The sequence below is a fragment of the Paenibacillus sp. 11B genome (assembly GCF_030487755.1).
GTDB lineage: Bacteria > Bacillota > Bacilli > Paenibacillales > Paenibacillaceae > Paenibacillus > Paenibacillus vandeheii.
Window position 1 is genome coordinate 57,672 of the sequence record NZ_JAUKNS010000011.1, and the last position, 57,671, is coordinate 115,342.

Sequence of the window (57,671 nt, forward strand, 5' to 3'; positions counted from 1 at the left end):
CTCCGACAATAGGTCTCCTTTGAAAAATATCCCTACCAAAAAACGGCTCGTCTCCAAAAAGAGACAAACCGTTCATATGTCAGCTGCATCCGCATCTATGATTACGTTGGATGTTGCGCTTTAGCTTTTACTTATACTTTTACTTACGTTTATGCTTTTCCCGCCAGTTGAGCGATCAGCTCATACGAATGCAGGCGTGCCTGATGATCATAGATCATCGACGTAATAATCAGCTCATCCGCTTGGGTCTGAGCGATAAATGATTCCAGTTGACCCCGCACGGTTTCCGGAGAACCGTTCACAGCTGCTTTCAGCGTCTGCTCTACACCGGTTTTCTCACGATCTGTCCATTTGCCTTCCATATCGGCTGGTGGCTGCACCAATCCTGTTGTGCCGCGAATAATGTTCAGGAACTGCTGCTGCATCGTTGTACCGAGCCATGCTGCTTCTTCGTCGGTATCCGCAACGACAGCATTTACACCCACAATAACATGGGGTTCCTTCAAGTGATCGGATGGCTGGAAACTGCTCCGATACGTTTCAAGTGCAATCCGGGTGTAATCCGGTGAGAAGTGGCTGGCAAAAGCAAACGGCAATCCCAGCTGTCCGGCCAGACGAGCACTGAAATCACTGGAGCCGAGCAGGTAAATTGGGATATTCAATCCTTCACCGGGAACAGCACGAACGGGCGCATGATACGATGTAGCAGAAGCATCGAAGAAGGCTCTAAGCTCAGCCAGCAATTCAGGGAAATCTTCACCACTGTTGAGGTCTTTACGCAGGGCTAATGATGTGCGACGGTCACTTCCCGGTGCACGGCCCAGTCCAAGATCAATACGGCCTGGATACAGGGACTCCAGTGTACCAAATTGCTCGGCAATCACAAGCGGCGCATGGTTAGGCAGCATGATTCCACCTGAACCGAGACGAATGGTTTTCGTTCCTCCCGCGAGGTAACCAATCACAACCGAAGTGGCTGAAGAAGCGATGCCTGGCATGTTGTGATGCTCCGCTACCCAGTAACGGTGATATCCCCAACGCTCCGCGTGCTGAGCGAGATCCAGACTGTTGCGAAGCGCATCCGCAGGTGTGGCCCCTACAACGACAGGTGCCAGATCCAGAATGGACAATTTAACGTCGTTAATATGTTTTTTATGGGATGCAGCTGTGTTTTCGGTAGACATGATATATAGTTCTCCTCTGTAGTTATATTTATTTTTGTATATCCAGATATATAGATGTAAAAGCGTAAAAAAATGATGTGCAGAGCTACTCCTCAAGCCGTTTACATCCGGACGGAATACCCGCTTGCACCTGCATTCTTGCTTCCGTCTCGGCGTCCGGCTTATAGCTCGTGCTGTACGTACTCGGCAAATTGACGAATAGTTTCTTCGTTGCGGCGATAATACGTCCACTGTCCCCTGCGCTCGGAGATCAGTAACCCGGCTTTGAGCATGGTCAGCAGATAGCTGGATATGACGGATTGAGCCAGTCCGGCCTTCACCTGAATCGTACCAACACATATGCCGCTCTTTCCTGCATCCGGATGCTGGGATAGCTCCAGCGGTGGAAAGTGCTGCTCTGGGTTCTTGAGCCACAACAGAATCTGTCGACGTGTCTCGTTGGATAATGCTTTGAATATGAGTATAGTTTCCATGGGTACGATTATACCGCCTTTCTTTCATTTTGCAAACTAGACAGACCGATTCGACGAACGAACCGGCCTGCCAATAAATTCATGGGTATGCGTTTAGACTAGATTGGTAAGCCGCTGCCTCCAAATAACGGATACCGCTGAAGAACAAGTGATCTACCGCTCCAATGCCTACAAAATCAAAGATACCCACACTCGGAAGTCATTTTTATGCTGGTAGTCATGCCGATTTGTTCGTAAATTCAATCAATCCACTGAGTGATTTTTTCCAAAGGCTGACGGGATTTCTCGCGTGGCGGATCTTCCGCACGATAACCAAAGGCTGCCATAACGGAAACATCCCATAGTCCATCCTCCAGCAGACCTTCTTCTTCCAGAATCGAATGTACGCCCTCATAGTTAAACCCTTCAATTGGGCAAGAATCGATACCAATCAGCGCTGCCGCAGTCATCATATTGCCGAGAGCAATGTAAGTCTGTTTGGACGCCCAGTCCAATAAAGTACGGGGATTCTCCAGCATTCGTTGGTTCTTTTGAAATTTGCCATAAGCTTCACGGGTCAACTCGAATACGTCATTCGGCATGCCCTTAATTTCCTTCAGCATATATTCCGCGTAAGGTGAGTCATAACTTGCATCGGATCGCGCCAAAATAACAATAAAATGGCTGGCCGCTGCCAATTGTTTCTGAGCCCCGGAAGAAACTTCGGACAGACGCTTGCGCAAGTCCGGGTTTTGCACAATCAGAAATTTCCATGGCTCCAATCCGATCGAGCTTGGCGACAATCGTCCCGTTTCCAGAATATACTCAAAATCTTCAGCCGAAATGAGACGTGAAGCATCAAACTGTTTGGTTGCATGCCGAAAATGGTAAGCGTTCAAGACGTTTTCTTTTGTAATGGCGTTTGCCGAAGATTCCATATGATCTGCACATCCTTTTCTTGTTTATGTTCATGGTTTAAAACTGAATGCCTGAGTGTTATTTTAGATTCTATACTCATAAAATAAAAGTACGCACAATGTTGTTTCTTAGTTCATAAAAGTAACTATTGTTATCTAACAAGGTTTTTCTATGGTTAAGTGCATGCCCTGTTGTAACCAAAAACAAGTCGCCATGGATCTCCTGCTCCCCAAGGCGACTTATCTGTGATTCATGTCAGCGATGATGATGATTACAGCTGCTGCATAAACTCATTTTCCGAGATGACCGTAAACCCCTCTTGCCGCAGCAAAGCAGAAGTAACCCCTTCGCCCACAACCTTGTGGTTGGCAAAGTTGCCATCGTAGATCATCTGTGTACCGCAGGAAGGACTGAATTCTTTGAGCACCACACAGGTGACATCCAGTTTCTGCGCCCATTCAAGTGTCTGATAGGCTCCTTTAATGTATAGATCTGTTACGTCGTTGCCACTCTTCTCAATGACCTTGGCTGTACCTGCCAGCACATCCTTGCCCGTACCGCCGATAATTTCAGCTGGCTCCCGCGGGGTGGAAAATCCTCCAAGCAGCTCCGGGCAGACCATCTTCGCCTGTTCCTGCTCCACAAGCTCCTGAATCTTTGCATCCAGACTCGCTGTTCCGTTGTAACGGCAGGCTACGCCAGCAAGACATGAACTCACCAAATATTTCATCGTTATGCTCCTTATGATCCAATCATCTATTAAATTGATTGTACCATATGGGTCAGGCCTAGAGGTCAATTCTTGTAATCATTGTAATCCGTGCATCGTCTTCATATCGAACCTGAAAAGTATTGTAGATCTTTGTCTCTGCTGAACGAAATGTGACCATTCCAGGCGTGTTTGGATCTCTTTCAAGTTTATATTTATCAAGATCGATATTGAACATTTGTTTGATTACTGGTGCTGCGTTCTGCCTGATTACACTTTCCTTCATGTTACGTAACTTCTCAAAGTAAAGCTTATACTCTTCCCCAGTTTCAAGGTCTGGAATACCCCACTGGAAATCCATTACAGTATAGCCGTTGCTAAATCTCCCACCAATTCTACTTACTAAATACCGATCTCCAAAATACAGGTCCGTTGTATCTTCAAGCTTCTTGCCATTTTGTTTAAAAATTATATCTTTCAAATCCGGTGCGGGCTCACCAGACAAGGCTTCAATCGACATTCTGGCTTCTGTTATTAAATCTTGTGATACAGTATCTGAACTCACACTACCAGAAACGGATACTGCTTCATCCCTCGTCCATTCGATACTGCCCCTGCCCCTACTATTCTCCAAAAACACTGTTGTGAACCATACCGGTTTTTCCTGACCCTGCTTCATTTTTACATAACGTCTGGCTGAGATCGGTTTTAGCGTAGGGTCACTTTTTATTCCTTCAAGCAGTGACGGAATTTGACGCAAATAACGGTGCTCCAGCTCATTAGCCGACATCTCCCGTCTCATCTGTACCTCACGTAGATTGCCTGTTGCCGCATCAAGCCAGATCAACGCATATTCTGCATCGCCCTCTTTTCCAGCCTCGACAGACACTCTTCCAGAGACAGGCAGGTCCTTCACTTTGGTTATAAGTAATTGTTTGCCAAGATAGTCTCGCATCGTGACGGCTACATTTTTTTTCATCTTGTCTGTGAGCAGGCTCATGCCGGCGTCATCCGTAAATTGCAGCGCTGCTGTGGGATATACCGTTTCAATCACAGGGTCCACAATCTGTCCGTTCCAGAGAATGACAACCGCTGCCACGGCTGCTATCGTCGTGTACGCCATAACGGCTCTTCGGGAGCGAAAACGACGTCTGTGTTGATTGGGCAGTTTTTTTTGCTCGTTAGACTTATCCCCAGCATCACTCATTTTCTGTGCAGATCCCGATTTGAGCCAGGCTACCTGACGAAGTACGTTCTGCTTATGCTCTTCGGTAAAAGGAGACGCCGCAAACGGCTCCTGCCGAACTACTTTTTCCCATTCATCATCGATATGTTTCATTCGCTTCGCTCCTCCCACTGTTTCCGTACTTTGGCCTTCGCCCTCGATAGTCGCGATTTGACCGTTCCCGCGCTGATGCCCAGCATTTCCGCAATTTCCCCCGTCGTAAGCTCATACTTCAGATGCAGCAAAAGCAATTCCCGGAATTTGTCCGGCAGAGCCATGACGATGTCCCAGATTTCATGAACGTGCTCCCTGCTGATCGCCTCGGCTTCGGCAGAAGGGTGAACAAATTTTTCGGGCTTCATCTCGCCTTGGCTCGCATTAACCTGTTCCGTGTGGATTGGCAGGGTTTCTCCCCATAAACTGCTGCGAAAAAATCTGGATTTCCGGTATGTAAATGTCGTGTTCCTAGTAATGGTCAGCAGCCATGTCTTCAATGAGCATTCTCCTCGAAAATGGGCGATCCCGGAATATGCCCGGATAAACACTTCCTGTGACAATTCATCCGCCTGCTCGGTACTTTTGGTCAGAAAGTACGCGTAATTCCATACGTCGTTCCCGTAGTCATCCATCATGCTGCTAAGTGTGTAATTGTCGATGGTCTGAGCATGTGCCAGATATTGATAGTCCAACTGATGTTCACCTCACTTAATAAGACTGCGTCCAATCCGGTTTGGTTCCCCAACGCCTTATTTCTTTCCCCCTCTCCTGCAAAATAAAATAAACCAGCAAGGTCCACATGTGCTGAACGCGCTGGTCTATCTATGAGAAAGCCAAATAAAATTCAATCTGATGCGCAAGCTGCTCACACCTTAACCGCAGCAATCATGAGAAACATCGGTCGACGACTCTCGTCTCGCATACCGGGAACCTGCTCCATCATCTCCGGGGATGGCTTGGACTCGGCTACCTGTTGAATGACAAACCCCGCCTGAATCAATTCATTCAGATGCGTCGCCAGCGTCCGGTGGTATTTCACCACGTCCTGATTCAGAAAGTTCGCTACCCGCTGCCCTTCCTCATGATAATGATCCACAGGCCAGTACAGTATCTCACCCTCAGGTCCATAATGCCAATCCTGCTCCGCCCGCGCAGTGAAGATGGGATGTTCCGCAGACAAGACAAACGTGCCTCCGTGAACGAGACATGCATTAATTTTGGCATAGACCTGATCCAGACGCTCGATATAATGCAAAGCCAGTGAACTGATCACCACATCAAATTGTCCGGGTGCAAAATCAATATCCTCAATCGCCATGCGTTGGTACTCGATATGAGGGTCATCCGTCATCTCCCGTGCACGCTGCAACATATTTTCAGACAAATCCACGCCAACCACCGAACGTGCCTGCTGCTCACGTGCATATCGACAGTGCCAGCCAAAGCCGCATCCCAGATCCAATATGTTCTTGCCCTTTAATTCAGGCAGCATCGTTTGCAGCTCATGCCACTCACCAGCTGCCTCCAGTCCTTGGGTGGATCTAGCCATCTGACTATAATTGCCGAAAAATTCGGCTTCATCATATTTGTTTTGCTTCATAAAGTGATCCCTCCCGTGTCATAAAAGATGCCCCATTAACTCTACCATATAAACGATAATCTTTTGGAAAAGTTGCCAACCAAAATCATGGCATGTTATTATACAGAACGAACGTTCAGTATAATATAATACAGAATGAACATTCAGTATATTAACGGAGGTCACCATGAACACAAATTGGACGCATCCATTAGAAAGGCAATCTGTAGGTAAGGCATTTGTAAGCTACCTCGTGCCTTCCATATTAGGGATGCTGGTTATCGCTTTCAACTTTATTATCGACGGCATTATGGTTGGACACAAACTTGGATCTACAGCGCTGGCCGGAATCGGGATTGCTTCTCCTGTCTATACGCTTTTTGTAGCTATGTCGCTATGGATTGGAATGGGCGGAGCTACCTTGTATTCAACTTACATGGGGAAGAAAGACCCTGCGACAGCGAAGCAAATCTTCACCAAATCCATAACGATCATTTTGCTGATTACGATGGTCATCGGATATACGGCCTATACATTCAAAGATAAGCTGGTCTTCGCCCTCGGTGCCAATACCGAAACATTCCCGTTTGCTGCGGACTATATGAATATCATTTTGTTGTTCGGTTTCGTTTTCACCATTGAGAATGCACTCACTATTTTTGTTCGGAACGACGGAAATCCCAATACATCCATGTATGCTCAGATTACGTTTGCGGTAGCCAATATTGTACTCAATTATGTAACGTTATACGTACTGGAATGGGGTGTCCGTGGCGTGGCGATTGGCACAATCGTATCGGCATCTCTGGCGCTTCTCGTCCTGCTGACTCATTTTTTCAAAAAAACAAATAATCTTAAATTGACCCGCTTCAGATGGAATACCAAACTGCTGGGTTCCATTGTGCTCATTGGTTTCCCCAGCTTCCTGGCTGAACTGGGCATGTCCGTCTTCTCCATCGCTCACAACATTTCACTGGATCGGATTGCGGGCACGGATGGCGTGGCATCCTTTACAGTCCTGAACTATATTCATGGCGTTGTACTACTGGCATTTCTCGGCCTGGCGTCCGCTGCCCAACCTTTGGTCAGTTATTATCATGGAGCCAAACAGATGGATCGGGAAAAACAGACCATTCGCTTAGCCTCCAGAACGGCTCTGGCATGTGGGGTTCTGCTGTTGCTTGTTGTACAACTGGGCGCACCTTATTTTGTGCAAATCTTCGGGAACTTCAGTGACAGCGTGACGGATAACGCCGTGTACGGTTTGCGCATATTTACTTTTGCATACTTGTTTATGGGTATTAACTTTGTCATGAGCACGTACTTCCAATCTGTCGGGAATGCCAAAATGGCTATCTGGATTACGGCTGCACGCGAGATGATTATTATGGTTGCCTTGATTGTTATCCTCCCTTCATTCTTGGGTGTCACTGGTGTATGGCTTGCCGTTCCGCTATCTGAAATGATGGTTCTGGTGACTATTGGGATGTACTATAAAAAACGATCCATCTCTGAACGGATAAACAGTTTAACGATTGAATAAAGCATGTACATGTGAACAACCAAAAGACCTGCTTGATCTACAGAGATCAGGCAGGTCTTTTGGTTAAGGCAATCAACTCTATTTTTATCGATTGGCTCGTTTAATATGTTTACCTAAGGTTTTTAGATTGATACTATATTACTTTATACCCGAATATCGAATCGGCCATTGCTGTCCGTCGTGGCATTTGCAATTTCTTGCGGGGATGCGGCTTGCATGCCATTGTTCGCAGGTTTGGCTGGCGGCGCTTCTTTGGTTCCGGTTGTACCGCTGCTCTGGGCGCTTTGCTGCGAGATTTGAGCTTCGATTTGCTTGATTTGCTGCTGCAGCTGCTTCGTTTTGGTCTCCTTGGTTTTCTCATCGTCCTTGCTGGATTGTACCTTCTCCAATTCGGCCTCAAGCTTCGTCTTTTGTTTTTCCAACTCGCTTGTGCTGTTCGAACTGGATGAAGATGTGGATATGTAGGATGTCGTGGAACTTGCTGCTGAAGAAATATTCATCGTTGATCTCCTCCTCTTTCTTGGTTCCACTATATCCCATCCAGACAAAAGGAACGTTAAATTCAACTGAAAGGTTGCTGAATGATTAGCTTTCAAGTCGTCCTAAGGGGGACTTTTGAATAGCGCATTTATTTGCGCACAACGTTATACCCTTTATCCTTCAACAGCTGGATAACCCCATCCTTACCCAGGAAGTGGCCTGCGCCAACTACGATGAAATATTCCTCTTTCTTGTCGGATTTCAGGTAGCCATCGATTTTGTCAGCCATCCCGATATTCCGGTCAATAAGCATCGCTTTGTTATACTCTGGATCTACAGCCATGCTATTGGTGAATTCTAGCAATCCCTGGTCATCCCCGGTTTTCCACATTTCAGCCATCTGGTCGACAGAATCATCAAGGACACCAAAATTATCGATCACAGCGTTCAGATTCTTCTCTTGCAGTTCATTGGAGAAATGATCGAACATGCCTAACTGGGATTCATAGGATTCCAGTTCCAGCACGGGCAATTTTCGTTCAACGGCTTTCTGTATGAAATACAGATCGATACCCGCAGATGCTTCGTATCCGGCCTTCACTGATTTCAGACTGCTGAGAGTCGATTCCGCCACCCATGGTTTAAATGCATCAAGAGCATTGACTTGCAAGCCACTTTGCTTCAAAATGGCACCGAGTTTAGCATACGTTTCCTTGGACACATGATCCTTCAGCGTTGTCCCGTCCTGATACATCCCCATATCCATAATCAGCTTCTGCTGCGCTTCATCGGCAGCTTTGCTGATATCAATCTCCACACCGAGATAGTCGGCTTCGGCAAAAGCTTCTTCAAATTCTTTACGTAACGGGTAGAAGCTATCATCTGCAATATGCATGGAACCTACCAGATACACCGTATTTCCATTATGTTCGACTTCCCACATAAAACCGCGGGCGCCGGTTTGGACAGCTTCCGTCGCTCCACCTTTGGAGACCAACAGAACGGTGCGCGTTGTCCCATCCCAGCGAACTTCATAACCAGCTGCATCCCCGACGATACGGATCGGAGCATACGTTACGCCATTGATTCGTGTAAGTTTACTTTTAAGCGTGATTGTTTTGCCATCCACTACGGCAGTGATCTTGTCATCCGTTGCAGTTGTCAGCTTTACCTTCATCGCGTCAAGCGTGGTACGCAGCGGAACCAATGTGGTTCCCTTATCCATAATCGGCACTTCTGTCGCATATTCTACTGCCTGATCATTGACCTTGACGGAAGTCTTCTGTGGAGCCGCCATAACTGGTACTGCAGATGCGAGCAAACCTACCGAGACTGTAAGGGATAAGAGCATTCGTTTCCAATTTTTCATATTATGTATTCTCCTTCATTCACAATATATTTCTTTTTTGGCATCATTATCTTTATTATAACACAGCAAAAAGTCCGCTCTCTAAAAGTCGGCAGAGTGGGCTATGTGAGTACTTCAGAAGCGTCAACAAAGGTAGCGCTTTCAACTAACCAAAAAAAGGGTTGATTATTGAGAAATCATCCACTATGATAATGTCATCAGTCCGGCTACAAAAGTTAAAGCACTTTAACTTTCAATTACATAACATCATATGAAACCTTTCATTTAAGGAAACTATCTCCCTAAAGTTAAAGCGTTATAATTTTATGTCCAATAGAAAGGTTGGTGTTTATGTGACCCATCGCGAAAGCCGACGGCAGACATTTTACATGTACCTCTTCATCTCTCCATGGCTTATCGGTTTCATGGTGTTTGCCTTGTATCCGATTCTGTCATCCCTTTATTACAGCTTCACGGACTATGATATTATCCACCCGCCGAAATATGTCGGACTCGCGAATTACAACGAAATGTTTCACAATGACCTGTTTTGGAAATCTGTTGTCGTAACGGTGCGCTATACATTTATCAGTGTACCGATCCAGCTGCTGCTGGCACTCGGCTTTGCTCTCCTGCTCAATACGAAAATACCGTTCCGCGGATTTTTCAGAACCGCCATGTATTTTCCGAGCATGGTATCCGGCGTCGCGATGTCTCTGCTGTGGTACTGGATTTTCAACCCATCGATCGGTCTGTTCAATTACGTGCTGTCCTGGTTCGGCATTAGTGGCCCATCCTGGCTCATGAGCCCCGATTATGCGCTTTATGCACTGATGATTATGTCCTTCTGGACAGTGGGCTCAGGCATGATTCTGTTCCTTGCGGGACTTCAGGGCGTTCCTGCCAGTCTCGTGGAAGCCGCCAAGCTGGACGGTGCGGGACGCTTCCGGATATTCCTGAACGTGACGCTGCCCATGATTTCACCGGTACTTTTGTTCCAGCTGATTATGGGCGTCATCGATTCCTTCCAGGTGTTCACGCAGGCATATGTAATGACCCAAGGGGGTCCAAACTACTCGACCTGGTTCTACGTTTACAACCTGTACACCAGTGCCTTCAAGGAATACAGGGCAGGATACTCCTCGGCACTCGCGTGGGTGCTGCTGATCGTTGTCATGGCGTTTACGGCGCTCATTATTAAACTCTCGAATCGTTATGTTCACTACGAAGGAGGCGGACGCAAATGAGCACAATTCCGACTGCCGGCCCAGGGGCTACACCTTCTGTGAGTAAACGCCGTCGCAAAATCGACGCGGTTAGCATTGCCAGCTTCATTGCCCTGGTGGTCACTACTTTTCTCATGCTCCTCCCTTTGTTTTTCATGGTCTCGACCTCGCTGAAATCGAAGAAGGAACTGCTGAAGTTTCCTCCAACCTTTCTGCCGGAGTCCTGGCAGTGGAGTAACTACAGAGAGATTTTCGACACGCTGAATTTCGGTCAAATGTATATGAACAGTCTCATTATTGGCATTTTGACCGTTGTTGGCACCCTGTTTTCGTCGGCGCTTGCAGGCTATGGTTTCGCCAGATATCGGGGCAAGGGCAGCAACTTGTGGTTCATGCTCATGCTCAGCACCATGATGCTTCCCTATCCGGCGATTATGATCCCGCAGTTCATTCTCTTTTCCAAGCTGAACTGGATCGATACCTTCCTGCCGCTGATTGTCCCTGCATTTTTTGGTTCGGCATACAACATCTTTTTGCTGCGACAGTTCTTCTCCACGCTGCCGGATGAGCTGTTTGACGCCGGACGCATTGATGGCTGCAGCGAGTTTCGGATGTGGAGACAAATTGCTTTGCCTCTGTCCGGTCCGGCGCTTGCAACTGTTGCGATCTTTGCATTCATTTACAGCTGGAACGATCTTTTGACACCTGTGCTCTACTTAAGCTCATCGGATAAGTTTACGCTTCCGGTCGGTATGTCTTCCTTTACCTCTTCCCGTTTCCGGATTCCGCCGTGGCACCTGCTCATGGTTGCCTCCGTGCTCGCCATGCTGCCAATCGTGGCCCTGTTTGCGATAGCCCAGAAGCGGTTTGTGGAAGGAATTGTACTTACAGGCATCAAGTAAGGCTCCGCCGCAGGGGCGGCAAAAACTTGAATATATGGGGGACTGTCATTCATGAAAAAGATAAGGATCAAAAAGACTTTTGCACTTTTGCTTGCGACCAGCATGCTCGTCGTATTGGCACTGTCCGGCTGCAGCGGCGGTAAATCAGCGGGAGATGTAGTACCTGGTAACGATGATGATAGCGCTAAATCCGGCTCCTCCGGCGAGCAAGTAACCATAACGCACTACACTATCGATTCCGAGGATCGCACCTTTATTGAGAAGCTGATTCCCGATTTTGAAGCCAAACATCCGAACATTAAGGTCAAAGTCGAAAAAGCTCCTTACGAGCAGTTCGACAGTAAGCTCCAAACGCTGATTGCCGGCGGCAAATCGCCTGACGTCACAAGCCACTATGGTTACGGTGGTTTTGCGGAGTATTACAACAAAGACATGCTGCTCGACATGAACGACATGATTAAGGAAGACGGATTTAAGGCGTCCGACTACAGCATCCCGGATGACCTTATGAAAATCTATACTGTTAAAGACCATGTCTACGGTATTCCGGTCAACATGTACGTCACTCTGATGCTCTATAACAAAGACATGTTCGACGCTGCCAACGTTCCTTATCCTCCAAGCGATTATGAGGACAAGAGCTGGACGTTTGACAAAATGGTCGAAGACGCGAAGCAAATGACACATGTGTCCAACGATATTGCCAACACTCAATATGGCGTTGACTTCACATGGTCCGAGCGCGATATGCGTCCGCTCTATTTTGGAGCCGAACCTTACTCCCAGGATACCTGGACCAACGGCGGCGTACCATCCGAAACTTATTTCAATTCGCCGGAAGTCATCGCAGCCTATAACAAGCTGTTCAACCTGATTTTAAAAGATAAAGTGTCTCCGACAACGGAATGGAGCAAAAGTGTGGCGGGGCAAAACGGCGATGCATTCGTAACCGGTAAGGTGGGTATGACCGTTAGCGGCTCCTGGAGCCTTGCCGGCTCGAATGACTTTCCGTTCAAGGTTGGCGTGGCAGCAGTGCCTGCCGGCGGCAATGACAAGGTCCGCAGCGTGCTGTTTGTCGATCCGCTCTTGATTCTGAAAGGCTCCAAACATCCGAAGGAAGCTTTTGAATGGATCAAGTACCTGGTCAGCGACGAGGTTCAGGAAAAATCCATTGACCTGAGCGGCGGCAATCCTCCTGTAAATACGAAGGCAGCCGAGACCTATTACAAGCATTTTGAAGGCATCGATCCAGCAGATGTGAAGAAGGTTTACGAAGGCGCAGTGAAATACGGATTTGAATCCTACAACCACCTGATCACCCACTATTCTCAGATCAACGACATGTTCATCAACGAGATGCAGCCGATCGATACAGGACACAACACCGTTGAAGAAGTGATGCCGACGATTCAGAAAAAGGTTATGGAAATTATCAACCGTTAACGCCAGACATTGTGCCGTCCCGCAAGGGGCGGTGCATCTACTAAATTAGCTTCGCGGCTAAGCCTCCGTACATGTATACTAGTGTTAAATCAATATAAAGTACGGAAAATCTGCCGCAAGGAGAATAAACAATGAAGGTTAGTATATTTGATGTAGCAAAAAAATCAGGATTATCCGTTGTGACGGTTTCCCGGGTACTCAATGGTGCCGAATCCGTTCGTGAGAAAAATAGACAAAAGGTCCTTGACGCCATTAAGGAGCTTGATTACCATCCCAACGCTGCTGCGCGGAGTTTAGCCCGCGGCAAAACAGGAATCGTCGGTTTGATCATGACCACTCTTCAGGATTCCTTCTTTGACGCCGTCGTTAAGGAGCTGAACGAAGTGCTTTCGCTTCACGGCTATTTTCTTGCCGTTTCGGTCTCTACCGGCATTGGCTCGGATGAAACTCATTACCTGATCCAAGAGGACCGGGTGGACGGTCTTATTCTGCTCTCACCGATAGAAGAAGATAACTACATTGTAGAATTGAAACGGCGCAATATCCCTTATGTCCTAATCGACAATCAGAAGCCGGAGAATGATGCTTTTTCCGTAACGATCGACAACTACAAAGGCGGCTATGCCGCTACAAAGCATCTGCTTGATCTGGGCCATACCTCCATCGCACACATAAGCGGAGATGACATGTTCCGCAGTACGAAAGAGCGCCGCAGCGGTTTCCTGCAGGCACTTAAGGAACAAGACCTGGCTCCGTTTGACATGATCACAGGCGATTTCGAAATCGATTTTGGTTATGACATCTGCCGCAAATGGCTGCGTGAGGGGCGCCTTCCTTCCGCGGTGTTCGCGGGCGATGACCATATCGCGCTCGGGGTTGTGAATGCCCTAATGGAAGAAGGCATCAAGGTGCCTGAACAGGTAGCAATTGTCGGCTATGACGATCAGTATATTTCATCCAAGCTGCACCCCCATCTGACAACGGTCCGGCAGCCTGCCGACCGCATTGGGATTGCTGCTGCGGATATGCTGCTGAAACGTATGGACGGTACGATGAAGCGCGGGGCTAATGTGCGAATCGACCCTGAACTCATCGTGAGAGAATCTACTGGATCGCCAACAGAAGATACGACCGGATAAAAAATATAACCTTATATATAGGAGTGACGACCATTGACTTACTACTTGGGAATCGATGGGGGAGGAACAAAAACATACGCCCTGCTGACTGATGATTGCGGCAATGTGCTTGGCAAAGGCGTTGGCGGCAACGGCAATCACCAGATTGACCACGCCTTGGCCTCGCAAAGCATACGGGAAGCTGCAGAAGGAGCCCTGAACGAGGCAGGGTTGCAGATTCATGAAATCTCGCACACCTTTTTCGGGCTTGCAGGCGCAGATCGGGAGATAGATTACCGAATTCTGCACCCTCTGGTTCAGGGAATCGGATTCACCCGGAATTACTCGATTGACTGTGACACGATGATCGGCCTGCGCGCAGGCACGAACCGCCCTTACGGGGTAGCACTGATTTGCGGTACAGGCACCAACTCCGCAGGCCGCAATCCGGCAGGAGAACATGTACAGATCGGCGGTTTTGATTATATGTACGGCGATTTCGGCGGCGGGGGTTCCCTCAATATTGAGGTGTTCCGCTCTGTCATCCGTTCTTGGGACGGCCGTGAACAGACAACACTCCTGACTCCCCTCCTGCTGAACTTCCTTGGACATGATAGTGTCAGCGATATGTTCAATGATTTCCAGGATCACGGCAAGCATGTGCCTGTCCATGCTGCGAAGCTGCTGTTTGAAGCTGCCGCACAGAACGATGCTGTAGCTCTGGAAATTCTGAACCGTCAGGGCGCCGAGCTTGGTAAATCAGCGACTGCTGTCATCCACAAGCTCGGAATGGAAAAGGACACCTTTGACGTGGTACTGGCAGGGAGTCTGCTAACAAGGGGAGATCGCGGGTGGATTCGCAGCAAGGTTGAACAGGCTGTCGCAAACGTTGCTCCAAATGCGACCATCGTAACCTTGGCCACAGAACCTGTCGTCGGTGCTTTATGGTCTGCTATGGATGCGGACGGACATACGGTAAGCCATGATGTATATGACACAATGCGGACCTTCCGCGAATTCAAACATATTAAGCAAACAACAAGATAAACGTCCATAGGGACTGTCATCATAAAAAATTCTAAAAAGACTGGAGTGTGCAAAATGTCAAACGAACAAGGACTAAAAATAGCGGTAATCGGCGGTGGATCTTCCTATACTCCGGAGCTCGTTGAGGGGTTCATCCTTCACCATGCCGAGCTTCCGGTACGCGAGCTGTGGCTGGTGGATATTGAGCCGGGACAGCACAAATTGAACATTGTCGGCAACTTAGCCAAACGCATGGTGGAGAAATCCGGTCTGCCGATTGAAGTTCATTTGACGCTCGACCGCCGTGAAGCCATCCAGGGCGCGGACTTCGTCAGCACGCAAATGCGTGTCGGCATGCTTGATGCCCGTGGCCGCGATGAATCCATCCCCCTGAAATACGGCGTGATTGGCCAGGAAACCACTGGTCCCGGAGGCATGATGAAGGCGCTACGGACGATTCCGGTCCTGCTTGATATCTGCCGTGATATTGAAGAACTCGCTCCTAATGCCTGGCTGCTGAACTTTACGAATCCGGCGGGTATGGTCACGGAAGCGATTCTGAAGTATTCCAACGTTAAAAGCATCGGTCTCTGTAATGCGCCGATCGGCCTGATCAAGCAGACATCGGCCAAATACGGCGTAGAAGCGGACCGCATCTATGCCGAGTTTGTCGGCCTGAACCATCTGCACTGGATTACGCGTATCGATGTGAACGGAGAAGACAAACTGGATGAGATGCTGGCCGATACGGCCAGTTACAGCGCGAAGAACGTACCTGCACGGGAATGGAATCCGGAATTTCTGCAATCCCTGCATGCCCTGCCTTCCTACTATCTGAAATATTTCTATATGACCGATGCCATGCTCGAAGAGCAGCTGGAATCCTTACAAACAGGCGGCAACCGTGCGGAAGTAGTTAAACGCGTCGAAGAAGAACTGTTCGAGCTATATAATGATCCGGAGCTGAAGGATAAACCAAAGCAGCTGGAGCAGCGCGGCGGCGCCTTTTATTCCGAAGCAGCCGTGAACCTGATGCGCTCGCTCTATAACGGAACGAATGACATTCAGACGCTGAACGTTGCCAATCAAGGCATCATCGACTTCCTGCCAGACGATGCCAGCATTGAAGTCAACTGTGTGGTTACCAAAACCGGCCCGCTGCCTCTGCAGCTGACCAAGGTTCCTCCAATGGCCGTCGGACTGATCCATGCGGTTAAAACCTATGAGCGCCTCGCCATTGATGCTGCCGTGACCGGTGATCGCGGATTGGCCATCCAGGCATTAGCCCATCATCCTTTGGTTCCTTCGGTCGAAGTGGCGATTCAGATGCTGGATGAAATGCTCGAAGCCAACAAGGAATATTTACCGCAGTTCTTTACTGAATCTACAGCTAATGCATAATAATTCGGCTATGATCCACTCTTCGTGATGACATAATAAAAACGCCTAACGATGTATATTTACAGAAGACAGACCATATTTAAATATTATTTTTTTAGCGATTATAGGATGGTTATAAAATGGTTCAGCTTCGCTGATATTGATAGATTCTATAACCTTATACGAAACCGCCATATCCCATGATTTTCTGAGATATGGCGGTTTTACGTTTTATAGACACTTGCCCATCTATATCGCTTTGCTCAAATCATTCATCAAATGCATTCTCCTAGCTCATCCATAAAAAAGCAGGCAGGGAGCTAATCTCCCTGCCTGCTGGCATTCGAGCAATCACCCAACTTCAAGTTGCTTAGTATGTCCACCAGTTGCCGGACATCACGATCATGGAGAAGAGCTTGATGCTGTCTTCATAGTAGCCCTCATTGGAGCTGCCGGCCGTTTTGGTCCAGACGGAATTCAGCCAGCTTTGGTTCGTGGACGAGGTCATAGCGCTGACACCAAACGGTGCATAGAACGCGCCGCTACCGCCGGAACCTGTGACCGTGCCGTTAAGTTTATAACCATCTTTCACACTGCTAGGGTTGCCGCTTACTTTGGTCGAGATCCAGCTATTCATTTGGTTGAGCTGATTGAGCGCCCGACTGTCACCAGTCATCAGGTAATCCGTTGCGATCCGCCAAGGTGTACGACATGAATTGTAATCGTAGTTGCCGTCGTTCGCCCCTTCCAGAAAATCGGCTGAAGCCGGCTTGTACGTCGAGCCCGACAGAACGACGAAGTCTGGAAGCAATCCGGTTGATGAGCTGTACCCGTTGTATAAGGAGTTGATGATGGTATAGGTTTTGTTGATCACGTTTGTCCATTTGGCATCACCTGTTGCTGCCTGGAACGCCTTCAAGTGATTCAGCATAAAGTCCGATGGACGGGTAGCATTTTTGAACGTGTTATCCGTTGCCCAGTCGCCAAGACGCAGCGTCCATTGCGACTGATTCACGTCACTTTGCATAATAGCATTGATGATGTCCTTGCCCGCCTGAAGGTAGTTGATACTTCCGCTGCTACCCCACTGCTTGTCCGCAAGCAAGAGCGAATAAGCAATGTCCATGTCTCCATCCGTGGCCGAATCGGCACCTTCAATGTTCTGGAAGCTGCTGTTTTGTTTCCAAGCCATCAGTTTCGAATTGTTGGCGCTTGGATGAGCCTTATAATATTGATATAGTCCGTCAAAATAGGTCTGCGCATTGCTGTCATAACCCGCCAATAGAACCGTTGCCAGCATTCCGTACCCATGTGCCTCAGATACGGTATCCCCGTTGGACTGATACTTCACATAATACTTTCCTGTGCCCGCCGTCTTCAGATACGCTGATTTCCAGCTGTCCCATTTCGCTTTCACGGCGCTGTCCATTGCACTTTGCGTAACATGGTTCGGCTTGATCGAACCGCTGGTATATGTCGTGTGCTGCGGGAACGGCTTGTTTGGAGCAGCGAAAGCAAAACTCGCCGGAATTAGAAGAAAAGCGAGACAACACATCATAACAGCCTTGCTGCTAAACGAAAATCCCCTATTTTTTCTCATAAACTTACACTCCTTTTAGGTTTATATGGGTCTTGATCCATGACATAACCTTTAAGCCAAAAATTCAGTGCAGCATCTGGATGGTTTAAACAATGATTTGATACTCGCTAAACCATAATCACCTCCGTCTTAAAGTTTAAGCGCTTTAACTTTTAAAACGCTTACATTTATTTTAAATGTTCTTCTAATATTTGTAAACAGATATTTCCGCGATTGAATCTAAAGTCCTGAATTGACATTATACAGTAAAAACCCCGGGAACGAATGTCCCGGGGTTTGCTTGCCTTTATACTTACTGTCTTACGTCCATTACTGATCATTGACGTTACTGTCTGTCGTTCTACCACTGTTACTGCATTGTCTTGTCTGCTGTTGTGCTCAGCAAAAAAGCTTATGTATTGACACACATTTTCATAATTAATGAGAAAAAAATTTATTATAACATTTAATCTTCTCAGTGATTTTCACAATTAGTGAGAAAAAACGAAAAACTCACTTTGTATCTTTATGCATGATAATGGATGCGGATTTTAGCGAGATATTCTTCTTAATTTTACACAGCAAAAAGACCACTATCTAATATTAGATTACAGTCTCGGTTATAATACTATATTCAGTTAAATTAAATCGCTATTCGTTTTGCCTTCTATATTAGAGTCTTCTACTGAAACATAATCCTTGATCCAACATGTATGGTATTAGAACTACTCCAACAATCTGGCTGTTAATACTAACTTATATCACTTATTTAATGTAACTTTTTCTAGCAATATGTGATGGAAACTCTGGATTTCATCACATGCATAAATAAATTTCACTCCCACTCTTTTATTTAATTCTTTTAAATATTCAAATACTGCTAAATTTAACTTAGTAGATTCAATCTTCTGCGAACCATCAATTATCAGGAGTTTAATATTCATATTATGAAGTATTTCCTCTAAACGGTAACCTAATCCCATCTGAGTTGTTCCGAAGAACACAGGAACATTAAATTCCTGAAGCATATTTCGTAGCATATCGCTAGGAAATTTTAAATCTATCATAGATGGTTTCATATAATATGTACTAGTATTATCTTGACAATACTTCTTCATAAATTTGTTCTTTCTGAACCAGATAAAGCTGAAGTAAAGAAAAAGGCTTTATTATCATCTTGAACAAAATCTAAAATAGGCGACTTGTTTTTTTTATATTTTTCGTTATTCTTATTCACGCCTCCTAATATTAAAATATGAGAAGTATGAACTTAAAAATTAATCTTTATACATATATCTCAGGAACTGCTCAAACGACTTTTCATGTTACCTTAATCTCCTCAACTCTGGAGGAGGACAAGAACTTATACCGATAAAACACAAATAAAGCTGTTAAAATAGCAAGCTTCCCTAAAACAGTTTTTTGCTCCTCGGCACTGGTGTATCGATGAGATTGTAAAGTTTCCGGCATGTGGTCGAATGCGGACGCTGACAAAACTTGAATGAAAAAAGCCCCAACAATATCCTATTCAGATAATGTTGGGGTATATATAACTATCTGTTGAAAACAGACAAGTTTTTAATATTCTTCCGAGCCTTTCTATTGCATCAACCACATTTCAGAGTGAAGCTATAGTTTCTCCTCGGCCACCTGTTGTCAAACCGCAATCCGGATTGAGTCAAAAAAGCTTTGGATCAAGAACGCGTAAGCAACATCACAATATTAATTACTAACGATACTTCTAACTGTAAAAGTAATTTCGCCATTTCCAGCGTATTTAATATTAATCTTCGTACTTATATCATAATATCGACCTGAACATGTGCCCCATCCACCAGGACAGGTTCCAGCAAAGTTATACTCTCCAAGCGATTCAACAATTCTTGCGTTATTTGTTACTATAGAACTACTACCACTAACAGCTGCAGGAAAAATCGCTTTAGTACCTGTAATAGTTGTGCTGCTTATTTTAGCAGAGCCACTATTAATTGAATAGTTTGTTACCAGGTGCAACTCCCCAATTTTATATGGGCCCCACAGATCATGTCTAGCATCATTTTTGAAGGTTTGTCCAATTGAACCAGTATAGGTTTGTTCTCCAGTATCTTGGACTACACCTCGAGCTGACATTGTTGGTGTAGCTTCTATTACTCTCCCGTCTTCAGAAGTAAGGTTATTTTCAAGTACAGAAAAACTTCCATCTTCAAAAAGAGTTACCATTTTTGAGCCATCAACATTAAACTTATCTACAATTTTAGAAGTATCCCATTTTTTCACGTCAAGATTATTAATATATTCCTTCTCTACATCAGGATTACTATTGAATATGTCCTGATATTTTTGATAAAGTGGCAAATCATTAACTGCCTCTTCATTTTCATTGACAATGAGATCCAAAATCTGACTTTGTAATTCTCGAATTTCATTTGGATCTAAGATTTCTTTAGTGTTAGCTGAACTAACTACTGGCATCGAAAGCGTAAGAATTATTACCATTGAGATGATAAATTTAATTTTTTTCATTTTTACCTCCTGAATTATGTAAGATTAATATTTAGTATTTCATATTAATTTTAATATGTAAATAATGTTAAAAGATACATATTAGAATATTAACATATACAATATAGGTTTAATTTATATACTAAGGTATAAATGATGCTAATTTGTTTAATATCAAAAAGAAAGCATTTATATATGACCTTGACAGAATATCTGGAATTAAATATTATAAACAGAAATTCGGGAGGTGTATGAATGAGTTTTTTATGGTCCGCAACAATAATTCAATTAATTTTTGTGTTGGGTGTTGTTTTTATAGTCTACTTTTTTATTAATATGAACAATAAAATAAAGAAAATTAATAGTAAATTGGATAGCATTGAACGCAAATTAGATAACAATTAGAGAGTTGTATGAATATTCGAGGTATTATATTAATCGCATAACAATGCATAAACATACATTTCCCACTAATTATGACAACGCACAGAGGGAAATTGCAACCATTTGCCTCCCACCACTATCCGGCACTAACTACTGTACCAACCGAGTAATATGCACCGTTGTCTGGTCCCTTCGCTGATTCCCATGTCACTACAACAAAAAAAATAAGCGAAGGGACTACTTTTAGCAGTCCCTTCGCTTATTTATATCATTTTCACCTGTTCGATAAGAAGATTGCCACTTATAGAATAATAACAGCTCAGCCCCTGTATAAAACAGCATAAATATACATTCTCACTAATTATGGCAACGCCGCACAGCTGTTGTCTGTGTGTGCTGTCATAATTAGTGAGACAGTTTTAGAGAAAAGGCCTATTGTAAGGCCTTTTCTTTCTGTGTATTTTCATAATCAATGAGACACATTTTAGAATACGTATCTAACCTGTGCTGTATTTTCACAATTAGTGAGACTATCTGCTAATCCACTTTTGTATATTTATGCATCAGTGCTAGTACTGTTTTATTTAACATATCACCACAAAAGCTGTACATAGCAAGTCCTCTCTCTTTGGAACATGACAACGAGCTCTAAAGTCGTCATTGCATATATTATGGTTTCACGATCGGAATGAAGGAAATAAACTTATAAATCACCAGAAAGACTAATCCGAACTTCAATAATGTTATTCCATGGTTATACACTCTAAATTTCGTAGTGGTAATAAAGGAGTTTACATAAATTTGTGTGTTCATATCATTCCTTAGCTGTTCCACCTTCACTTCATTTAAATCATCCACATATTCTTTGTATTTTCTATCCGCAATCCCTCCCCAAAACAGCAGAGATTTTTTTTCCAGGCCCCGTTGTCTAATCTTCTTTTGATCCACCTTTCCTCGAAGTGTGTTGAGGAAAGCCCAGAGCGCCAAGGTAATACATACAATAGCAAGAAAAAAAATTAAAATGTGGACAAGTCCTATTAAAGATTGAGTCTCCTTGTAATCGAAGTGATAGTACAGGTAGTCTACTGTTTTCTCTATAGATTCATTGGATAGAACAAAACCTAGAATAACTCCTGTAATACTTAACAGAAAGGATGCCTTGGCGTCCACGTTCCCAATCCAAAAAGAAGTACGCTCTAAGATCCCACCAATTAGTGCTTTTTTTTCATGCTCATCTTCCATATATAGATCTCCAGTCTCCCACTTAACAATATATAGTATTATTTTCATTTAAGTATGTTAGAATTAATTATACAATAACTTATCATTCAAGGAGTGACTTTATGGAATCTAATTATAAAGCATTTAACTTTGAAAAAAGCCGTGAACGTCTTGATGACATTCTAAATTCTACAAGTTCCTTTGAGGAGAAAGATACGATTCCCTCGCGTGATGAACTTACTTACACTAATGGATACTACGTTAATTGTAGTTCTTTGTTTATCGATCTAAGAGATTCTTCCAAGTTACCTGAGAGACATCAATCTAAGGTGTTAGCAAAAATATATAGAAGCTACATAAGTGAAGCTGTTGCAATTATAAATGGGGAAATTAACTGTAAAGAAATTAATATTGTTGGAGATTGTGTATCTGCCATTTTTGAATCTCAGTATAAGCACCAAATAGATGGGGTATTTTCAACTATTGCCAGACTAAAAAGTCTTATTGATGTTTTAAATTACAAATTAGAAAAAAAGGGGTATTCCACGATAAAAGCAGGGATCGGTGCTTCCTATGGAAGGGTCCTTATGGTTAAAGCTGGATATAGTGGATCAACAATAAATGATGTTGTTTATATGGGTGAAGCGGTAAATAAAGCTTCTAAAATGTGTTCTAAAGCTAGTAAAGAAATATCATCACCCATTGTAGTGACATCTGTTTTTTATAGTAATCTTAATGAGCACAACCAAAGCTTACTCACTCACAATTATTATGATGATGTTTATCATGGCGATGTCTTTAATGTCGAGATGAACGATTGGCTAAAGGAGCAACGTAAAAAGGATGAGGAACGAAAGAAAAAGGATTCTTGGAATTCTTGGTTGTAGCCCTCCTCTTTCAAATAATACAGACGTAGGTAACCATACATTCTCGCTGGTTACCTACTTTTTTCGTTTTTTGGCCGACTAATAGTTAGATAAGCACTTTAATCCAATCATGTTATTCCATCTCATTCAGCCTGAAACTCTGGAGGAAGTAATCTAACTCTGCAGTTCTCCGGAGAACATACAACTCATCACTATGTTTGTTCTCGTTAACTGGCACAATCCCTATAGATTTTAATGTTCTTAGTAATTTTTCACTTGTTTTAAACGGATTATCAGGAGCTCGCACAATGTGAATCGCTAGGATATATTCTTCCTTAAACTTGTTATACTTTTGAATAGCAATAAGTTTTACTTTGGATTCTTCAAGCTCACTTTCACCGAGTAATCCCCGGTAAATCCAATGATACACACCTTGTTTCTTAATCTGTAGATCCAATGCAATGTCTTCTATGCGTATATATGCCCCATTTAATTGTTTCTGTACATTCTCATAGTCAAAAAATAGAATATCCAGACCTTTTAATGTAGAAGAGTCACGTCTTTCATAGGGTTGTATTTTATCCTGCAGGATCAAAAGTAGGAAGCTAGGTAGATCACACTTAAACTGATAGGCTTTATAGAGTGCTTCTCTAAAGGTTAACAAACCTGTTCGTTCAGAAACAATACTTTTACTTCGTAGATTGTTGAGCAACTTATAAGCCTCATGTTTCTCAAATATATACTTGCAACTATCGGATTTTCTCACTAAAGCTTGGGTATCATTTTGGAGAATACCTTTAGCTACCATCACTGGGATCTGATTCGGATAGACATTTAATATCTCAGCCACCTCTATCCGATTCGCCTCCCCTATATCGACGTGCTTTCGAACAACTCGTTTACGAGCTGTAAATCGAGCTGAGAATCCAACTTTTAAATAACGTTCAGTATAATAGTGAATAGCTTGCTCAAAAACTTCATATCCATGTATATCTGTTATAGGATCAATGAACTTCTCTTTAATAGAATTTTTAGCGTAATTCTTTTGTTTTCGCATCCGAACTTCATCAATAAGGGAATAAAAGTTATTTGGCCAGTTTTGGAAAGACTCAAAAGCTTTTTCACCGTTCTCATACTGATTACCAGCATAAATACGTTGAGAAGTATCACTATGCATCTTCCCTTCTGACTTCACCCACCTCACACTAAAAAGCAATAAGTAGTACATCTGTTCAAAAGACAATTTATCCAAGAAAAAGTTAGATTGCGGGTTATTTTCAATCGGATTTAACAACCGCCGTACTAAGTAAGAGGACAGGGCTCCATCTTTACAGAGTAGTTTGGATTTTTCGTATTGAAAGCCACATTGACACGTATATAAATCTATTTTCAAAACATTTAATGCTTTACCACAAGCCTGGCACTCATCAATTAAGAGGCATCCATGCTTAGGGCAAGATACCACTAAAGACATTTCCCACTCTATGCGATGATAGGGTTCTTCACTTATACATATTGGGCAAATTTTAGGCCGATGCGCGCTTGAACCAAACTGCTTTAATTGTACCTTAACCTTATCTTCTAGGCGTGCGTAGTTAGGGGACATCCGATATCCTAAGATCATGTTACGCAGGACACGCTCCTCTTGTCCTAACATTTGACCTGGCAAATTCCAATCAACTGTTTCTGTTGGGAAATGAAGATTAATGGTCTTGTTATGTATCATCCAATACATCGATTTGTATAGCCACACCGTTTCCATGTAGCCATTGAGCTGCGCACATCGATGAATATACCCACGTAAACTTTCATCCCCATATGGATTGGGTTGTATTAGTAACATGACAACGGACTCCCTTACACTTAGAGTGGATAACTTTGATTGATCAATGTTAAAGACGAATAAAGCCTTACGTTAATTTCTCCGTTTGCGTTTACCCTCTACAGTTTCTTTTTCTCTAACCCAACGTTTTTTTTCTTGAGATAACTCTTCATCTAAAACAAATTGCTTGATATTAAATGGATTAGTACGGAATGGACGTGAAACTTGTTTGAGTCGGCTTAGTGCTTCTTGAAAATGAACTTCGGTAATCTTATCTTCTCCATCTTTCAGAGCAATCTCAGTTCCCAGTTCAAGCAACTTCATAATATAAAACGGAACGCCGAGTGAAATATAATACAGTTTATCTGCAATCCGAACATCCGACAGATGAGATCGATCTGGAAAGGGTAAGCCACTTTCAATTTTGTTTAGAAATGCCCGAAATAGGAGTTGTTCCTCTGGAGTCGTATAGTGGAACGGCTCTATAGCTAATTTTGATGCATATCTTCGATCTAATTGTTCTTCCTTTTCGAAAATATGAATGGAACTGGGCATCCCACATAAAACAATAGGGATTCCACTCTCTTCAGAGAAAGTTTTAACCCAATTGGCTGCTGTTGCGAGTACATGTTCTGTATCTGAATCAATTAAATGCTGAAACTCATCCAGGATAATCATCTTTATTTCGAGTTCTTCTATAAAATGATGTATTCGACTAGTTAGTTGAATCTCCGTTCCTTGACTGTAAAACGGATCGCCAATTTTGTGCAAAATCTTTGATGCTAACGATTTCGGTGTAGCTTTAGGAGGGACTTTCATATGAAGAACAGGAATTCTTTTATATTTTTTTTGAGAATCATTGACTTGTTCGATTGGGTAACGATCCGTAAATTCTCTTGTAACTGTACTTTTGCCCACACCCGTTGGCCCATAGATGAAAAGCTGATCCGGATTCACGCTTCCCTCAGCGTGATATAGGATATCTTCCAAAAGTTCAAGAGTTTCATTGTACTGGGGATAATGAATGATCATACTTTTGACATGTTCTTTTCTCCATTTTATATCTTGTCTCGAAGCTGGTATTCCACCAAGACGTTTATATTCAGCCATTATCTTAACTTCCTTTCTATTGTCCATGAAGCATTCATTTGCTCAAAATCGAACTTATCCAGTGCTTCCTCTTCTATGATCTTGGTAGCAGATATATCCTCTGGAAGTTGAGCCAATACATTCGACGGGTGTTCCGCTATCCGATCCGCCTCTTCTTGATTCACTAGAACTACGTTTGTATCATGAGGGATAGAATCGGCCTTGTTCCCCACGCCATATATAGCACTGAATTCCTTAGACCTCTCTACGTCTTCTCTTCTTCTTTTACGCTTCGTCTGCTTGTATTCCTGATTTCCTTCTTGGACAATGGCCTCAAGTGAGGTTAGTGCATCTGTGACATGTTCTTGATTTTGAAGGAACTCGTTTGCGTCCCGATTGTTCACATAACACAACTGTGCAAGATGTTCTTCATGTATCGGATAATTGAAATCAACATGGTGCCTCATTAACCTGGAGTTCAATTTTAAATAGGCTAGGACATATCGTTTATTTTTCTCGTCATATACATAAATATGTCTCATGTCCATTCCGTATCGTACACGAACTTTCTTATTACCTCCTGTGTTTTGAATCATCAATCGAAGTTCGTTTAACGGTACACTATTAAAAAATTGACCCTGAAGTTCAATTCCTTTTGGCCCTATAGTCCGATAGGTTGAACTTGAGGCAAATAACAATTCAATGTACTCTTTCTGTTGTGGTAGTTGACGCCTGATTTTTGAATCTTTAAGCGCCTCATTCCACAAATCCTCTGGTATACCGCCTACGCCACGATTATATTTGTTAGCAACTAAATCTACGATCACTATATGAATCATTTCATGTAACTTATTGATATCTACACATGCTTTTTTCTTTGAATTATAATGACCCTTTTCTTGGAAATTGGAGAAAGTGGTCCCTCTGTAGGCATGAAAAACACGATTTATTTTCCCAAGCGCATTTTCAACAGTGCCTTTCTGATGACCTGATGCTTTTTCGTTAAAAAGCAACCCGATTCCGATGGCCCCACAAACTTCACTAACTTCCTCACAATCATTTACAGAGGCATTGTCCATAATAATCGTTTGTGGTTTTCCGTACCCTGACCACTCCTTTTGGACTCGAGGATATAATTCTTTTATATTAGTTTTCGGTGTCATAATTTGAAGTAAAAGTTGTTTCCAATCTCCTGCACTGGGTTGTTCTTTGAAAATAACAATATAACCTAAGGGCATATCTGTATATTTATCAACGGCATACATCACAATAGGCCGGTATGTCTCATCTGTATCAAAGTTAACAATAATGTAGTCAAGCGGAGTCCAATCCAGTTCTACATATTGAAGAGGCCGTTCCGCTATGAACGAACTACGGACACCGTTCTGAGCTAAGTCGGCATGCGCAATACCCATAATTTGAATTTGTCTAGGTCGAGGATCATGCATTTCCTTATACAGCCTGCGAAACGTGGATTCGGAAAGTATGGATAGTTGTTGTTTTTCTTCGCGAAAAGCATTGTGTTCAATAACTTCCTGTTTATACAAAAGCCACTTATTTCTCGTAGTTTGTGTTTCAGCCTTCTTATCTAACTCTTCAATAAAATCTCGTAAAAACTCCATCTTTTCGGTTTCAATATGACGACCTTTAGGACCCATTGCAGCCCGAAGCAACGATAGTTTATTTTCATTTCGGCTATATTTTTTGATCCAACGATAAACCGTTGATTTATATAGTTTAGTTTGAGAAGAAGGTAATAAGGCCGTAGGATAGTTATCAACGTACTCCTTAACATTCTGGACACGTCCTTCAATAATTGGTTGAATAATGGCGTACTTTCGATCCATGTCTTGCTTCTCAAGAGGCGTATGATTTTCCATATCCCATTTCGCTGTTTCATCGGAATCATCCTCAACATAAAATCTCAGTTTCTTCGTCTCATCGCCTGTATAAAAGGACTCATGAAGTTCCTTTAGGGTAATTCGTTCTGTCATACGATAATTTTTGTTAAATACTTCAAACGTTTTATCATCTACAATCGACTTAATTTCAAACTCGGTGTTACCTATTTTAAATTGAGTGCCACAATCTAGTGTAATAAACACGTCTGTCACTCCCTATATTCGATTTGGGAAAGATCCGTGATTGGGGTAGATATTAAATCACTATGAACTTCTTGAAAATAAATCAACTGATAAATCGCACTATAATACTGTTCTTCAGTTAACCCTGCACAAAGTATTCGGAGTTCAGCAATCGTACTTACGTTTACCTTCTCTAGTTGAGCCAAAACGAAGTTTAGTACATGTGAAGGTACCTCTTCCATTCCCAATCCACGTAACAAAGATAAATTAGGCTGCAAATATCCTGGGCGAATGTCATCTTCTGTAATAGTGATATAAGTCCAGTCCCTTTCTTCACAGTAGGCTCGGCCAGCTAGATACTTTATGGGATTATTTTTTTCAAATACAAATCGATTCGGTTTCACTTCAACAACAAAAACTTGATTATCATACGTAATGATCTTAAAGTCTGGGTAATGTTCTCTAATTTTCCCATCGTACATGTACGTGATTTTTATATTTTGAGCAAAGATCAATTGTACGTCTAAATCATAATCAGCGAGTCTAATATAATCCCTCTCCAAAAAACTTTCCCACGGGATCATCTCACCTGTTTTTAAAAATGGCTCTTTACCACGGTACCCTTTAGTTTTCGGCTTAATCTTTCGAACGGGTTGATTGAACATCTTCCGTCCTCCCTATTTCTCATTTCCACAATGATATGATTGATTATTATGGACTCGAACAGCCTCGGATATAAAAAATGTCACATCGGGTGATATTTTTACTAAATATGATTGCCTTACATTTAAATGGGCATAGACTTCCTTTATCATTAGTGTTTTGCCTCGATGATCAGAGAGTAATTTCTTGATCTGGATATATAGTTCAGAGGTTCTTGCTTGATGTACTTCAGAGACCTGCCGCCTCTTAGCTTCAAGGTACAGATCGTACCCTTCTTTCCAGGATCTTAGCGTTGCAACTGAAATATGAATACGTAATGCTATATTCCGTAGTGTAATGCTTTCATTTCGTATTTTTATTTGTTTAACGGCGTCCATTAATTCTTTACGTTTAAGAGTGAAGTTCAATTGAGGGCCCAGAGACTTTTTCAGGTTATGTTTTAATCTTAGAATCGTAATATGGTATCTATACATCAGATAGTGACTTTCCGACTTCCAGCATGACCACGACTTGATATGGTTTAAAGTCATATGCTGTAGCACCGCTTGTTGGAATCGGTTCAGCAATGTTTGATCTACTAACGAGTCAACTGTTGAAATAATTCTAGTTCTAAAGAAAGCGATATGTTTGAGAGACCCCCTCCAATGTTCAGGTGTCAGCTGCCTCCACTCTTCCTGAAACGTATTAAACGCTTCAATATATCCATCCTTTTCTTTTTGCTGCCCTTGCTCATCAAAATAGTAAGTACATCCGCATTGTGGACAAAATGAATACTTTCGTCTTACTCGGTTATTCTTCAGTTTTTTATACGATGTTCCGGTATCACATAATTGATCTTTACATGGGTCAAAGGTACACCAAGGAGCTATACAAGTAGCCCCCTGGTCAATTGCAATTACATCTTTGGATTCTATATATGTTGACCAATGTAGTGGTAATTCATTGGATAGAAATGATGAAATATCTGTAGTAGTTTGAGAGAGGAAATTTAACAATGTCGCTATATGGACACTTCGTTTTATCGTGTGAGTTCCACGAATTTGTTGTAATAAATCTTGATGATCTATTTTCAATTGATTACAAGCATCGCGAAGAGAGAGATGAGGAGATTGTTGATGAATGACGTACATTATTTTTTGAGCTACATTCTCTGGAGAATAAGATGCATCACTACATTCCAAGAGGTACCCCCATTGACGTTCTAACCATTGTTGCTCAGAAATATCGATCTCGACCTGCTCTTTATGCCCGGGTAACGTTCCTAAAAAGGTACCACATAGTGGACAACAGTTCCCAGCCAAGAGTGCACTCCATTGAAGCGAAGAGTGGCACTTTAGACAAGTATGCCTCAAATGACATTGATGTTTTAGGCATATATCCCGTCCCACAATTACCCATTGCAAACGTAAATAGTTCGCCTCATCTAGACAATGAGGACAATAACAAAAATCTTTTCGAATTAATCCTCTCATTACCCGTGAATGAGATTCCTTTTTACTATGAACAAATTTAGATATTGCATAAAAGAAGGTTAATTTATAAATCTCCTCCTTATCTAGCTCAGTCCGTTTAGATAGATAGCTGATATCTAAAATAAGGCTGGGATATTGATCAATGAGATAGATCCTATCTGTACGCAACGTATAATCTTGACTAGAAGCATCTTTAAGTAACTGGATTAAGGATACCCCATTAGCGTAAGCCAATCGACTCAAAAAACTAGAAAGTGATTCGTCTGAATAGGGCTTCAAGCGTATCAGATACATTTCAGTTCCCCCAGCTTTTACTTTTTGGTGAATATGTCAGCAATTAAATCTTGTGCGAGAATTCGAGAGCCACTAATTCCTTTCAAATACTTTAAAGGACCTTCTGCAGCCCATACGGTATTCTTCATTTTCCGGACGCTTTTCTCTATAAAAGAATAGTCTGCTTTTCCTTTTTGCTTCGTAACAAATTCCTTCAGAATCTCAGATCCTGTAATCGCTAATGCATGAAGACAAACAATGTGAGTGATACGGTATTCTTTATAGTTAAGCCACTCCATATTGAATTGCTCTTTGATGTAGTTAAAATAGATGAGGCTTAGATTCAGCTTTTCATCTTTACTTAAATTCGAGACTGGTTCAGACTTTGTCAACAATTCAATCACTTTGTACAAATTCTGAAGAGTAACATGCCGGCCCACACTTCGCTTTCCCGTCACTGTACCAATAAAATGGAATGGACTATCTCCACGAGTAATGAGCTGGGTAGAAATCCAACTCAATTCGTCCGAATTACGGTGTAGATATTTACTCAGTGAAGTGCCAATTCCTTTAGCTTTGGAGTTAATGACGTCAAACAAGATAATTTCTTCATCCTCATCTAAATAATGAAAGGCCAAAAAGGGAACAACGATTTCTGAATTGGTGTCCTGTGTATATCGTTTAATTCCACCCACACGATGCTGGCCATCCATTAAAGAGGCTTTGTCTTTACAAAGCAATCGTCCGACATGCGGTCTTGTTTTGTCATAAGCGACAAACTCCCAATGAGATTCACCATTTAATATGATTGGAGTAAAGAGTGCATCATCTCCTTTGGAGAGATAGGATGCGAAATCATTACATCGTTTACTATCTACTGGGCGTTGATAACCTTTGCCTGAAGGATGATCATATGGTTTTACATATGTCATTTGTAACACTGAAGCCGCGGATACATTTCCTAAGTAGGTCACTTTCCCACGCATTTTAGATTGCAGCACATTCTCAATTACTTGTTGTTGGCTCATAGTTGTATTCTCCTTATAATCATATGCTAATCTCATTTTAGGATATTTAACACCTAATTACAATTGGAATTAAGTAGTTGAATATTCTTCATTCCAGGTCATATCTTACCTACTCTTATATAGAGGTGGCATGAATGTCCAATATATATTTACAAGTAGGTAAAAAAATCCGTTTATATCGCAAAGCAAGAAAACTAACTCAGGAAGAACTAGGTGAACAACTTCGAATAGATCAATCTTACTTAGGGAGAATTGAACGCGGGGAAGTCAATATTACGATAGAGACTCTGGATAAGATTGCAATTTCGCTCGGTATTGTGCCGTCTCAATTACTTGAGGATGAGAAGCGAGATGCGATGAATAAATCTAAAACAGATCTGATGGAGAAGATAGATACCACCCTATTATCTTTATCCAGTAAAGAACTTGAAGTGGTTCATCGTTTGATTAAAGATGCCCTTCTATTGAAAGAAATGTAATACGTCCTACAGCAGAAAAATCACTTTTGGAATTGTACGACACAACATTCCAAAAGTGCTTTTTGTTTTATGGACGTTAAAGATTATCCGATAAATCCAGTACTCGTTTACATACATCACATCTGACTTGCGTCACCAGCCCAAGGCTAGTGGGGATAAAAATATATTCAAATTTAGCACCCGTTGCATCCATCGCAACACATGAATCCCATGCTCTGATGACATTCATCATTTCGTCCGTAATTTCAAAATTCACTAGACACCTTCCTTCTTACTACGCGAGATTACAAAGTTTTGCGTTTCTAATGATCTCTTTCCCACCACTGCATAATCGCTTTAACGAACGGAAAATCCGATGCTTCCTCAGGGGTTATGACCTCCGCCATTTTTATGGCTAAGTTGATTTTATTTGTAATCCAAGGAGAGAGGTCCATAAAGGGATCATCGCCAACTCCTTCTTCCGATATGTTGAGAACGTTAAATAAAGCACGCACAGGATACATGTTTTCAATCGTACGATAATCCGTTGAAATATAACATTCTACTCCGTATTTATAACACTCTTGTTGGTAATCTATTTTTTTCTTCGTTAAGTTTCCACCTGAACTCAATGGTTTGACTAGATCACTATCTAAAATAACCATGGCTTTCGGATGTATTTTGGTCAGGTCCGATGGTGAAATACTGTATATATTTTCTCCACCCATGGGTATAATCACGAGTCCTTCTTGTTCTATATCCATCTCACACTTTTTCAATAGTAAGGGCAGTAGTGTACTTTCTGTCGTCCCTTCAACAAAAACGAACCCTCTTGATGAGATTGTATCTGGTAGATATGCACCAATTGCTTGAAATACCGTCGATTTGTCATGTGGTTCAATCGCTCTAGCTGTCGTTTCCGATCCATCATGTTGAACCAGATACAAGCGATCCTTGTCCTTTAAATTCTTCATAATAAATGGAGAATGCGTTGATACAATCCATTGAATTTCGAAGTCTTCGGAGAGTTCTCTTAGCAGTTTTAAAAATCGTACTTGCAGTTTGGGATGCATGCCCGTTTCCGGTTCATCAATGAAACCTATTGTTTGATGATTTGAACCAGATAACAGACGTCCAGCTAAATATACGGCACTAACTACACCAGATCCACTACGAGTCAACGGTTGATTCTTTACTATTCCGTTCTTGTTCCACTCAATAAAAACATCATGATGGTCCATTCCTGCCGGAATATTGGTTGAAATTGAAATAACATCGGGGAACAACACTTTCACATAATGCAGCAGTCTCTTATATAAACCTTTCCGCATCATCTCCTCTGTTCTAATCTTTTGGATAAACCCTACAAGTTCAGAGACATTATAGCCTAAATAGAAAGCGTCTTCTTTTGTAGATTTCATTTCTTTGAGGTGAGGAGAATAGCTTCGATTAGGCGAGATAAAGAAACTTCTATACTGAAACTCTCCTCCAGATCTTACTGTCGCCGAGATCCAATTGCATAATTTTGATAAGCTTCCAACTTCATTAATATCATGATAGTACTTATCTAATAATTTTAAAAAAGTTCTTTCAATGGATTCATCAAATGATAACTTACCTTCAGTTCCAAAAGGATCATTACTTTTTTTTAGATTTGTGTTCTCATACTTATACATCATCAAATTATTGAACAAATATGATAACTTCTCGACAAGTTCAGGATGATGTATCTTCGATACTACGGTTTGAGATAACTGATTAATCACATGGCTTTTCACCTCCGTTGGTAGAGTCGTTATTACACTGAACTGACTTTCATCTACAATATCTCCGTTACTTTTTTGATGTTTACTACCTGCAAGATAGATATTCTCTACTAAAAATTCATCGTGACTATTACGAAACGATTTCATAGTTCCATAGAGCGCCAATAAAATTGCTGTTTTTCCGGAATCATTCTCTCCTGAAAGCACCGTAATTCTCCCTAAATCAAGTTCAACTCCTGGATCCCCTCCGATGGATCTCCAATGTGTTATCTTTACTCTCTGAATAGTCATCTAAAGACTCCCCCACCATTCGAAATAAAAAATTGAGTTACTGATTCTAAACCTACACGTTTATTCTCACTTCACAACAGGTATAGCCCTCCATATAAGAGGGCTATACCTTATCACGGGTATATATTTGTTAGTTCTATCTGATTTATCGACAATTATTCATAATTTGTATAGGCGTTTAACATAATTGCAGACCCAAATACAGGTTTCTGTTGCTTTAAATTAGAGATCTAGAAATAACTTATTTCTTGTCTAGTTCAGAAATTTTTCGGAACGCTTTGTTTGGAATATTGATTAATTTATATTTTGTAGCAGGTAACCTTTGTAAGGCTTCTCGAGTCTCAATATCCTTTATAGTGATACCCACGATAATTTGTGAATTGTTCAATTCAATGATACGAGTAAAGAACTTTTCCACATCGTTCATCATAATACTATGCTGGGCCGGCTCATCAAAGATTAACACCCCAGGGTGATACCCTGACAGACTGTTCGATGTCTGTAGCAACGCTATTACAAATGCCCATATTGCTCTGATATTGTCACTAGCTGATGAGTCGAATTTCATATCAAACCCTTCTATAACGGGCAAATATGAGTCTAATGAAATTTCGACTGTGTTCAAGTTAAATACACTCTTATATCCAAAATCAGTTAAGTTAGTGACAAAATAGTTTCTCAAAGCTTTTATCTTCTTTTCATCTAATTCAGTAAGTTTTTTCTTTGGAAGCTTTGCTTTCTCATCCATAATCAGCTGCCATTCATTTGCTAACTCGACCAGTCTAATTTTTTGATTACCAAAAATGATATTTAACCGATCCAAACTAGTGATCTCAGAATCGAGTTGTAGTCTCTTATGAATAACTGTCTCAGAGATATTTTCGTTGATGGAATATAGATCATTACGTAAAGATTTTGCCAGACTACGAAGTGTGAACAACCCATTTTCTAATTGATTATTTCTCATTTTCAAAGTAGCGCTATTTCTCAAGTGGCTATTCTTTGCAAAATCCAGCATCTCTTTTTGTGCAGTTAAGTGTCTGATATTTTCATCAACACTCATGAATTTCATATCACTCGAATTAGGAATTAGAGTATCTTGGATACTTTGATGGCATACTGGACAAATATCTTCAGATGTCATTAGACTTACTTCTGAACCTAAATCTCTCAGTCTAGCAGCATCTTTATTATTTCTGATATCAGCCTCAATAATCTCAAGATTATTCGTTATTTTTTCTATGCTACTGTTTTCCGAATGCAATAAAGACCTATTCTTATAGATTTCCCTTTCAAATTCCTCAATAGATATTTCCGTAGCATTGAGTTCTTGTTGAATCTCGTCAAAATTATCTATAATTTTAGGTTTCAAAACGGATAATTGAATGTATCGCTCCCTTAAAATATCCACATATTCATTAAGTCTGATATCTTCTTTTTTTATACTCATTCCTAAAACTTCTTCATCCATAAGGATTTTGGGATGCACGGGAATATTATGTGTAGTGCATGACTCTCTACCTGAAAGAAGAATAATTTCCTTTATTATCGTGCCCCACTCGTCTCTGATACTACTTTCTCTCGTTCGTAGATAGTCTTTTTTCTTTTCATTTTCTAAGGTATCCAAGTTAATAATAAATTCTAATACACGTTTTTTAGATTCTCTAATTCCTAAAACTGGCATACCAGATAAAATATCAGCCCATCCATGCTTCTGTTCAATGAACATTGCCGAGAATATTAACTGTGAATAGAGTTTTCTGGTCGCATCATCAGTTGCCGGAACTAAAGGCAACTCTATATGCAAAAACCCCTCTAAAAAACTATGAAAACCCTTTTTATTTACTGCCGAGTTTTGCATATGTACGTACATATCTTCTCTTAGCACATCTGGTTTACTAATTCTGTCAATCCCACTGTAAAATACAGTAATCAATTTATGATTTCGGTTCTCCATTTTGACTGATCGGTATATCGTTATTGTTTCCTGGCCATTAGATATTTCTAGAAATGCACCTGATTCTAAGACAGGATAGATATTATCACCATCTTCTATCGAGCTCTTATAAACCGAAGTTAATACCTTTTCGCCCTTTCCCCCGATAATCTCTTCAAATCCAAGACAGTAGTAGATCGCTGCTATAATAGAACTTTTCCCGCGAGTGTTATCTTCACTAGCTATAAAATTTAAACCTTCATTAAACGAAGTCTCAAACCCATATAAGCCGTTACTAGTCGAAATATCAATTTTTAATTTTTTAATCCTCAGCACCAGAATACCTCCAAAGAGAAGTGAGATTTTTTATTTTTTCCTCAGTAAGCATAGTCGATAACGAAGATAAGTAACTTTTCTCTTCAGTCATTAAATTTGTCTCCTTAATGATTTTTTTCGCATAGGATCTGCCTGTAGGAGTTAGTCTAAACAAACCATTTTGTTGTTGATATACCAATCCATCTGCTGTTGCATAACGGATAGCATGATTCACAGCTGGGTCAAATCTAACTACTGCATAATTTGTTAAGCTATCATACGCTATACTCTTTAAGTTTTGCATGTCTTGTTTTGTACTTAGTCCTATGGAAATCATATGTAGTTTTAACAATGAACATCCTCCACGACTACATATATCCATAATCAAGCAAAGTTGAGCCATTTTATAACTTATTCTGTAATTATAAGGTACAGCATCAGGTTTAGCATCAAATACGATTTCATCTGCGATGAGATAACGTTTCTCCATATATAATCACCTACTTCTAAATTGCATTGAACAATCAGCAAGCCAACCACTTACAAGATCGTTCCTCAGTTCCATTACTGATGCAAGGTTAAGATATGTAAACTGTTGCTCTAATTTCTGTTGAAAATCCTTCATAATCTCGTCAAAAAGCTGTGCGTTTATCGAACTATTGGTATTCATTTTGGTTCTCATTGATACTTGCCTTTTATATGCCTGTTCTAGCACATATATATCTTCATATATTTCTGGATAAGAAACTCTTAGGATCTTTAAAATTTCAAGCCCTTTCATATATGAATCTATGTAAATACCTACAACCTCAATATAGTCTTCATCAGATTCATCGATATCTCCCATCACTGCTTTAACCTTTCTTTTGATATTATTCACTTTTTCTGAATCACATTCAGACCAATCCAGGGTGCTTGTATGATATATGGCAATATTAAGTTTCATATCAGATAAAGTAGTCCTAACAATCCTGGAAATCTCCACTTTAAAATCTTCAGCTTGCTTAATCACAACGATAAATTCATCATCAATATAATCATAACTTTCCGGATCAGATATTTTTAGGGTCAGCACTTCTTGACGCTTTGTTTCTGCATGAGTGACAATTCTTGCATCCTTATATCGTGGGATCACAAAATGCCACTCTTTAATTTTAGGAACTCCAAGCTCCTTTAACCTTTTAGCATATGTCAGATTAGTCAACTTTTTAATATCATTACTCATTTTAGTTCTTAGATGACTGTAAAGATCATCATCACTATATTCACGCTCAGGACAATAACACTGATACACTCTACCTTGGCGAGTAAACCCTTCAATACCTGCATCCCCTCCATGAACTGCTGGTACTTCAGTGAAATGCTCATCTTGAAATTTCATTCTATAGCATGAATTTATTAGAGCTTCCCATGACTTCCCATCCAATGGAGTTTCTATGTAATTTAAGATCACAATCTTCACACTCCTAATAGATTTATTGAAATTGAGCTACGATGATCAGCAGTTAGCTTTAAAACATTAATATCAACAATGAATGTTTCGGTCGAATTAAGGTATCGAACTTTAGCTAATTGAAAATCAAGAAAAACCTTAACTATAACTACTAGTTTATCAATAAAATAAAGATGATCATTGGTTTGAGGAAGTATGGCTGACATTCTATCATCTCCTCACTTAAGATAAAAAACTATGTAAGAAACACTGATTAGATCTGTGTAATTTACACTTTATAGTAGATTATACTCTAACGAATTCAATTATTTTGTATAATTGTGTCGAATAATATATTTGTAAATAGGTTCTCAGCCATACTCATTGTTCTAAAATAAAAAATACTATCTAAAAATAATTTTGAAAATTAAACGAATCAAAGGGACGCTCCGATAAAATCTTTATAAAGGAGTGATTTAATGAATAGACATTCTGTATCTGATCAAAAATTAAAACACCAGATTTACAAAATCTGTTTCGAGGAATTAACTCTACGAAATAAACTTTTTAATCAGCGCGCCCGTAGATTTGAGGTGGTATTTGTATTATCTTGTTCGTTACTCATGGCACAACTTCTACTTTACATTCTTCTATTTTTGTATGGGATTACTCATCTAGTTACTTTTACGGGATCCTCTTATTATGCCTAGGTACAATTACTCTTTTATCTCACTTAGTCACAATTCAATCTTCACGAAACTACATTCGAACAGAATATAAGGAACTATCGTACCTCATTGGAAAATCAAAATTTACATATGATAAAGAGATTCTTTTTGCTTTAAGGTGTGATGAAGTTTATTACTTTTTGAGAAACAATAGATTTAACCACACTAACATTGATAATCTAATCCAATATTACTCATATAAAGGAGACTCCATAAGGAAACAACGCTGGCTTCCTATTGCCATTTTTGCAACATTTATATTGCCTTTTTGGAATGCTAGTGTAACTAAAAATCTTGTTTGGACTGAAATAGATAAAGTTGTCCCATTGGCCTTATTCGCAATTTTCCTCCCAACTGCTGTTTGGGTGTGGAGAAAAAATATTGAAATGATCTTTCTATCCAAATCTAATAACTACAATGAACTTACAACTATTCTGCGCACTGTTAAGTCATTTCCAAAGTTTTAGTATCAGTTCTAGTGGTATCTAGTTGTCTTCAAGATATGGAACTAGTACGGTCAGGATCACCTAGGATTTTTGGTAGAACTTTAGAATTGATATCAAAAAGGAGCAATCTACTAAACGACAGAATGCTTCTTGCTAAGCTAACATTTCACGTTAGTTTTAAAGATAGATATACAAAATTAAGTACCACAAGAGTGTTAGATTGTTTGTTTAATTAACCTGCCCTTTAGTTCAATGAAAAAGACAGCCGATTACTTGCCGGCTGTCTAGATTTAATTATTATAAGTCGTCCTAATGGGGACTTACGGCAACTTTATGCTTACAATTCGACTTATGGCAAACTGGATGAGAATTTATTCCAAAGTAATGTTGGGGTGGAGATCCAGGTCGCGGCGAATTTCTGTGTCGCTCATGGTGAGAAGCTCTAGTAACTGTGCTAAATTGTTGTTTTCTTTGGGATTAAGAGCGGCCAAGCTGCGGAAATAATCTTTTAAAATAGGATGGGAATAAAAATATTGTAAGCATTCCATGTAAGTCCGAAACTCGTCTGTAGTTAATTCACCGTGTCTGCCATCATAGGTTTGAGAAATACTATTATAGATTGATCCCTTGTGAACTATAAGAAACACTCCATCGTACCACCTATTTATATACATTAAGTTATCATATTCTTGCTGGTCAGGTCGGTATGATCCCTCAAAAATACGAAGGAACTCTGAGGGTGGGCTGTAATTATCTAATTCCTGAAATTCTTCAATAGTATCAGGGAATATAGGATCAAGAGTATCAAATTCTATCCGAAAATAACTAAAGCGTGCATCGTCATTGGGAATTTCCCATACCAATCGCTTTAACTTGAACACATGAACGATACCAAAGTCAAATGAGAGGGCAATCATGTTTGGTTCTTTTAGCCAAGTTGCATGTTCGACACTAACTGAGTCCATTCCCCCGCCTTGGTGCACAAAAGTATGATTAAAATTTGCATGAGAGATTTGTTTTAAAATTTCCACGACTTTTGCTGCATCTCTCCAAATTATTGTACTCGGCGCCCATTGCATAAGGAGAGTGCGTTCAAGATATTGCCAAGCACTCCTCGATGCACGTTGTTCATCTTTAGCAATCTGCTCCCAAACGTTAAATTTATTCAAAAACTCTTTTATCGTTGGCCGCTTTGCAGGATTTTCAATAGTAGCTTCCCTCAGGAGATCATAGAGCTCAGCAAAATGCTGTTTGTTGTAAAGCTGTTGAAGCTTAACATTCTCCAATGGGTTGAATTGGCCATCAAAGGCAAACTCCTCTTTTGTTAAGATCATCCAAGCTGTTTTAGCAAATGAGTACACATCTGCAGGGCGATGATCACTTTCAAAGTTGGCGTTTATTCGTAGCTCAGGAGCAACAGTTTTTCTATTTCCTACGAGCTCCTCATCAGGTGTGAAATGCTCCTTTTCAGGATATGCAAGCAAACCCAAATCACTTAAACAATAACAGTCATTGTAGAATAAGATGTTTTCGGGTTTGATATCTCGATGGCTGTGCTCACGTTCATGTAAGGCTACGAGTACTTGAGCGAGCTCACGCACAATAGCTGTAAGTTCGTAAATATTATGTTTCGCTTTAATTTTTTCGGATAAAGGCGTGGCTATTGGCATGACGAGAAAGTATCTTTGCTCTGGGTCACATTCAAAATCAAGAATGGGGATGAGACCACGCATCCCATCTTTAACGAGTTGTTGACCTTTACGCGCCTCAATTTCAAACCGTTTTAGCCGGCGCTCAGTTGTCTTTTCGCTATTAGTCTCAACTTTTTTTGGCATTTTATTCTGGGCAATCTTTAGAGCAAATTGCTTTCCATCACGAGTTGCGCGGTATACATTGCCGCTCCCCCCTTTGCCAAGGAGATCATTTTTATCGTCGTAGACATAATCTTTGAGTCTTTTTTCGCTCATTGCTATCACCCTCGTTATATTTTATCAATCTGTTAAACTGGATGTATTGTTATATTACGGATAGAGCACAACTGCTTTGACGGACATCAATAAGTTCACATCACTACCATGCTGCATTCCATCATCGCATGAAACGATTTAAGGTGATAAAGGATTAACCTGTTGTCATTGGATTGCTCCTTTCGATCCGCCTTACTATCTTGCTTGCTTATCTTTGCGGGACTCTGGAACTACTCCAATTCTTAGCAATCAATTTATTTTTCTAAATTTCTAAAATAATCAACGATATTATCGTAGTTCATTATTTTTCTCCAGCCAAGATATTCGGATACAGGTTGCTGGAGCAAATCCAGAAACTCACTGACTGAAAATTCTTTATACCAGTATTTATTCGAATCTATAACTCCTTGTATATCCTCTTCCTTACGAACATGTTGGAATGCCCGATGTTCAAAAAAATATACATACTTGCCAATATCAAAAGCTTTACGCACGACTTCAAGAACTTCCGTTAAATGAACGTTGTACTCATCATTCTGAGGAACATAACTATTATTGTCTTTAGATTCTACCCTTACGCACGTCAAACAGTCGTAGAAACGGAGCTTATCAATTATAAGGTTACCTTCATAATTCTCGTAAGCAGGTGTCAATCTATAGTCTCCATATTTCTCTAACCGCTTCCCACTAATTTGCTTTTCTCTCATATTTTCGACTTCCTCTCGAAGATACAATCCTTTCTTAATTTCACGAAGGAGTTTGTGTTCTCGCATATTGCTAAACCGTTGATTGGAGAAATGAAAGCGATCAATAATTTCCGATTGAGACATTGTGTATTGCTCTACGATTAATTCAACCAGTTGTTCCGCTGTGATGTTAAGACCTGATGCTTTAACGAGTTTCTGCAAATCAATCGATTTTGAGTTTTCCATTATAAACACCTCATTTATAATTATGAACATTACAACTATAGAATACATCAAACTGTTGATTATAATCAATAGATAATCGTGTTATTTTACATATGCTCTATTTATTATCAATTGATAACAAAAAAAGGCGATTCGATACTCTACAAGAAACGTAGAATACATTCGCCTTCTCTTATTCATGTTCGAAGGATGGCTATCATAATTTACCCATTGGATGCATGCATTATGTCTTTATATTATCCTTCCAAGCCTAATTCACTCATCCAGTTCACTGTACCCTGTTTCCAAATGATAAGGTAGCTACTCATTCCACCCCCATTTTTCTATTAGGTCTGGATTTAGATCAGTCTCCAACAAGACTTGGTAATTCTCGGGGCGCTCTTCGCAATCGTTAGGAACATGAAAATTCATCCCCAATAAATTATGTGCATCCGTTAGTAACTGTCCAATCATTCTCCATGCCTCAAAGCAAAGCTGAAGTACCTCAGCCTCACCAATTTCTTCAACAACCCATTTTCTCGAAATTCCACATTGTTCACCTATATCTGAGTGATCTTCGTCGATAAGAAACCCCACAAAATGCTCTTCTGCAACACGCAATAAATGCTCACTTGATTGAAATGGGTTGACTGGTATAATCATTCCAAGCTTGTGCTTTCTGTATCTAAATAGTCCAATATGCGCTTCGCTTTTGATTGCTAAATTGCCCCGCTTAACAACAACATTCCTTCCTTCAACAAAATTCTTTAATAGAATACTTCCTTTCATCCAAGTTTGTTTCTCCTCATACCATTTATCAAAGTTAGGAATGTTTCGCTTCTCACTTTGAAGGGCAAAGGTGATGTTACGGAGTGCTTGAATAAATGCATTCATATTAAATCGAAAGCCATCTGCATCATGATAATTATTTATCATCATGTGTAAGAAATAGTGTGCTTCTTCGAATTTATCATGAGTATTAGGAATCTTACAAACTGAATGATAGTTTGATGTGTGACATTTCGAATTTTCTTCTGTCATATTCACCTCGACCTTTCTAAAATATTATATAAATTTTTTGACAATCTCTGCAAACTCTTAATAAGTCATTATTCTGCACCGCCTAATTCAATAAAACTTTTTTTCCATAAAGCACTTCTTCCTAAAAATCTGTTTTTTTGACTTTGACTTTCCTTGGCTTTGATTGTTCCTTATTATTCATATTATCTCCAAATTTCGTTCTACTTGTGATAGGGTTCAGCATGATTGATTTGAAAATAACCTGTCCGTTAGCTTAATTTAGAATAATTATTAATATACAGTACTTTCAACAATGGGTATGGATGGCTCGACTTTAAGCTAGAAAATACCCAATGTAATATACAAATTTGATTAATTATAAAAAAGTGCTACCCAATTTCAGAGTAGCACCTGTGTCTTAATTTTTTTCATTACTTCTTCTTGCTACCAGCCATCCATAGAACAACCAAAACGAGAATAACTCCAAGACCTACCATTGCTCCTTGAACGGCGTCCTTCACTCCCGAACCATCTCCACTCATAGCTGATGCTAAAAGTAGAATAATTACACCTACGCTTACTAACTTATACGAATGAGGAATGAATGGCAATGAATAAATATTCAATTCTCATCAATTGTGAAAAAGTTGTCTCACTAATTATGAAAATAGTCTCACTAATTATGACAACGCACATCTGTTCATAAACTTGGATCAGATTTTATACGCCTTCATCGCTTTGAACAATTCCTTGAAGGTTGGGCGTTTACCGTACATCAGCACACCTGTACGATAGATTTTCGCTGCCAGCCAGCCGAAGATCATAATGGATACTACGAGAATGGCCAGGGACGTCCAGATCTGCCAAGTTGGCGCAACGCCTGCCCCGATCCGTACCAGAATTGCCGTTGGCGATGTGAACGGAATGAAGCTTGCTACTTTTAAGAGCAAAATATTCGGTGTAGCAATACTGAAAATCGCAATATAGAAGGAAACCAGGGACAACATTGTAATCGGTAATACGGCCTGACCGAGTTCTTCTGTCCGACTCACCATCGAACCAATGGCCGCAAACATCACCGCATACAGGAAGTAACCCAAAATGTAGAAAATGAGTCCATATACAATAACGGCGACGTTCACATCATTCAGATTCATATTGAAATCGCTCAATACATCGCGGTTATGCGGTAACAGCATATTGCCGGCAACTACGGCACCGAAAATACCGATTTGCAGCAACCCTACCATGAAAATACCGATGATTTTACCAAACATCTGACTGAGCGGAGATACACTTGTAATCAAAATCTCCATAATACGCGAGCTCTTCTCAGCTGTAATCTCGGAAGCAATCATGTTACCTGTCATCATCGTTGATGTGAACAACAGAATAATCAGCAGGTAAACAACTACGTAGTTTATGCCGCTCATGCCACCTTCCGACTCCGCAGCAGCTCCGCTTTGGTCAGAATCCAGGCTTTGCTCTGTCAGTTTTACCGGCGTACTGATGAGCTGTTTTTGCTCCGCCGTGAGTGTATCCTTCACCACCACATCCAGCTTCACAATTTGCAGCGCAGCTTCAATGGGTGCTATAACCTGTGGGGAAATATCATCGCTTGAATACAAGACCGGCTGTGGGAAATCTTGCCCCGCCACAGGTTCGAACTTCAGGTACCCATCCAGAACCCCAGATTCCACATCGGCCTTGAGTGCCGCTTCATCTTTACCAGCGTCGTTAACGACCCGATACGTCTCATTTCCTTGTGCGGACGAATATGTCTCCAGTTTCTCGGCTACCTCTGTTTGGTTCGTGCTCAGAAGACCGATATTCACTGGCTGATTTCCGCCTGCACCTCCGCCAATGGGACCACCATTAAATAAGGTAATGAAATATGGAATATTGAGTCCAATCGTAATTAAAAGTGCAAGTACAATGGTCGTCACCATGAAAGACTTCGTTTTCACTTTGTTTTTGAACGTAAATCCGATAATCGTGCCCATTTTATTCATTCGACTCACCTACCTCACGAATAAAGATTTGGTTAAGCGTTGGTTCCTTGATTTCAAAATGTTCAACGGTCGTCTGAGCCATGGCTGCTCTCAGAATTTCCTGAGCGGCTTCCATCTGACCAATATGGATCAGGTATCCACGCTCATTTTGCTCTACCTTTTTCACACCCGGCAACTGTTCCAACCCGTTGACACTTCCCGTTGTGCTCAGGAATACGTGCTCACGAGGATAACGACTCTTGATCTCCTTGATCTCTCCCTGTACCACAGTGTTGGAGCGATGCAGTATTGTTATCTGACGACATAATTCTTCGACGTGCTCCATCCGGTGTGTCGAGAACAGAATGGCTGTGCCTTCATCACGCAATTCCTTCACCGTGGACTTCAGTAATTCCACGTTCACCGGATCAAGTCCGCTGAAGGCTTCATCCAGAATGAGAATTTGCGGTCTGTGGACCACTGCGGCTATGAAACCCATCTTTTGCTGATTCCCTTTGGATAGCTCCTCAATCTTTTTGTCATAATACTCCGGCACTTCGAATCGGTCCAACCAGTACTTCAGGCTCTGATCCGCATCCTTTCCATTCATGCCGCGCAGACGGGCCAGATAATTGATCTGTTCACTGACCTTTACCTTTGGATACAAACCGCGCTCTTCCGGAAGATATCCCATAATCTGCTGCAATTCTGTGCTATAGGGTTTGCCGTTGTACTGGATATTTCCGCCGTCCGGGTGGATCAGCCCAAGCACCATACGCATTGTTGTTGTTTTACCAGCGCCATTGGCTCCAAGCAGACCGTAAATCTCCCCTTCTTTTACATTGAGCGTTACTCCATTAACTGCTGTTTTGTCTGCGTATTGCTTGACTACCTGTTTCAATTCCAATCGGTTCATCTTGTATCGTCTCCCCTCGGTTATCTCCACTGTGCCGGTGCATACCCGGCAATCCAGAATGCCAAGACTTCATCCAATTCTAGGTTACGGATTTTCAATACCCGGTTATTGGACAGCTCCAGCCTTTCCTGCGCTTCACTGACCCGGGTTGTAATTACGCGGACCAGCCCTCTCTCTTCAGAAGAAGATTCAACAACACCAGGGATACTCTCTGGTCGCAAGTCTCCTTCATACCAGACTTCTTTCCACTGATCGAGCACCATATCTTTCTCGGCCATCCCCAGCGACTGACCACGGTGCATCAATACGATGTAATCTGCAAGCCTTTTGACTTCATCCGCAATATGTGTGGCAATCAGAATCGTGGTGTCTCCCTCAGCCATAAAGGTACGGAACTGCTCGACCATCACTTTCCAGGCAAAGGGGTCCAGACCTGATGAAGGCTCATCCAAAAGCAATAATCTTGGGCGAGCTGCGATTGCAGCAGCGATCTCGAATTTCCGCCGTTCACCCTTGGACATCTTGTTCAGCTTCACATCGACAGGTACTTCCATATCGTGAACCAGTTGGTTGAACAACTTCATATCCCAACGCGGGTACCAGTAGGCCCGAAAATCAGCTGCTTCCTGTGCAGTAATCCGGTTCTCTTCGAGCCCAGCGTTGTCAGCCACAAAACCGATCTGTTGTCTCAGTTCAATGGGAAGCGGCCCCTCATGTTCCTTCCCAAACCATATAATCTGCCCGGCATCAGGCAGTACCACTTGTTGCAGCATGTTAAGAAGTGTGCTTTTGCCTGAACCGTTATGACCGAGAATAGCAACTACATACCCTTCCGGGATGGTCAGATCAATCGGGCCAATAACTCTGCGTTTTCGCATTTTGGACACGCCGTTCAACTGAACTGCTATGGGCTCCATGTATGAATCACTCCCTCACTTCGAGTAAACTGCCTTCAGGACTTCCCGGAACAGACTCTCCAGTTCTTCTTCCGTACATCCTACCGATTTTCCAGACTGCACCGCTGCCTGCATTGCTTCCTGCGCGGCCTTCAATCTATAATTTTCTCTGTCGCTGGCTTCTACCTGGGCCACAAATGTACCCGTCCCCTGCTTCGTACGAAGCAGGCCTTCATTCTCCAGATCCTGATAGACCCGTCTAACCGTAATGACACTGCAATTCAGCGCTCCGGCGAACTCACGAATGGACGGCAAATGTGTCCCCTCCCCCAACTGACCCGTAACAATTAATGATCTTAACTGATTTTCAATTTGGTGATATAAAGGTTCAGCGCTATTTTCATTAATCTGAATGGGTATTTTCACATCTTGCACCTCGCCCTCCGGTACACTCCAGTCTGTTACCTGTCCGTGCCGGTTTCATCCTGTATTCATTTTTTTTGCAATCATCCCTCATACCATTAACTCAAATCCCGAGTGGAAAGTTTCTTCAGCGTCAATCGACTGAAAAGCCATAATCCCGCTAGGCCAGCCACCAAAGCAGCCCACATAATCGGGGAAAGCAGCCCCCATGTTTTACTCATATCAATTACAATCGAAAATCCGTAACTGCCCGATATCCGGATCAGCAAGGATAAGATGATCGTAAGCGGCAAGAACAGCGAACTGAGAAGCAAATATTTTTTACCACTGTACAGAAACTCTCCGTAAATATATAAGCCTGTCATGAGAAGTCCGTAACCTGTACAAGTTATGCCAAAGGCCAGGTACTGATCCCACCGGAACCCTTCCTGATGTAACCCGACCACATACAGTGATCCATAGAAAAAGATACCATTATACGTAAACGCCATCAGAGACTGCTGAAGTCTCGACCACATCACCGTCTCGTTAGGAATGGGAAGTCTGCGATAGTAGGCCAGCATCTGTGTATAGGAATCCTCCTGTATATAACGGAAAGATCGTCTGCTGAACACAAACCCCTGAAATGGCACCATGATTAAAAAGAAAGTATCTACAACAGGATTAATGAAATCTGTCTTCTGTTGTCCTAATAACATCACACCACTCATGCCGCCAGTGTATATCATAAAAATTGCAGTCCACAGCCATTGGAGCTTATCCTTGTTCATCTCACTACGGGTCAACCACCACGCCTGTTTCCATGCGTTCATATCGCCTGCCTGCCTTTCCATCTTGACTGTGCTCACTGTATCTACTGTATATATCAATATACACAGTATACAGACCACTCTCTTGTCCCGTCAACCCCTTATTTTCCTGAATCAGGAAGTACGGGTGGGATTCATAACAGAGTTACGATAAAATAAAACTTGCTTCCGAATATACAATGATTCATTGTACATTCATTCGTTCAACTTATAGGATACATAAAAAGGATTGATTCACCTATGGATTGGCTGGTTGAGATCGGATTTTTGCTCCTATTCTCATCATTCCAGACACAATCACGATCACAAGCATCATGACGGTGATTCTTTTTCGGGATCTACTCACCATCACAGCAGCGATAGCGGAAGCAGCAACGACAGTGGCGGCGGTGGTGGAGATTAAGATAACTCCTCAAACCCAAAAAAGAGCTGTTCCGATATTGTGCGAACACAATTCGGAACAGCTCTTTCCTGTTTCCCGGCACCTGAATACCAAGGAGGTCTAATCCTTAAATCAGCTCATAACCACTCGGCAGAGTACGATTCCTACGGATCGCACGAATCTCTTCCAGAGTCAGCCGCTGATTGGTAGAGATCAAGGATTCCACGTCATTGCCACGGATCAGATCATCCAAATCTCTCAAGCTGGTGTTCCCACGATAGACGCGGAATCCGCCTTGAAAGTTAGGTCTCGTAAACACAACCAGCGTTGCATTCGAACTTGTCGAGAAGAAACGCAGGCTTTCTACCCCACCCAGAATGTTATCCAGATTACGGAGACCCGTGTTACCACGGTAGATCCGGCTTCTACCAGCGAAGTTTTCCTCCGAATACACCGTGAGACGTGGATACGTTTGACTTACATGGACTGTTTTTTCATTTCTTTTCCCCTCTCGATCTCATTCTATGAATCAAGGAGAGAGGGAGCTTGGACCAATCAACGGATGGGTTCATCCATTTTCATATTTTCAAAGAATTCTATTCATCACAAAAACTATTAAACGCCCAGAATAACTTCCCATACCGGACGTGTATGTCCACCAGGATACAGCAGGTATAACAGAACGTATACAATAACGCCAGTGATGGCACTGCTGAACCAGATCATGGATGTAAATCGTCCCCAGCGGCGATGCGTCTTGAATTTCTTTTTGAAACCAAGCACCAGAGTGGAGATGCCGAAGACCGCTGCCACCGTAGCGAGGATAATATGAAAGATCAGAAATATCCGATAGAAGATCTCCATCTCCGGGTCCCCGCCCCAAGCCGTATTCCCGACAAAGATGGTACGAGACATATAAATGACAAAGAACAGAAGGGCAGCAATGGCCCCTGCAATCATCGCGGTTTGGTGCGCCTCCCGTTTGCCACGGATAATTAGCACCCAGCCAATTCCAACCAGAACCGCGCTAATCACAATGAAAGAAGTACTGATCGTGGGTAGCAGAAAATACATATCCATCGTGTGTTTCCCCCTCTTGTCCAAACAAGACTTGTGTTATTTCGCTGCAGGATTAAGCGGTCCTCCCGAATTCTCTATAGGATACGGATCATCATCATCTTCCCGTTTTTCTTTACGGTACCATTGGAAAAAGACGTATGCCAGCATAGAGACGAAGATACCTTCCTGTATGAATTTCATCAAAATACCGCCCACCTGCTGATCTTCCTTCGCAGAGGACAGGAAGTTGAAGAACGCCGGTCCACCGAACGAACGCAGCAAAGCCGTAGAATCCCCGGATACACAATATCGCATCGCCTCAGCCCATACCGCCGGGTTGCTGTAAGTCGCATATAAGGGTTCGGAAGCAAAAATAATCAGCCCACAAGCTGGTGTCAGCAGCACCATGTTCAGAAAAATAAATCCAATCTTGGACAGCCCTGACGCCTGTCTGCCTTCCGGCAACGGATTGAGCAGCGTCCACCACATCAGCATGGAAGTGATGAAAAGTACAATGTAGTACAGACGGTGAACCGTGAAATTTAACATCACGTAATCATGTACCACCGGTAAATGATATAACGAGAACAATCCGTTAAACAGCACAGCCGCCACGATCGGATGGGCCAAAAAAGAGAACTGCCGTGTCGGCAGCCACCGAATGATTCCGCGCCATACCCAGAGGGGTAATCCCTTCATCAGTAGCGGTGGCGCTACCAGATAGGACAGAGCCATACTCACCATATGGAAGCTGAACATCACATGACCCAGCAGATTGAACGGCCCCGCTTGTGCAAGGTACAACACCGTAAGCCCCGTAATAAACATAATCTTCTGTACAGCTGTCGCCTGATCTGCCCCCTTGATCCGCTCACTGAACGGACCGACGAGCACTAGATAAGCTGCGGCAATGAGCAGAAACAACGCCAGAATAAGTGGACTCCATAAATCGTTGAAACTAAAATATTGCAACCCGAGCATACGGGAAACCTCCCCGTGACCTGTTTTGGTTATTGCCTGAATCCATTACGGGATTGATTCGCCTAAAAGGGGAAAAGACGGCGACACTGCGCCGCCGCCATCTCTTTTACCACCAAACCCAATAGAGTGCCATAATGATGCACGTAAAGGCTACGAAAAATCCGAAGGCCATAAACAGGATCGGCATTAAATGCCCTTTATCCTTCAAGTGCATCCAGTAACCGAGCTGTACAAACACCTGAAGGATCGCCATGACCACCAATATAATAATGGTAAAGGTCGTATTGACTCCTCCCGCGGCGGCCGCCGCGAACGCAATGAGCGTCAGGATGATCGAGAATATAAAAACAACAACGTGTTTCTGTGGCCCTTCCGTCCGGTGACGATGCTTCACAGGCTGTTGATCACTCTTATCCTGTACCGACATGTGTTACCCCACCTTTCCGAGCAGGTACACGACCGTAAAGATAAACACCCAGACCACGTCAATAAAGTGCCAGTACATTGCGGAGACGTATACTTTAGGTGCAGTTACGACCGTTAAGCCTTTTCTGAACAGTTGCCCGATAATAAGCCCGATCCACATAATACCGAATGCAACGTGAGCTCCGTGGAACCCAACGAGTGTATAGAACGCTGAACTGAATGCACTTGTGGTCATGCCGAACTCTTTATGTTTCACATATTCATAGAACTCGTAAATTTCCAGACCGAGGAATCCGAGACCCAGTACAACGGTAATGCCAAGCCAGAGAGCGAGAGCATTGCGCTCCCCCTTATGCATAGCCTGGATGGCAAATACACTTGTCAAACTGCTGACCAGGAGGATAAAGGTTGCGGCAGCCACGAGTGGCAGATGAAACAATTCATTTGCCGTTGGTCCTTCATTCGTTTGGCCACGGAGAGCCAAAAAGGTTGCGAAGAGGGTTCCGAACAATACCGTCTCGCCGCCGAGGAACAACCAGAAGCCTACAAGCTTGTTGCGTCCTTCCAGCGTTGCTTTCTCCGGTTCATGCGGCAATTTGCCGTTTACCGGTTCGGCATGTGAAGTTGTCATGTTCTAACCCCCTTCTCATCCTGATCCTCCGGTTCGATATGCCAGCCATGATCATCATAGAGTGAACGCAGTGCCATTGCACCAAATGTAATCAGCAGACCTATAATGACCACAATATAATTGTTGAACAATCCGTTCATAAAGGCATTTCCAAAATCATCCTTGCTGAACATGAGGCCAAGTCCGGCAATGAATATACCAACAGACATCACAAACGGCAGTGGAGTTGCAGACGGCATATGAATCGAACCTACAGGTTCAGCCGGTGTCATCTCCGTATGTCCTGCCATTTTTTCTTTCCAGTATGCATCGATTCCGCGTACCAGAGGCGTCTGCTTAAAGTTATATTCCGGCGGAGGAGATGGAATGGACCACTCCAACGTACGGCCATCTTCCCACGGATCATTTGGTGCATCAACTGGTTTTCTCGTTGTAATCACGATGTTCACGAGGAACATGATGACCCCAACACCCATCAGGAATGCACCGATGGAGCTGACCAGGTTGAGCAGATCAAAATCCTGATTCGGCAAGTATGTAACGATCCGGCGCTGCATCCCCATCAAACCAAGGAAATGCTGAACAAAGAACGTTAATTGGAAGCCGATCATGAATGTCCAGAACGTCCATTTTCCGAGTGTTTCGCTCAGCATGCGACCGAACATTTTCGGCCACCAGTAATGTAGTCCTGAGAACAAACCAAGTACTAACCCACCAACGATAACGTAATGGAAGTGAGCTACAACAAAGTACGTATCATGGAACTGGAAATCCGCAGGCGCAGAGGCCAGCATGACACCCGTAACCCCACCCATAACGAAGGTTGGAACGAATCCTACAGCAAACAGGTTTGCTGCCGTAAAACGAATCTGACCGCCCCACATCGTAAAGAGCCAGTTAAATATTTTGATCCCCGTTGGTACAGCAATCAGCATCGTAGATATGGAGAACAATGCATTAGCGACGGTTCCGAGACCTGTTGTAAACATGTGATGCGCCCACACCATGAATCCCAGAAAGGCAATCAGGATGGTTGCAAACACCATGGAACTGTAACCGAACAGTCTTTTACGTGCAAAGGTTGGAATAACCTCCGAGATAATACCAAATGCCGGCAAAATGAGAATGTATACTTCCGGGTGCCCAAAGATCCAGAAGATATGCTGCCAGAGTACCGGGTTACCGCCACCCGCAACATCGAAGAAATTGGCTCCCAGTATACGGTCAAACGTTAATAATACAAGTCCTACCGTAATGGCAGGGAATGCAAAAAGGATAATGGCTGATGTAATAAATGTCGTCCACGTAAACATCGGCATCCGCATATAGGACATTCCCGGCGCACGCATCGTAATGATGGTCGCGAGAAAGTTAATGCCCCCTATGAGTGTGCCCAGACCTGCGATCTGAAGTCCTATCGTGTAGAAATCCACACCATGCGTCCCACTGTACTCGCTGCCAGAGAGTGGCGTATACGAAGTCCAGCCGGCATCCGGTGCACCTCCCATCAACCAGCTCAGGTTCAGCAGCAGTCCGCCAAACAGGAACGTCCAGAAACCCAGCGCGTTAACAAAAGGGAAAGCAACGTCCCGCGCCCCAATCTGCAAAGGCACAACGGCATTCATCAGAGCAAAAATAATAGGCATGACACCAAGGAAAATCATTGTTGTTCCGTGCATCGTAATCAATTCGTTAAAGACCTGTGCCGACACAAAATCATTCATCGGTTTCATTAACTGAATCCGAATCAAAATGGCTTCAATACCGCCGATTCCGAAGAAAAATCCACCCGCAATCAAATAAAGAACGGCGATTTTTTTGTGATCGACGGTGGTGATCCAATCCATCAAGCCCCTATACCGCTTGACGCTATGAGCATGAGCCAAGGTTGTGTACCCCCTTCTTCGTCATTGCTGTTCTATTCATAGTCCAATTTGTAGTTGGCCAGATATTCGGCAATTCCGTCGATTTCTTCATCAGTGAGCCCAAGGTCTTTCGGATTAGGCATCGTGTTGCCCGGCTTCACGGATTGTGGATCATGGAGCCATTCTTTCATGTTGTCGAGTACCGGATTGCCGTCTTCCTGTCCTTCACCCTGGTTCAACAGAATGCCTGCCACGGATTGCTTGCCGCCGATTCCCGTCAGGTTAGGCGCAACCGGCCCGCCCTGATCCCCAACTGCATGGCAAGAAAGACAGTTCGTCTTGAACTTCTCAGCCAATTGGGTATCTTCCGGAAGTACCGCCGGGGCTTTCATTTCATTGACCCATTTGTCAAAGGATTCCTGACTGACCGCTTTTACCTTGAATTCCATGAAGGCATGCGACCTGCCGCATAATTCAGCACATTTACCTCGGTAAACGCCTTCATTCGGCGCCGAGAAGCTGAACTTGTTAAGCGTTCCATCCGGGTTTGTGTCCATTTTACCCGCAAGTGACGGCACCCAGAAGGAGTGAAGCACGTCAGCGGTTTTCAATTCGAATGCGATTTTCTTTCCGGTCGGGATGATGAGATCTTGAGCGGTGGTTACATCATATTGAGGATAAGTGAATTCCCACCAGTACTGATGCGAGGTGACTTTGACCTGAATTGCATTTTTGTCGTTGGACAGATCTTCGCCTTGGGCAAAAATCGTTTTTACCGTCGGTACTGCCAGAACGATAACAAGCAACAACGGAATGGCTGTCCATATTACTTCCAGCTTGAAATTACCTTCAACCTGTTCGGGCATTTCATTCTGCCCGGCTCGTCTGCGAAACCGGATCAACACATACGCAGCAATAGCAAATACAATGATGAGCACCACGATCATAATCGTAATGGACAGCTTCATCAGATCATATTGGCCTTGCGCCACAGGACCCTGAGGTTTCATTACCGACAAGTCTTCCCGCCCGCATGCGGATAGCAGCAAAGAGAACACCGCCAGCAAGGGGAGAATTCGCTTTGCAACCTGCCACTGTTTCATCATTGATCTACCCCACTTTTTTAACATTTTCGTAGATTTCCGTTTTCGCCCAAAATAAACTCAAATTAAGTTCATTTCAGCACGATACAGGTAATCCTGTCCGACATACAGAACGCTTACAAAAATAACGCTTCCACTACTCCCGTCTTTTCCTGCTAAGGGCATGTCTGCGCATTCTTCCAATTCATTCTATATGGTTCAATCACTTATTAAATATAAGTTGAGGGTATGATTTTGTCAATCTTTGGACACATGTTCACAAATTGTTCACTATATGTAAAAAACCGCACCACAACTTGATTTGTAACCGATTTCAGTTAAAAGTATTACTCTCTACATTTGAAAAATTTTGCCAAATTTCGGTGATGAAATTGATTTTTTTGCCGATTTTTCTCACATTGAAAACATGCAGTATTATGCAAAAAAGAAAAGCATGCATCAGGTGATCTCCCTTACAACTCCTGGAAGGAGCAGTAAAGCCCCATACCGCCTCCATTTAGAATCAGACGGTATGGAGCCTAAACCCATTGTATATTCCGACACCGTTATGCAGCCCCACTACCAGCTTCCAAGTGATTCAGCATTCATGTCCCATCCGTCAGGATAAGAGGTCCATCCCCTGTGATAGCCACCGTATGCTCATACTGGACGCCCCAGCTTCCATCAACGGTTCTTACCGTCCAGCCGTCTTCATCCCATACAACCGCTCCAGAGCTGCCTTTTGTAAATATGGGCTCGATGGTAATAACCATGCCCTCTGTCAGCAACATACCCGTTCTGCGTTTCCCGTAAGGAAGCACGTTTGGGGGTTCATGGATGTATTGACCAATGCCATGACCAATGAGAGGCTTCACAATACCGTAACGATACATCTTCGCTGTCCGCTCGATCGCATTCCCGATATCCCCCAGCGTATTTCCTGGCACTGCCAGTGCTATCGCCTTATGAAGTGCCCTTTCCGTTCGTTTCATTAGCTTACGAATGGACCTGCGTTGTTCCCCGATCCCATACGTCCATGCAGAGTCGGCAAGCCAGCCGTCTTTGTTCACCACCATATCAATCGTCACCACGTCTCCTGTGGACAGTTCCCGGTCATCAGGGAAGCCGTGGCAAACCACTTCATTAACGGAGGCGCATGTGGCGTATGGATACCCTTTGTATCCCTTTTGCTCAGGTGTAGCTCCTCTTTCAGCCAAAAAAGCTTCCACCCGCTCGTTAATGTCACCTGTGGTTACACCAGGGGCGAGCCACTTTTCAATTTGCTCGTGACAGCTTCGCAGAATGCGTCCTGCTTCCCGCATGTAGCCAATCTCTTCTTTTGTTTTCAAAATAGGGTCCACATGCATTCATCCTTCCTGCCATATGTGTACTTCCATGTATATGCAGCAGGAACGGAACAAAGCCCCCCAAAAGTGCAGCGAAGATCGGAGGCTTATTCCAATTACTCTTTGGGAACCCATTACCCATTAGAAATATATACATATCATTTTCCAAACAAAAAAAACCGCCTGCCGGAGCCTAATGCCCGGGAGACGGTTCTATTCATATCGGAACAGTATATTCAGAGTTGTGTGTGTTTCAGGACACGGAAGAATCCATCTTGACAAGCTCATGCTCGACCACAGAAGTCAATTCTTCCTCGTATCCACCCGTAATCCGGTATTTTCTCACGTACTCCTTCACGAATTTTTTTGGATCTTTAGGACGGAAAATCCGAGTCATTTCCCTCAAACTTTCTTTGACCTCATTGTGACCTTTCGTTGCCATTGTAATTCCCTCCCAAAACGTTGAAAGTGAATGCTCCGTTTAGAGAATGCCGAATAAGTCTTAAATGCCATCCATGAAGTTGTGTGCGCGGCTCAAAGCAAGCTTTAGGTCGGGAACCCTGCTTAAGCAAGTACCTGACACTATAAATACCCGATATGATTCGGTGTGAATCATAATCTTATTGTAGCATATTCGGAAGTATCTTACGACTTGACAATCTTACCTAATATTTATAACGGTTTTTATGCCCAAAAAGTTTAATTCCGAATCTTATGTTATAAATACGACACTTCTATACGGAATTAATATATCCAGCATAACACTCAACTATTCGGGGGATATTATCACGGACAACCCATACAGTTAAAATACTGGGATCTAAGGAGGCGTTGTTTTATGGATCAGAAAGACAAAGAAATGCTGCCCCTTTCGCATGAAAAGGTGGAAGTGGACGGAATATACACCAACGAAGCTGGACAAGAAGAGCATCTGCATCGCGGACAACACTTCCCGGCTGACCCTGTTCTCGGTAAGACCGAATGGGAACTGACGGAATTCGCTTTTGACAACCATCACGAAGGTCGTACCGACGAACGTTTGGTTCCCAAAGAGAATGACACTGATAAGATTGGCAAGATTACCCATCCACGAAGACACTTTCAGCGTGGTGACCGTTAAGTTATAAACGCAATAAATCACTTTAAAACTAGGGCGCATCATATCAATCATTGGTTGGTGCTGCCCTGTTTTTTATACTATATGCAATTGAGAATACAGAGGGTTAGCTTGCATCCCTTAGATCGTTAAGAAGAATTTTCTGGGAACGCTGTTCCAGCTGTCGAAACTCCTCATTGATTCTTCGTTCTTTAGCAGCATCCGGCCGATACGCAGGAATCATCGCCCAGTGCTCACGTATCAATTCGATGCGATTCTTCATTGGAGGATGGTAGCTACGGTTTTGAGTATCATTCATTTCCTGTATCCGCTGAATACGAAGAATTTCCTGAGTTGGAACGGCAGAAATCCGTTTTCTAAACTCCTCATACAGCTCTTTGTTATATTGATATTCCGCAACCTGTTCAGCCGTTTGTGCAAAAAGACCTTCCATCTCGGCCTTCAATAATAGAGATAACACTGCCTCACTGCCAGCTGTCTCCGATGCTTCATTATCTGCGATGTAGAATACTCGCTGCATCTCATTCCTCATGCTTTTGATTAACAATGCATAGATACCGCCTATAACAGCAAATAACAATAAGCGTAGTATTATAAGTGGAAATACCACCCAATATAACAGGCCGCTATCTTCTGGATCAACGGTGTCAATCCAAGAATTCAGTACATGCATGGCTCGCTCGACCAATGAGCTGTTGGAAATGTTCGGATGTGCAAATTGACTCATATGGTGACTGATGGCGGCTATCTTCTCCTGTAACGTTAGGGCTGCAAAAAAGGGAATGCCCAGGACAAGTGCTCTCTTTTTTCTTTTGAGATGCAAATTGTATGCGTTATATTCTTCACTAATGATGACCATATCCACAGGTGGAACATTCAAGCGCTCCCCAATCTCGGCAATCATTCCATACAGTTCTGGATAATCGTCTCTAGAGATCACCCTGCCTGGAAGCCGCTTCCGGTA

Annotated in this window: 54 protein-coding genes (1 of these 54 only partly in view); 10 read left to right on the forward strand and 44 right to left on the reverse strand. The window is 42.4% G+C overall.

Annotated features, from left to right (window positions below; genetic code table 11):
* Positions 1 to 149: 149 nt before the first annotated feature.
* The 7 genes from Q0V21_RS31580 to Q0V21_RS31610 all read right to left on the reverse strand — a co-directional run bounded on the left by Q0V21_RS31580 (position 150) and on the right by Q0V21_RS31610 (position 6,085).
* A complete protein-coding gene (locus tag Q0V21_RS31580; protein ID WP_301882417.1) occupies positions 150 to 1,184 on the reverse strand; it encodes an LLM class flavin-dependent oxidoreductase in 1,035 nt (344 codons plus the stop codon).
* Positions 1,185 to 1,345: 161 nt separating this feature from the next.
* Complete coding sequence (locus tag Q0V21_RS31585; RefSeq protein ID WP_024632968.1) at positions 1,346 to 1,657, reverse strand: ArsR/SmtB family transcription factor; 312 nt, start codon at positions 1,655 to 1,657, stop codon at positions 1,346 to 1,348.
* A 239-nt stretch (positions 1,658 to 1,896) separates the two neighbouring features.
* Positions 1,897 to 2,574 carry an NAD(P)H-dependent oxidoreductase gene (locus tag Q0V21_RS31590; RefSeq protein ID WP_301882420.1) on the reverse strand — a complete coding sequence of 226 codons (678 nt, stop codon included), beginning with the start codon at positions 2,572 to 2,574 and terminating at the stop codon, positions 1,897 to 1,899.
* Between the two features lie 251 nt (positions 2,575 to 2,825).
* Positions 2,826 to 3,284, reverse strand: a complete 459-nt coding sequence (locus Q0V21_RS31595) for a 2-thiouracil desulfurase family protein (protein ID WP_024632966.1) — start codon at positions 3,282 to 3,284, stop codon at positions 2,826 to 2,828.
* Positions 3,285 to 3,342: 58 nt separating this feature from the next.
* A complete protein-coding gene (locus Q0V21_RS31600; RefSeq protein ID WP_301882422.1) occupies positions 3,343 to 4,602 on the reverse strand; it encodes a hypothetical protein in 1,260 nt (419 codons plus the stop codon).
* The gene (locus Q0V21_RS31605; RefSeq protein ID WP_079348848.1) at positions 4,599 to 5,177 is read right to left on the reverse strand and encodes an RNA polymerase sigma factor; all 579 of its coding nucleotides are present in this window, start codon (positions 5,175 to 5,177) and stop codon (positions 4,599 to 4,601) included. The genes Q0V21_RS31600 and Q0V21_RS31605 overlap by 4 nt, the downstream gene beginning before the upstream one ends.
* 173 nt (positions 5,178 to 5,350) lie before the next feature.
* Positions 5,351 to 6,085 carry a class I SAM-dependent methyltransferase gene (locus tag Q0V21_RS31610; RefSeq protein ID WP_301882423.1) on the reverse strand — a complete coding sequence of 245 codons (735 nt, stop codon included), beginning with the start codon at positions 6,083 to 6,085 and terminating at the stop codon, positions 5,351 to 5,353.
* 166 nt (positions 6,086 to 6,251) lie between these two features.
* Between Q0V21_RS31610 and Q0V21_RS31615 the strand changes: the two genes are divergently transcribed.
* A complete protein-coding gene (locus Q0V21_RS31615; protein ID WP_079348846.1) occupies positions 6,252 to 7,607 on the forward strand; it encodes an MATE family efflux transporter in 1,356 nt (451 codons plus the stop codon).
* 143 nt (positions 7,608 to 7,750) lie between these two features.
* Here the strand turns inward: Q0V21_RS31615 and Q0V21_RS31620 are convergent, their stop codons facing one another.
* The gene (locus tag Q0V21_RS31620; protein WP_285080269.1) at positions 7,751 to 8,107 is read right to left on the reverse strand and encodes a FlxA-like family protein; all 357 of its coding nucleotides are present in this window, start codon (positions 8,105 to 8,107) and stop codon (positions 7,751 to 7,753) included.
* A gap of 128 nt (positions 8,108 to 8,235) precedes the next feature.
* A complete protein-coding gene (locus Q0V21_RS31625) occupies positions 8,236 to 9,456 on the reverse strand; it encodes a TraB/GumN family protein (RefSeq protein WP_301882425.1) in 1,221 nt (406 codons plus the stop codon).
* A gap of 305 nt (positions 9,457 to 9,761) precedes the next feature.
* Between Q0V21_RS31625 and Q0V21_RS31630 the strand changes: the two genes are divergently transcribed.
* The 6 genes from Q0V21_RS31630 to Q0V21_RS31655 all read left to right on the forward strand — a co-directional run bounded on the left by Q0V21_RS31630 (position 9,762) and on the right by Q0V21_RS31655 (position 16,551).
* Entirely contained in the window at positions 9,762 to 10,682 is a 921-nt protein-coding gene (locus Q0V21_RS31630) for a carbohydrate ABC transporter permease (RefSeq protein WP_483311971.1), read from the forward strand.
* On the forward strand, positions 10,679 to 11,563 hold the full coding sequence (locus Q0V21_RS31635; RefSeq protein WP_301882427.1) for a carbohydrate ABC transporter permease: 885 nt from the start codon (positions 10,679 to 10,681) through the stop codon (positions 11,561 to 11,563). The genes Q0V21_RS31630 and Q0V21_RS31635 overlap by 4 nt, the downstream gene beginning before the upstream one ends.
* A 51-nt stretch (positions 11,564 to 11,614) precedes the next feature.
* Complete coding sequence (locus Q0V21_RS31640) at positions 11,615 to 13,006, forward strand: ABC transporter substrate-binding protein (RefSeq protein WP_301882428.1); 1,392 nt, start codon at positions 11,615 to 11,617, stop codon at positions 13,004 to 13,006.
* Between the two features lie 131 nt (positions 13,007 to 13,137).
* Complete coding sequence (locus Q0V21_RS31645; RefSeq protein ID WP_301882430.1) at positions 13,138 to 14,145, forward strand: LacI family DNA-binding transcriptional regulator; 1,008 nt, start codon at positions 13,138 to 13,140, stop codon at positions 14,143 to 14,145.
* Positions 14,146 to 14,178: 33 nt separating this feature from the next.
* Entirely contained in the window at positions 14,179 to 15,171 is a 993-nt protein-coding gene (locus Q0V21_RS31650) for an N-acetylglucosamine kinase (RefSeq protein WP_301882431.1), read from the forward strand.
* Positions 15,172 to 15,225: 54 nt separating this feature from the next.
* Complete coding sequence (locus Q0V21_RS31655) at positions 15,226 to 16,551, forward strand: 6-phospho-beta-glucosidase (RefSeq protein ID WP_301882432.1); 1,326 nt, start codon at positions 15,226 to 15,228, stop codon at positions 16,549 to 16,551.
* A gap of 349 nt (positions 16,552 to 16,900) precedes the next feature.
* Here the strand turns inward: Q0V21_RS31655 and Q0V21_RS31660 are convergent, their stop codons facing one another.
* The 5 genes from Q0V21_RS31660 to Q0V21_RS31680 form a co-directional block, all read right to left on the reverse strand.
* Positions 16,901 to 18,130, reverse strand: coding sequence for a family 8 glycosyl hydrolase (locus tag Q0V21_RS31660; RefSeq protein ID WP_301882434.1), 1,230 nt, complete (start codon positions 18,128 to 18,130; stop codon positions 16,901 to 16,903).
* 740 nt (positions 18,131 to 18,870) lie between these two features.
* Positions 18,871 to 19,176: a hypothetical protein gene (locus tag Q0V21_RS31665; protein WP_301882437.1), complete on the reverse strand. Its 306-nt coding sequence runs from the start codon at positions 19,174 to 19,176 to the stop codon at positions 18,871 to 18,873.
* Between the two features lie 47 nt (positions 19,177 to 19,223).
* Complete coding sequence (locus Q0V21_RS31670; RefSeq protein WP_301882438.1) at positions 19,224 to 19,346, reverse strand: hypothetical protein; 123 nt, start codon at positions 19,344 to 19,346, stop codon at positions 19,224 to 19,226.
* Positions 19,347 to 19,831: 485 nt separating this feature from the next.
* Positions 19,832 to 20,632, reverse strand: coding sequence for a hypothetical protein (locus Q0V21_RS31675; RefSeq protein WP_301882439.1), 801 nt, complete (start codon positions 20,630 to 20,632; stop codon positions 19,832 to 19,834).
* A gap of 1,032 nt (positions 20,633 to 21,664) precedes the next feature.
* A complete protein-coding gene (locus tag Q0V21_RS31680; RefSeq protein ID WP_301882441.1) occupies positions 21,665 to 22,237 on the reverse strand; it encodes a Pycsar system effector family protein in 573 nt (190 codons plus the stop codon).
* Positions 22,238 to 22,338: 101 nt separating this feature from the next.
* Between Q0V21_RS31680 and Q0V21_RS31685 the strand changes: the two genes are divergently transcribed.
* Complete coding sequence (locus Q0V21_RS31685; protein ID WP_301882442.1) at positions 22,339 to 23,103, forward strand: adenylate/guanylate cyclase domain-containing protein; 765 nt, start codon at positions 22,339 to 22,341, stop codon at positions 23,101 to 23,103.
* 112 nt (positions 23,104 to 23,215) lie between these two features.
* Here the strand turns inward: Q0V21_RS31685 and Q0V21_RS31690 are convergent, their stop codons facing one another.
* From Q0V21_RS31690 to Q0V21_RS31715, 6 genes are all read right to left on the reverse strand, one after another.
* A complete protein-coding gene (locus tag Q0V21_RS31690) occupies positions 23,216 to 24,925 on the reverse strand; it encodes a TniQ family protein (RefSeq protein ID WP_301882443.1) in 1,710 nt (569 codons plus the stop codon).
* A gap of 72 nt (positions 24,926 to 24,997) precedes the next feature.
* Positions 24,998 to 26,014 carry a TniB family NTP-binding protein gene (locus Q0V21_RS31695; RefSeq protein ID WP_301882445.1) on the reverse strand — a complete coding sequence of 339 codons (1,017 nt, stop codon included), beginning with the start codon at positions 26,012 to 26,014 and terminating at the stop codon, positions 24,998 to 25,000.
* Positions 26,014 to 28,098, reverse strand: a complete 2,085-nt coding sequence (locus tag Q0V21_RS31700) for a Mu transposase C-terminal domain-containing protein (RefSeq protein ID WP_301882446.1) — start codon at positions 28,096 to 28,098, stop codon at positions 26,014 to 26,016. The genes Q0V21_RS31695 and Q0V21_RS31700 overlap by 1 nt, the downstream gene beginning before the upstream one ends.
* 5 nt (positions 28,099 to 28,103) lie before the next feature.
* Positions 28,104 to 28,742 (reverse strand): TnsA endonuclease N-terminal domain-containing protein, encoded by a 639-nt coding sequence (locus Q0V21_RS31705; RefSeq protein ID WP_301882448.1) that lies wholly within the window; start codon positions 28,740 to 28,742, stop codon positions 28,104 to 28,106.
* Positions 28,743 to 28,754: 12 nt separating this feature from the next.
* Positions 28,755 to 30,506, reverse strand: coding sequence for a TniQ family protein (locus tag Q0V21_RS31710; RefSeq protein ID WP_301882449.1), 1,752 nt, complete (start codon positions 30,504 to 30,506; stop codon positions 28,755 to 28,757).
* 17 nt (positions 30,507 to 30,523) lie between these two features.
* The gene (locus Q0V21_RS31715) at positions 30,524 to 31,513 is read right to left on the reverse strand and encodes a DGQHR domain-containing protein (RefSeq protein WP_301882451.1); all 990 of its coding nucleotides are present in this window, start codon (positions 31,511 to 31,513) and stop codon (positions 30,524 to 30,526) included.
* Between the two features lie 134 nt (positions 31,514 to 31,647).
* Here Q0V21_RS31715 and Q0V21_RS31720 point away from each other — a divergent pair, with 134 nt between their 5' ends.
* A complete protein-coding gene (locus Q0V21_RS31720) occupies positions 31,648 to 31,992 on the forward strand; it encodes a helix-turn-helix domain-containing protein (protein WP_301882453.1) in 345 nt (114 codons plus the stop codon).
* Positions 31,993 to 32,068: 76 nt separating this feature from the next.
* Here the strand turns inward: Q0V21_RS31720 and Q0V21_RS31725 are convergent, their stop codons facing one another.
* From Q0V21_RS31725 to Q0V21_RS31835, 23 genes are all read right to left on the reverse strand, one after another.
* Positions 32,069 to 32,248 (reverse strand): hypothetical protein, encoded by a 180-nt coding sequence (locus tag Q0V21_RS31725; protein ID WP_301882454.1) that lies wholly within the window; start codon positions 32,246 to 32,248, stop codon positions 32,069 to 32,071.
* A 46-nt stretch (positions 32,249 to 32,294) separates the two neighbouring features.
* Positions 32,295 to 34,028 (reverse strand): ATP-dependent nuclease, encoded by a 1,734-nt coding sequence (locus Q0V21_RS31730; protein WP_301882456.1) that lies wholly within the window; start codon positions 34,026 to 34,028, stop codon positions 32,295 to 32,297.
* A 241-nt stretch (positions 34,029 to 34,269) separates the two neighbouring features.
* Positions 34,270 to 36,300: a coiled-coil domain-containing protein gene (locus tag Q0V21_RS31735; RefSeq protein WP_301882457.1), complete on the reverse strand. Its 2,031-nt coding sequence runs from the start codon at positions 36,298 to 36,300 to the stop codon at positions 34,270 to 34,272.
* The gene (locus tag Q0V21_RS31740) at positions 36,287 to 36,769 is read right to left on the reverse strand and encodes a helix-turn-helix domain-containing protein (RefSeq protein ID WP_301882458.1); all 483 of its coding nucleotides are present in this window, start codon (positions 36,767 to 36,769) and stop codon (positions 36,287 to 36,289) included. Before Q0V21_RS31740 ends, Q0V21_RS31735 begins: the two co-directional genes overlap by 14 nt.
* Positions 36,770 to 36,775: 6 nt before the next feature.
* Entirely contained in the window at positions 36,776 to 37,732 is a 957-nt protein-coding gene (locus Q0V21_RS31745; protein ID WP_301882461.1) for a hypothetical protein, read from the reverse strand.
* Positions 37,733 to 37,737: 5 nt separating this feature from the next.
* Positions 37,738 to 37,938 (reverse strand): hypothetical protein, encoded by a 201-nt coding sequence (locus Q0V21_RS31750; RefSeq protein WP_301882462.1) that lies wholly within the window; start codon positions 37,936 to 37,938, stop codon positions 37,738 to 37,740.
* A gap of 1,318 nt (positions 37,939 to 39,256) precedes the next feature.
* Positions 39,257 to 40,852 carry a protein kinase domain-containing protein gene (locus tag Q0V21_RS31755; protein ID WP_301882463.1) on the reverse strand — a complete coding sequence of 532 codons (1,596 nt, stop codon included), beginning with the start codon at positions 40,850 to 40,852 and terminating at the stop codon, positions 39,257 to 39,259.
* A gap of 254 nt (positions 40,853 to 41,106) precedes the next feature.
* Complete coding sequence (locus tag Q0V21_RS31760) at positions 41,107 to 41,784, reverse strand: hypothetical protein (RefSeq protein ID WP_301882464.1); 678 nt, start codon at positions 41,782 to 41,784, stop codon at positions 41,107 to 41,109.
* Positions 41,785 to 42,084: 300 nt separating this feature from the next.
* Positions 42,085 to 42,804 (reverse strand): hypothetical protein, encoded by a 720-nt coding sequence (locus tag Q0V21_RS31765; RefSeq protein WP_301882465.1) that lies wholly within the window; start codon positions 42,802 to 42,804, stop codon positions 42,085 to 42,087.
* Positions 42,805 to 43,496: 692 nt separating this feature from the next.
* Positions 43,497 to 44,795, reverse strand: coding sequence for an ABC transporter permease (locus Q0V21_RS31770; protein WP_301882466.1), 1,299 nt, complete (start codon positions 44,793 to 44,795; stop codon positions 43,497 to 43,499).
* Positions 44,788 to 45,690: an ABC transporter ATP-binding protein gene (locus Q0V21_RS31775; protein WP_301882469.1), complete on the reverse strand. Its 903-nt coding sequence runs from the start codon at positions 45,688 to 45,690 to the stop codon at positions 44,788 to 44,790. The genes Q0V21_RS31770 and Q0V21_RS31775 overlap by 8 nt, the downstream gene beginning before the upstream one ends.
* A gap of 20 nt (positions 45,691 to 45,710) precedes the next feature.
* Complete coding sequence (locus Q0V21_RS31780) at positions 45,711 to 46,607, reverse strand: ATP-binding cassette domain-containing protein (RefSeq protein WP_285080254.1); 897 nt, start codon at positions 46,605 to 46,607, stop codon at positions 45,711 to 45,713.
* A 15-nt stretch (positions 46,608 to 46,622) separates the two neighbouring features.
* Positions 46,623 to 47,012 (reverse strand): GntR family transcriptional regulator, encoded by a 390-nt coding sequence (locus Q0V21_RS31785; protein WP_301882470.1) that lies wholly within the window; start codon positions 47,010 to 47,012, stop codon positions 46,623 to 46,625.
* Positions 47,013 to 47,107: 95 nt separating this feature from the next.
* On the reverse strand, positions 47,108 to 47,821 hold the full coding sequence (locus Q0V21_RS31790; RefSeq protein WP_301882471.1) for a hypothetical protein: 714 nt from the start codon (positions 47,819 to 47,821) through the stop codon (positions 47,108 to 47,110).
* Positions 47,822 to 48,327: 506 nt separating this feature from the next.
* Positions 48,328 to 48,654 (reverse strand): hypothetical protein, encoded by a 327-nt coding sequence (locus Q0V21_RS31795; RefSeq protein ID WP_301882473.1) that lies wholly within the window; start codon positions 48,652 to 48,654, stop codon positions 48,328 to 48,330.
* A gap of 161 nt (positions 48,655 to 48,815) precedes the next feature.
* Positions 48,816 to 49,280, reverse strand: a complete 465-nt coding sequence (locus tag Q0V21_RS31800; protein ID WP_024632131.1) for a DUF420 domain-containing protein — start codon at positions 49,278 to 49,280, stop codon at positions 48,816 to 48,818.
* Positions 49,281 to 49,316: 36 nt separating this feature from the next.
* Positions 49,317 to 50,240: a cytochrome c oxidase assembly factor CtaG gene (gene ctaG / locus Q0V21_RS31805; protein ID WP_285080245.1), complete on the reverse strand. Its 924-nt coding sequence runs from the start codon at positions 50,238 to 50,240 to the stop codon at positions 49,317 to 49,319.
* Between the two features lie 106 nt (positions 50,241 to 50,346).
* Positions 50,347 to 50,667, reverse strand: coding sequence for a cytochrome C oxidase subunit IV family protein (locus Q0V21_RS31810; protein ID WP_079348834.1), 321 nt, complete (start codon positions 50,665 to 50,667; stop codon positions 50,347 to 50,349).
* A gap of 3 nt (positions 50,668 to 50,670) precedes the next feature.
* Positions 50,671 to 51,297, reverse strand: coding sequence for a cytochrome (ubi)quinol oxidase subunit III (locus tag Q0V21_RS31815; protein WP_079348833.1), 627 nt, complete (start codon positions 51,295 to 51,297; stop codon positions 50,671 to 50,673).
* Positions 51,294 to 53,144 (reverse strand): cytochrome c oxidase subunit I, encoded by a 1,851-nt coding sequence (ctaD, locus tag Q0V21_RS31820; protein ID WP_443146447.1) that lies wholly within the window; start codon positions 53,142 to 53,144, stop codon positions 51,294 to 51,296. Before ctaD ends, Q0V21_RS31815 begins: the two co-directional genes overlap by 4 nt.
* Before the next feature lie 71 nt (positions 53,145 to 53,215).
* Positions 53,216 to 54,268, reverse strand: a complete 1,053-nt coding sequence (gene coxB / locus Q0V21_RS31825) for a cytochrome c oxidase subunit II (RefSeq protein ID WP_079348831.1) — start codon at positions 54,266 to 54,268, stop codon at positions 53,216 to 53,218.
* Positions 54,269 to 54,849: 581 nt separating this feature from the next.
* Complete coding sequence (gene map, locus Q0V21_RS31830) at positions 54,850 to 55,611, reverse strand: type I methionyl aminopeptidase (RefSeq protein ID WP_024632137.1); 762 nt, start codon at positions 55,609 to 55,611, stop codon at positions 54,850 to 54,852.
* Positions 55,612 to 55,843: 232 nt separating this feature from the next.
* Positions 55,844 to 56,032 (reverse strand): hypothetical protein, encoded by a 189-nt coding sequence (locus tag Q0V21_RS31835; protein ID WP_017690840.1) that lies wholly within the window; start codon positions 56,030 to 56,032, stop codon positions 55,844 to 55,846.
* 396 nt (positions 56,033 to 56,428) lie between these two features.
* Between Q0V21_RS31835 and Q0V21_RS31840 the strand changes: the two genes are divergently transcribed.
* A complete protein-coding gene (locus tag Q0V21_RS31840) occupies positions 56,429 to 56,710 on the forward strand; it encodes a transposase (protein ID WP_301247435.1) in 282 nt (93 codons plus the stop codon).
* A 103-nt stretch (positions 56,711 to 56,813) separates the two neighbouring features.
* Here Q0V21_RS31840 and Q0V21_RS31845 read toward each other — a convergent pair whose 3' ends face one another.
* Positions 56,814 to 57,671, reverse strand: the 3' portion of a protein-coding gene (locus tag Q0V21_RS31845) for a M48 family metallopeptidase (RefSeq protein WP_301882486.1). It continues 384 nt past the right edge of the window; 858 of the gene's 1,242 nt are visible here — the last part of the coding sequence; the start codon falls outside the window, past its right edge; it ends in the stop codon at positions 56,814 to 56,816.

Bases quoted from the DNA above. Each gene is read 5' to 3' on its own strand.
- Q0V21_RS31580 (WP_301882417.1), bottom strand. From the start codon at position 1,184: ATGTCTACCGAAAACACAGCTGCATCCCATAAAAAACATATTAACGAC.
- Q0V21_RS31585 (WP_024632968.1), bottom strand. From the start codon at position 1,657: ATGGAAACTATACTCATATTCAAAGCATTATCCAACGAGACACGTCGA.
- Q0V21_RS31590 (WP_301882420.1), bottom strand. From the start codon at position 2,574: ATGGAATCTTCGGCAAACGCCATTACAAAAGAAAACGTCTTGAACGCT.
- Q0V21_RS31595 (WP_024632966.1), bottom strand. From the start codon at position 3,284: ATGAAATATTTGGTGAGTTCATGTCTTGCTGGCGTAGCCTGCCGTTAC.
- Q0V21_RS31600 (WP_301882422.1), bottom strand. From the start codon at position 4,602: ATGAAACATATCGATGATGAATGGGAAAAAGTAGTTCGGCAGGAGCCG.
- Q0V21_RS31610 (WP_301882423.1), bottom strand. From the start codon at position 6,085: ATGAAGCAAAACAAATATGATGAAGCCGAATTTTTCGGCAATTATAGT.
- Q0V21_RS31615 (WP_079348846.1), top strand. From the start codon at position 6,252: ATGAACACAAATTGGACGCATCCATTAGAAAGGCAATCTGTAGGTAAG.
- Q0V21_RS31620 (WP_285080269.1), bottom strand. From the start codon at position 8,107: ATGAATATTTCTTCAGCAGCAAGTTCCACGACATCCTACATATCCACA.
- Q0V21_RS31625 (WP_301882425.1), bottom strand. From the start codon at position 9,456: ATGAAAAATTGGAAACGAATGCTCTTATCCCTTACAGTCTCGGTAGGT.
- Q0V21_RS31630 (WP_483311971.1), top strand. From the start codon at position 9,762: ATGTCCAATAGAAAGGTTGGTGTTTATGTGACCCATCGCGAAAGCCGA.
- Q0V21_RS31635 (WP_301882427.1), top strand. From the start codon at position 10,679: ATGAGCACAATTCCGACTGCCGGCCCAGGGGCTACACCTTCTGTGAGT.
- Q0V21_RS31640 (WP_301882428.1), top strand. From the start codon at position 11,615: ATGAAAAAGATAAGGATCAAAAAGACTTTTGCACTTTTGCTTGCGACC.
- Q0V21_RS31645 (WP_301882430.1), top strand. From the start codon at position 13,138: ATGAAGGTTAGTATATTTGATGTAGCAAAAAAATCAGGATTATCCGTT.
- Q0V21_RS31655 (WP_301882432.1), top strand. From the start codon at position 15,226: ATGTCAAACGAACAAGGACTAAAAATAGCGGTAATCGGCGGTGGATCT.
- Q0V21_RS31660 (WP_301882434.1), bottom strand. From the start codon at position 18,130: ATGAGAAAAAATAGGGGATTTTCGTTTAGCAGCAAGGCTGTTATGATG.
- Q0V21_RS31665 (WP_301882437.1), bottom strand. From the start codon at position 19,176: ATGATAGATTTAAAATTTCCTAGCGATATGCTACGAAATATGCTTCAG.
- Q0V21_RS31675 (WP_301882439.1), bottom strand. From the start codon at position 20,632: ATGAAAAAAATTAAATTTATCATCTCAATGGTAATAATTCTTACGCTT.
- Q0V21_RS31680 (WP_301882441.1), bottom strand. From the start codon at position 22,237: ATGGAAGATGAGCATGAAAAAAAAGCACTAATTGGTGGGATCTTAGAG.
- Q0V21_RS31685 (WP_301882442.1), top strand. From the start codon at position 22,339: ATGGAATCTAATTATAAAGCATTTAACTTTGAAAAAAGCCGTGAACGT.
- Q0V21_RS31690 (WP_301882443.1), bottom strand. From the start codon at position 24,925: ATGTTACTAATACAACCCAATCCATATGGGGATGAAAGTTTACGTGGG.
- Q0V21_RS31695 (WP_301882445.1), bottom strand. From the start codon at position 26,014: ATGGCTGAATATAAACGTCTTGGTGGAATACCAGCTTCGAGACAAGAT.
- Q0V21_RS31705 (WP_301882448.1), bottom strand. From the start codon at position 28,742: ATGTTCAATCAACCCGTTCGAAAGATTAAGCCGAAAACTAAAGGGTAC.
- Q0V21_RS31710 (WP_301882449.1), bottom strand. From the start codon at position 30,506: ATGTATCTGATACGCTTGAAGCCCTATTCAGACGAATCACTTTCTAGT.
- Q0V21_RS31715 (WP_301882451.1), bottom strand. From the start codon at position 31,513: ATGAGCCAACAACAAGTAATTGAGAATGTGCTGCAATCTAAAATGCGT.
- Q0V21_RS31720 (WP_301882453.1), top strand. From the start codon at position 31,648: ATGTCCAATATATATTTACAAGTAGGTAAAAAAATCCGTTTATATCGC.
- Q0V21_RS31730 (WP_301882456.1), bottom strand. From the start codon at position 34,028: ATGACTATTCAGAGAGTAAAGATAACACATTGGAGATCCATCGGAGGG.
- Q0V21_RS31740 (WP_301882458.1), bottom strand. From the start codon at position 36,769: ATGGAGAAACGTTATCTCATCGCAGATGAAATCGTATTTGATGCTAAA.
- Q0V21_RS31750 (WP_301882462.1), bottom strand. From the start codon at position 37,938: ATGTCAGCCATACTTCCTCAAACCAATGATCATCTTTATTTTATTGAT.
- Q0V21_RS31755 (WP_301882463.1), bottom strand. From the start codon at position 40,852: ATGAGCGAAAAAAGACTCAAAGATTATGTCTACGACGATAAAAATGAT.
- Q0V21_RS31760 (WP_301882464.1), bottom strand. From the start codon at position 41,784: ATGGAAAACTCAAAATCGATTGATTTGCAGAAACTCGTTAAAGCATCA.
- Q0V21_RS31765 (WP_301882465.1), bottom strand. From the start codon at position 42,804: ATGACAGAAGAAAATTCGAAATGTCACACATCAAACTATCATTCAGTT.
- Q0V21_RS31770 (WP_301882466.1), bottom strand. From the start codon at position 44,795: ATGAATAAAATGGGCACGATTATCGGATTTACGTTCAAAAACAAAGTG.
- Q0V21_RS31775 (WP_301882469.1), bottom strand. From the start codon at position 45,690: ATGAACCGATTGGAATTGAAACAGGTAGTCAAGCAATACGCAGACAAA.
- Q0V21_RS31780 (WP_285080254.1), bottom strand. From the start codon at position 46,607: ATGGAGCCCATAGCAGTTCAGTTGAACGGCGTGTCCAAAATGCGAAAA.
- Q0V21_RS31790 (WP_301882471.1), bottom strand. From the start codon at position 47,821: ATGAACGCATGGAAACAGGCGTGGTGGTTGACCCGTAGTGAGATGAAC.
- Q0V21_RS31800 (WP_024632131.1), bottom strand. From the start codon at position 49,280: ATGGATATGTATTTTCTGCTACCCACGATCAGTACTTCTTTCATTGTG.
- ctaG (WP_285080245.1), bottom strand. From the start codon at position 50,240: ATGCTCGGGTTGCAATATTTTAGTTTCAACGATTTATGGAGTCCACTT.
- Q0V21_RS31810 (WP_079348834.1), bottom strand. From the start codon at position 50,667: ATGTCGGTACAGGATAAGAGTGATCAACAGCCTGTGAAGCATCGTCAC.
- Q0V21_RS31815 (WP_079348833.1), bottom strand. From the start codon at position 51,297: ATGACAACTTCACATGCCGAACCGGTAAACGGCAAATTGCCGCATGAA.
- ctaD (WP_443146447.1), bottom strand. From the start codon at position 53,144: ATGGATTGGATCACCACCGTCGATCACAAAAAAATCGCCGTTCTTTAT.
- coxB (WP_079348831.1), bottom strand. From the start codon at position 54,268: ATGATGAAACAGTGGCAGGTTGCAAAGCGAATTCTCCCCTTGCTGGCG.
- map (WP_024632137.1), bottom strand. From the start codon at position 55,611: ATGCATGTGGACCCTATTTTGAAAACAAAAGAAGAGATTGGCTACATG.
- Q0V21_RS31835 (WP_017690840.1), bottom strand. From the start codon at position 56,032: ATGGCAACGAAAGGTCACAATGAGGTCAAAGAAAGTTTGAGGGAAATG.
- Q0V21_RS31840 (WP_301247435.1), top strand. From the start codon at position 56,429: ATGGATCAGAAAGACAAAGAAATGCTGCCCCTTTCGCATGAAAAGGTG.